The following is a 45,877-nucleotide window of genomic DNA, read 5'->3' as shown; positions in this document are numbered from 1 at the left end:
GGGGTAAAGCTGTAGTAACGCTTAACGATGCAACAGAGCGCACCTGAGCCCCCGAGCAAACGTTTCTATAAGCGCCTTTATAAATAAAAATTCAACCTTGTAAATTATTTTTAAGTAAGGTATAACGAGTGTGTTTGTTTTGCACGTGGTGTTCGGCTTATGTTTACCCGTGCAAGCCTTGCTTTGGTGGGTGCTTTGCGCCTGCAACAAACTTAATTTATACATCAACTATAAGGAGGTGGGATGTATGGACGCACACGGTGCTGGTCACAGTAAAAGCAACAGTCATAGTTGCTCTTGCGGTCGAAGTAGACGTATAAATAGTTGCAAAGAAGTGCATATATCTCATCTTTGCCTGATGGTCACATATATATGTGACAGGGGAGTTGATGTTTATGAAGAACATCTGGAGCATTGTTACGCGTACTAATACGCGCACTAATACGCGTAAGACCTTATCGTCATCTCAAACATTTTCATCTCAAGATACTCATGTAAGTATTTCAAAGCATAAGCCTTTTGATAGTAGTGGCTCATCTCAGAAAAATACGGTAGAAGTTTCGCACGAAGAGCGTCTTACGTTTGCGGCTACGCACAGTAAAACTGCGGTGTTGAGCTATGTACAAAGCTCGCAAGAAGGCTTAACTGAGCGCGAGGTTATTAGTCATCGCGCGCGTTACGGCACCAATTACATTACGCATAAACGCGAAAAAAGCCTCGTTCATCAACTTATAGAAGCGTTTATCAATCCCTTTACCGCTATATTGTGCGTATTGGCAATTATATCTGGACTTAACGATGTTGTATTTCCGCTGCTTTCGATGTTTGGTCAGACGCCCGATAATTGCAGCTACACAACAGTTGTCATTATTGTTGTTATGGTAACCATTTCGGGATTGCTGCGCTTTATTCAAGAGCGTAAAAGCAATAATGCCGTTCATCAGCTTATGGTGATGATTAAGACTACCTGTTCTGTGCTTCGTAAAGGTGATACAGACCAACCTACAAATGAACAGACGGCGCACCGCGAAACTGCTGCGCGTGAAATACCTTTGGACGAATTAGTTGTAGGAGATCTTATCTATTTAAGCACGGGTGATATGGTACCTGCTGATGTTCGCCTCATCGAAACTCACGATTTGTTTGTTAATCAGGCATCTTTAACGGGTGAAAGCGAACCTGCAGAAAAAATTGCCGCAACACAAGCACACCAAGCGAGTGTAACTGATTACGTCAATATTGCTTTTATGGGGACAAATGTTATATCTGGAAGCGGTTGGGCAATTGTGGTGTCTACCGGCATCCATACGCTTTTTGGAAGCATGACTCGTGCGCTGGACGAAAAAGATCCCCAAACAAGCTTTGCAAAAGGCGTTAACGCGGTAAGTTGGGTACTCATTAGATTTATGCTGGTTATGGTGCCCATTGTATTGATGATCAACGGTTTTACCAAAGGTGATTGGGTCGCGGCATCGCTGTTTGCAATTTCGGTAGCGGTAGGCTTAACGCCAGAAATGCTTCCCATGATTGTTACCACGTGCTTAGCCAAAGGCGCTGTTTTAATGAGCAAAAAGCAGACCATTGTAAAGAATCTCAATTCTATTCAAAATTTTGGTGCTATGGATATTCTTTGTACCGATAAAACAGGAACGCTTACTCAAAACGATGTCATACTTGAATATCATTTGAACATTCACGGCAAAGATGACTTACATGTATTAAGAAGTGCATATCTTAATAGCTATTTCCAAACGGGCTATAAAAATCTTATGGATGCAGCCATTATTAAGAAAACCGAGGAAGTAGAATCCGCTGATAAAGAGCTTGAGGATCTGTCAGAAGCGTACACCAAGCTTGATGAGATACCATTTGACTTTAAACGTCGTCGCTTATCGGTGGTTGTAAGGGGTTCTGAAGGCTCTACGGTGATGGTTACTAAAGGTGCTGTTGAAGAAATGCTTTCAATCTGCACGCAGGTGAGAGATGCAGATGCCGTGAAAGATCTTACTGCTGATGTAAAAACAAAGATTTTATTCATGGTATCTTGCCTTAATGACCAAGGATTTAGAGTGCTTGCACTTGCGGTAAAAAACAATCCATCGCCTGTTGGTACGTTTAGTGTTAGTGACGAATGTTCGATGTGTTTTTTAGGAATTCTTGCATTTCTTGATCCACCTAAAGAAAGCGCTGCTTCTACACTTGCAGCTCTTCGTAGTCATGGTGTAACTACCAAGATTTTGACGGGCGACAATACGCAGGTTACACGTACCATTTGTAAAGCTGTAGGTTTGGAAGTGAGCTCCATTCTTGAAGGTAGTGATATCGAAGATTTAACTGATACACAGCTTTCTGAACGCGCGCAAACAACTACTGTTTTTGCAAAGCTGACGCCCGAACAAAAGGCTCGTATTGTGCGCGTCTTGCGCGAATGTGGTCACACCGTTGGGTATATGGGTGATGGCATTAACGATGCAGCTGCTATGAAACAAGCTGATATTGGAATATCGGTTGATAGAGCGGTTGACGTGGCAAAAGAATCGGCTGATATCATTCTGCTACAAAAGGATCTCGGTGTTCTAGAGCAAGGTATTATTGGCGGTAGAAAAACGTTTGCCAATATGGTGAAGTATATAAAGATGACGGCATCTTCTAATTTTGGTAATGTATTTTCGGTACTTATTTCTTCTGCAGTGCTTCCGTTTTTACCTATGCAAAGTATCCAGCTTATTTTGCTGAATCTTATTTATGATCTTTCCTGCACAGCCATTCCGTGGGATGGTGTAGATCGCGAAATGATTGCGCGTCCACGTGCGTGGAATGCGTCATCCATCGGTAAATTTATGATCTGTTTTTGACCCATAAGCTCCATCTTTGATGTGCTTACGTTTGCTGTTATGTTTTTAGTGATATGCCCTCTTTGCGTATCAGGCGGTGTTGTTTGGTGGGATTTGTCAAGTGTATATAGCGGCGCGCAACTTGAAGATGTAAGAGCTGCGTATTGCATGCTTTTCCAAACGGGCTGGTTTGTTGAGTCTATGTGGAGCCAGACGCTGGTTATTCATATGATTCGTACGTCAAAGATACCGTTTATTCAAAGTAATGCATCGTGGCAACTTACTTTGTGTACCTCGTGCGCTATTGCTTTCTTAACACTGATACCGTTTTCGCCATTGGGAGCTGTCTTGGGATTGTGTCCTCTACCTTTAATCTACTTTGCGTATTTAGCATTATGCGTCCTGTTGTACATGGTGCTCACAACGCTTTGCAAAAAACTGTATATTCACCATTATGGTGAGTTGCTTTAGGTTTAGCACGTATTTTTATGCACGATAATGCCTCTTTGTGTTGGGGCCATTATCGTGCATATAGTTTTGCATAATAAATTATAGCTAAGGGAAGGGCACTTGGCTCTTTTTGGCTCGGAATTTTATACCATTATATGGACGCTACTAATGAAAATTCACGCCGCACTGTTTTCAATGGCAGAATTCTTAATTATATGTTATATTGTATAAAACACTTTATGTTGTAAAGTAAATGCTATAAATATAACGTTAAATGGGGTAATAGTATGGCTCAAGTAAATTTTAGAGTAGACGATACAATCAAAGCGAAGGCTGAATGTGCTTGTGCAGCTATGGGTTTAAATATGTCTACGGCTATAAATATTTTTCTTACAAAACTTGCAAATGAGCAAAGAATACCATTTGAAGTAGCTGTTGATCCATTTTATAGGGATGAAAATATGGCAAGACTAAAAGAGTCTATCAACCAGCTCAATGCAGGTAAGGGAAAAGTACATGAGGTAGATTATGAATAAAATTTTTTCAGATGAAGCCTGGGAGGATTTTGAGTATTGGACGAAGCAGGATAGAAAAACTATTAAACGTATACTTCAGCTGCTACAGGATATTGTAAAAGAAACGGTTATGAAGGAATAGGCAAACCTGAAGCCCTCAAGGGAGATTTAAAAGGTTTTTGGAGCAGAAGAATAGACGATTGTAATCGTCTTGTATATCGCATAAGGAATGGAAGTATAGAAGTAGCACAGTGCGGATCACATTATAGAGATAAATAAGTATATGTAATATCAATCTAGCCATCTGTCCAACTGTTTGCTACAACAAAATGGAATTCTACGATTAACTAAATAATCTATTCCACCATCTTTTTTAGTTGAAAATACTAATAATTTTTCCACACGCTCGTTTGTGCAGCCAGTTCATTCCAAGTAATTACTCCCATCGCGCTGTTTGTTCCTGTTTGCCCACGTTAGCTGATCCGCTCAGAATTGTAGTTTTTACGGATAGTAACAAATTTCCAATAATATTACCGCAATACGATTGACGCGCACGTCATTTCCCGTTATCATATCTGCTTGCGTGTTAATGCATTGGGTCGTTAGCTCAGTTGGTAGAGCAGGGGACTTTTAATCCCAAGGTCGGGGGTTCGACCCCCCCACGACCCACCACTTAACACCACTCAACGGGACACTGGGCCATCGTCCAACGGCAGGACTCTGGTTTTTGGTGCCAGCTACCAAGGTTCGAATCCTTGTGGCCCAGCCATTCCGATTCAAACTTTTTCTGAGGCTTATATGTTAAACGACCTGTATCACGTTCTTGACCCTGTGGCATTTCGTATAGGGTCGTTTGCTGTTCGGTGGTATGGTCTTGCGTATATTGCGGGATTTATATGCGCTGGCCTCATTATTTCTTACATTATGAAGCGTTGGAAATTGCGCTTTTCTTCTGATGCGGCTATCACAATAATGATTTGGGTAATCTTTGGCGTGCTTATTGGTGGACGCCTTGGTTACGTGTTGTTTTACGGCGACGGCTATTATTTTTCGCATCCTGAGCACATTATTATGCTCTCTGAGGGCGGCATGAGTTTTCATGGCGGCCTGTGCGGAGCGTTGCTATCAGGCATTATTTCTGCATGGCGTACAGGTATTCCGTACACCACCCTTACCGATATTGGTTGCATTGGCGGCTCTATCGGGCTTTTTTTTGGTCGCATTGCCAATTTTATTAATGGCGAACTGTGGGGCGCGCCTACAACACTTCCGTGGGGCGTCGATTTCGGGGGAAGCGCAGGAAACGTTATGCGTCACCCCAGCCAGCTGTACGAAGCAACGTTTGAAGGCTTGCTGCTGTTTTGCGTGCTGATGGTGCTTGCGCGTCGCATGCCTCCTCGTCCACGTGGATTTTTCACGGGCGTGTTTTTGGTGTGGTATGGTTGTTGCCGCGTGGCAGTAGAGTTTGTTCGCCAGCCTGATGTTCAGCTGGGATATTTGTATGGTGGTTGGCTTACCATGGGACAGGTATTGTCATTTCCCCTGATAGTTATAGGAATTCTAGTGCTGATACATGCATTGCGCGCTAAGCGTCCTCAGGCAGGGCTTCCCGAATAGCGCTCGGGAATGGTTGCACCACATGAACGGTTGCGCCACTCGTTCTTGCATCGTCCGTTCTTGCACCGTTCGTTCTTGCACCGTTCGTTCTTGCACCAACACTCGCATCCGTTTCCGCACGTCTATGTGCGTCATCACGCGCGCTGCTGCTCGCTCTGGTACGCGCCGTCGCTCGCGTTTCCGCACCCGTTCCCGCGCATCCACCCGCGCCTCGAATGCGCCTCGAGCGAGCCAGCGCATTACCAGCTTATGAGCGTGTTTCTCCTGTATATCCTGCAATAATAAACTGCGCGTAGCGAATGCTTACATACACAACCATGATTAGCGCAATTACCGTTTGCACACTCGCGATGGTGCCAATAACGCTGTAATTCGGCAGCAAAAACGATGCCGTTGTGCTTGCGGTGGCTGAAATAACAAACGGAAACGTCATAGCTGCATAGCTTGGGTAAAAGCGCAATTTTAAGCAGCGAATAGCGTTCCCGCAGGCAAAAATATACAACACGCACGCAATACCATATACGCATGTCACAAACAGCTCGTTGGGATGCGCTTCAAACACCATATACGAGTTCAAACAAATGCTTGGCGGAGCAGTATAAATGCAGTACAGCGGGAACATAGCTTCGTTTTTAATAGGGTTGCATACGCTGCGCACGCCAACAGCAATAAGCAACAGCGGTGTTATTCCAATAATCACCCATAAAAGCACGTTCAGGAATGCGTGAACGGGGTAGGTGGTTCCGGTCATGCACGCAATAATAGGCCCAATGAGCAGCACAAAGTGCCCAGGATGTATATCAAGTAGTCCTTGCGTTCGCAGCGCGCGAATGATAAACCACACTATAAGGCACCCGTGCCCGATAATGCCGATTGCCCACACCACAAAGCCAAATTGCACAGATAGGCTGCGTGCATACGTGCTTAGCACCATCACGCCCATAAAGAACGCACCAAAGGTAGCAATGGTGGTTCGATCGTTTAAACCGAGGAACGCTACTTTAGGAAATGCAATAAATTTTGCAAGGATGCATGCCAACATCAGAAGTGCAAGCACAAGGAAAACACCCTGTGCAAATGGCGCTTGTGCAGCAAGTAAATTTCCGATAGACGCACTTGCAAGCATAACACCCCCAAGTGGTAGCGGAGTATGTTCTATTCGTTGCAAAAAGCGCACAATAATCACCTGGTTTCTTGTAGCTACGAGCGCGTGAAATTGTTTGTAGCTGTGTGTAACAGCGTATGTAACTGTGTAACAGCAATATAACAGCGGATGCACTGTGAATCTTTTGAAGTATAGCACGAGCATTGTACGGCGCGGCTTACATTCTGTTTACAACAGTCTGGGTTTCCTTTTGTTTAGAACAGCGCAGGCTCATCGGTGTAGATGTTCTGTGCGAATGCGTGGAAACGGTGTACGTTGCGCCTGCGTCCCAGCATTCCCGCGTTCCCGCATTCGCCCCTGCGTCCCCGCGTTCCCATGTTCACCCCCGAGTCCCCGCGTTCCCATGCTCACCCCAGCATTCCTATGCAATCAGTCAGTTTCATTACTGCAATGTAACGTATTATTATCAAGGTGTCGTTATAACAAATACTAATGTGCAAGTTCGGTATAGTACAGGTATCATGGATAGTAGCAATATTGTGTCTTAACAAATAGTGCGTTTGACACGTATTTTCATGGTCGGGGGGATTATGAACTCAAAGTTGAAGCGGCGCCTTACAGCACTTACTGGCATCATTGTTATTGTACTGATTGTAGTACTTGCCATTGTTGGCGGTGCAACGTCAGCTAAGCGCGTTAGTGTTGCAGAAGCAAGCTCGGATACCTATATCGACAAAAAAATTCAAGTTGAAGGACATGTGGTTGATAATTCATTTACCATTAATGGAAACGTGCTTGAATTTTCTATTTACGACAAGCAAAACGATCCGCGCGCTCAGCATACCTTGCGCGTGCGCTACGAGGGCGGCGTGTCTTCAACATTCGGCAACGATGTTATTGCCATTTGCACTGGTCGCATGGACGAACAGCAGATTTTGCACTGTGCAACGTTGGTAACGAAATGCCCGTCCAAATATGAGAATTCAACCGATGCGCTTAGTGTTTCGCGCTTATTGAAATACGGCAAGGTGGTTCAGGATAAGCCCGTTCGCCTTACAGGAGATGTAAAAGAAAACAGTTTGCAGCCTGTGGACGCAAACTATCGTTTTGTGCTGGTTGATCCAGCTACTAAAGAAGAAATTAACGTGAAGTTCAAAGGTGCCTTATCGGAAAATATTAAAGCAGGAACAACGCTTGTGATTACCGGTTCGCTTACCGCTGAGCTTGATTTTAATGCAACTGATGTCGCTATGAAGGGGTAGGCGTGTTTTCACTTATCGGATTTCTTGGTTTATCAGCCGCTTTTATTGCCGTCTTGGTATCGGTACTGTGTTTTGTTGTCGATCATGTTATGGTGTTACGCGCTGGGCGCACCCAGCAAGGAGCATATAACAAGCAGGTCACGCGCTGGGCGTGCGCGGGATACACCGCTAGCTTGCTGTCGTTTGTGTTCTTGCTTGTGTGCTGCGCGGTGCTCGTCTATTGCTTTTTTACCGGCGATGTTTCTATAAAATATGTTGTGCACGAACGCACGCTGTCCGACACATCGCTTACGTGGCTGTATAAACTGGCGGGCTTGTGGGCTGGCCGTTCGGGCTCGCTGCTGTTTTGGTCGTGGCTGATTGCGCTGTTCACAAGTGCAATTATTCTAGTGCGTCGCCGTAAGCTCATTCATCTCGATTCAATTGCCTTGCTATGCATGCAACTTGTTCTAGCAGCATTTTTGGGCGTTATGCTGTTCGCGCAGGCAAATATGCCGTTTACGCCAACGCCTGCAAGTTATTTCACGTCTCAGGGTGAACTGAGTGCCTCTGCCCAAATGCTTGGTATGAACTGGCTGCTTGAGCACTGGGCTATGGTTATTCATCCACCTACCTTATTCGTAGGATATGCAGGTTTCACGGTGCCATTTGCCTATGCCATCGCTTCTCTTGTAACGGGCGATGCGTCTAAGCGTTGGGTAGAACATGCGCTGCGTCCTACGTTTGTGGCGTGGTTGTTCTTAAGCATCGGCATTGGCCTTGGCGCTATCTGGGCATACGTTGTGCTTGGTTGGGGCGGATATTGGGGCTGGGATGCTGTTGAGAACGCATCGCTGCTTTCATGGCTTATTGGCGTTGCGCTCATTCACACCTTTGTGGTATACCGCCAACGAGGCGCGTTTAAGCGCTGGGGTATTATGTGTTCGTGCTTGGCATTCGGTTTTGTGATTGTTGGTACGTTCATTTCGCGATCGGGCATTGTGCAATCGGTGCATGCTTTCGAGGGCGATCCTGTGTCGTTAGGCTTGTTTGGCCTGCTCATTGGCGTGGCTGTACTGGCAGGCTTGGTGGGGCTTATTCTGCGTTGGAAGCGCTACGAAGCCGACACGGCAGGCGCCGATGATGTTGAAAACATGCTCTCTCGCGATGCTGCGTTCTACTTCAATAACATTATTATGGTGCTGTTCACCTTTGTGCTTACGTATATGACCATTTCACAGGCACTTCCCGCATGGATGCCTTTCGGTCACGATGCATTAGGAAAAGCTGCATACAACGCTATCGCGCGACCGCTTGGCTTGTTCTACCTGCTTATTATGGCGTTTGGTCCGCTTATGGGTTGGGGAAAAACCAACTTCAAAACCTTTGTGCGCGATGCGAAAATTCCTGCTTTGTGCAGCGTTGTTTTGTTTGTCGTGCTGATGGCGTATTTTGTAACAACGCTTTATCCAAGCTATGTTGCAACAATTAACACCAGTTCAAGCGTTGCGCAAGAAATGCGTGAAATGGGTCCGTCGTGGTATTATAACGGGCTTGCTGTAGTTGGATTTTTCATTGCAAGCGTGCTGTTTTTTAACTCGTTGTTTATTTTGGTGCGTGCTTTGCGTCGCAGCTTGGCGCTTGCTCGTGCTAGGAAAGCTGCTAAAAATGCTGTGTCGCGTGGAACGTTTCTGCTGCAAACCTGCGCACGACTAGGCGGTTTTGTTGCTCATTGCGGTGTTGCACTTATGCTTATTGGTCTTATTGGCTCGTCGATGTATGTTACCGAAAAAACGTCGTATTTGGCCTATGATGGTGCAACAGATACATCGGCTGATATTTTCACAATCAAAGGCTACGATTTGCACTTCAAGGGCTCCGACATTCAAACCAACGAACGTACTGGAAAAATGCATTACACACTGTTTTTTGACGTGGCTAAAGACGACAAGATAATCGATTCTATCGCACCGTCAATTGCAATGGATCAAATTACGCGCCAGCAAAAATTATCGGCTGCGGTTACATCCAGCCCACTTGAAGACTTGTTCGTGGTGTATCGCGGAACGTCTGCTCAGGGGCAGTTGGCGCTTGATGTGCGCGTAAATCCGCTTGTGTCAGCTGTGTGGCTTGGTTTTTACGTGCTCATTTTTGGTGTATTATTATCATCACTTGGAGTGAACTCCCATACCAAAGAGTAATGAGTATTACATGAATGCTACTGAGCCTAACTGCACGTCACAAGCTTGTGAAACATCTGCGCACGCTTCTTGCGCAACTGGCACGGTAGCGTTGTGTGCGCGCAATGTTTCAAAACAATTTGGATCGCGAACGGTATTGCGCAACATTTCCTTCGAGGTTCAAGAAGGTGCGTTCGTGAGCATTTTTGGCCCTAACGGCGCAGGTAAAACAACCTTATTGCGGATGCTTGCAACACTCGAGCGCCCAACAAGCGGTACCCTAAGCGTGCAGGGATTTTCTCTTGATACTCACGCTGAACAGGCACGCGCGTGTATCGGCTTGCTTTCGCACACGCCTATGATGTATGGCAATCTTACGGCGCAGGAAAATCTTGAGTTTTACGCGCGGATGTACGGCGTGCAAAACGCTCAGCAGCGCATTGACGATTTGCTTTGTGAAGTGGGCTTATTGCATCGCAAGCACGACCGCCTGAAAGTTTTTTCGCAAGGAATGTGCCAGCGTTTGACAATTGCGCGAGCGCTGCTTCATAACCCTTCGATTATGCTGCTTGACGAGCCGTATGCCGGGCTTGATCCGTACGCTGTTGACGTGTTTGATACGCTGCTTGAGCGCATTGTTCCTTATCATACCTGTGTGATGGTAAGCCACGACATTAGCCATATCTCGCCGTTTTCGCAAAAGTCGCTTCTGCTTGCGCGCGGGGAAATTTATGCGTATAAAGATTCGGCGGCTGTTACGAAAGACGATTTCAGCGCGCTGTATGCACCGTCGCAAGGACGTCGTGCGAATGCGAAGCGCAGCAGACAAGAAGGTGCACGATGAGCAGGAATACTACCAACACAAGCAGCGTTGCGTGCGTGAAACCTTCTTCGTTTTCACAGTTCAAAACCCTTGTTCGCAAAGATATTCAACAAGAGCTTGCCAGTTTCGACATGCTTACATCGATGGGTATTTATGCAGTGTTGATTATTGTGGTCTATGGTACATCGCTTGCAAATACGCTCTTACAAAAAGAGTTAATGCCCCTAATAGCAGGCTTGTTTTGGTCGCTTATTGTGTTCAGTTCGTTGCTTGGTTTAGGGCGTTCGTTTTATCGCGAACAAGAACGCGGTGCGCTATCAGGTATTTTGCTTGTTCCGATGGATCGCAGCATCATCTACGCCGCCAAAGTATGCACGAACGTCATTTTTATTGCATGCGTTGAAGTAATTATTGCGCCCTTGTTTTTCTTCTTTTTCATGACGCTTATTCCCTTGTCATCGGTGCTTTATGCCGTCCTTGTGCCGCTTTTGCTTGGCACGCTTGGTATGGCAGGTGTTGGCGTTATGTTGGCAACTATCACCTGTGACGCTCAAGGTCGCGAAGTTATATTGGCGGTGCTGTTCATTCCGCTAATTTATCCTTTGCTGTATTGTTGTGTGACGGCAAGTGCGGCGGCGTGCACAGGTGGTGCGGAATGGTTTGAGCCGTGGCTTTTGGGCGTGGGATTAAGCCTTGTTTATGATGTGATTATGCTGGGAGTTTGTTGGATTTTATTCGAGTACGTGGTAAGCAATTAGCGCAACAACACACGTGCGCACGATGATATTGAAATACACATGATGAAACGTGTGGAGTAATCCATGCGAAGGATACGATAAGGAGAACTATGACAGAAAAACTATCGTGTGACCAGGGGAATTCCAGGCAAAACGAACACGAGCATGCATCCCGTACTTCTGGTGCGGCCGCTTGTAGTGTACCTGCTTCGCAAGAAACGTCTGCTTCGCTGCGCGCCAGTTCCCGCCGCACGCCTCGCGGTGCGTGCCCCGTTATGTCATTGCGCGTTGCTGTATCGGCGCTCATTGTTGGCATCATCGCAACCACGCTTGCATTTTTAGCGGCATTTTTCTTTGTTGCGCCTGTTCATGGAGCACAAGTGAACGGCTTCGAGTATATTGGCGGCCAGTTGGTAGCAAATAAATTGCTTATGTCGCAGAAAATCTTCTACTTCCATATGCCTGCTGCGTTCGCGTCATTTGTTGCTATGCTAGGCGTTTTTGTGTTCAGCATTCGCTTTTTAATGAAGCTCCAGCTTACAAGTGATACTGCGGCCGCCGTTGCGATGGAAATTGCCCTTATCTTCGTGATTTTAACGATGATAACAGGCGATTTGTGGACGCGCTTTGAATGGGGCGTGTGGTGGACGTGGGATCCGCGCCTTACTACCTATTTGGTGCTGATGCTGCTGTGCATTGCGTATTTTGTGCTGCGCTCATCGCTTGTCGATTCGCTTAAACGTGCCACGTATAGTGCCGTTATTGGTACCATTGCCTTTATTGACGTGCCTATTACGATGATGGTAACGCGTCTTATTCCTACGAGTTTGCATCCCGTTGTTATTCGTGAGGGCGGTATGACGCCCGATATGGCAGCGATTACAGTACTTGCGCTGGTGGGAATGCTCCTGATTGCGTTTGCGCTGTTTGTTGTCCGTTATCAGCTTGAACGTAACACGCAACGCCTCGAAGCGTTAAAACAGGAATTTGAATGCGACTAATTGCTACTGTGTACGCAGTTTTGCAGGAAGTTTGGCACTATACCTCGTACGCAGTTTTGTACGGGGAACACAACACAAGGAGATAAACAGATGAATCCTATTTTGCAAGATATTTATAGTACTATTATCCCGTCAGCGCCATTTATTATTGCAGCTTATGCGCTTTTTTGGGTAGTATTGCTGGTATATGTTATAAAGCTTGCCCGTACAACACAAAAGCTTTCGCGTGATATTGATACGCTTGAGGCGCTTATCAAGCAGCAACAGTAATTGTGTAAAACCGCACGTAGGTTAAAAGAAGCGCAGGCGATATGCGCCGTAGCAAATCAAACGCTCTACGAAGCACATCAGGAAACGCATCATGAAGCGCCCTGTAAAGCAGTAAGGTGCAACCAGCACGAAGCGCCACGTGAAGCGCAAAAAAAGAGAAAGGTAACGTTGTGAAAGCACTTATTCCAGCAGCAGGTTTAGGAACACGTTTTCTGCCTGCAACAAAAGCAGTTCCTAAAGAAATGCTGATGGTGGTTAATAAACCGGCCATTCAATACGTTGTTGAAGAGGGTTTTGCCAGCGGAGCCGATGAAGTTGTGATCATCAATGCACGCAACAAAAAAGCCATCGAAGAGCACTTTTCGCCTGATACCGCTTTGGTTGATACGCTCAATCAGCGTGGAAAAACCGCCTATGCGCACGCAGTTGAACAAGCCGGATCGTATGCAGTGCGCTTTGTCTATCAAGACGAACCGCTTGGTTTGGGACACGCCATTTATTGTGCGCGCGATGTGGTTGGTGACGAACCTTTTTACGTGCTCCTGGGCGATGTGCTTGTTCCCGATAACGCTATGCTTACGCGTATGAAACGTGTTTCCGAGCAGCACCACAATGCCAGTGTGATTGCCGTTATGCCCGTTCCCGATGAAGAAGTAAGTCGTTTCGGCATTATTGGCGGAACCGAGCTTTCTTCTGACGTGTGGAAAATTGACTCTCTTGTTGAAAAGCCTGCACTGAAAGATGCGCCTACGCACCTGGCAGTGTTTGGCCGCTATTTGCTGACTCCGTGTGTGATGGAGTTGTTATCGCACGTAAAACCAGGTGTTGGTGGAGAAATTCAGCTAACAGACGCGCTGGAAGCCTTGCTGCGCGAAGAAGAAATGTATGCGCTTGTGGTTGACGCGCGCGAGGGTTTTGATACTGGTACGCCTGAAAGTTGGCTTCATACCAATAACGAGTTGTATAAGCGTACATTTGGCAAGTAAGTGCGCGCGCCACGTGTTGCTTTGACTGAGAGAAATCCCTCGAGAGCTTCTCTTGCGAGGAAATTTTGTTCGAGGAAACTGCGTTGGTATGAATCGTGCTTGGAAGACACGAGCTTGAGCGGGTCTTGTTTGGAAGACGCGCGTTCGGGCAAATCGCGCTCGAGTAAACCTTGCTTCTCGTGAGTTTTGCGCGAAAAACCTGCGCTTATGCGCCCCGAGCTTGAGCGACCCGTCCTTGAAAAACACACGTTTGCATGAACCATGCTCGCGTGAACTATACTTGCTTATGCAGTACAACAACCAGATAAGGAAGCGTTTATGCCTGATATTCAACTTCGATTTCATCGAGATACGCTTGTTTTGTCGTCCGATTTATCGCATGCGCCAGCAGAAAGCAATGCTGCTCCACAGCTTGCAACGCAGCTAGAAGACGCGTTGCTGCTTGATAGTGAAAGCATTGAACAGCGTTTTCGTCTTGAGAAAAGTGCAGGAGCTGCGTGTTTGTGTGTACCGTGTAAGGGCTTGTCTTCACGTTATTTGTCGGTGCAGGCAGTGCGTGAAGATCATGCTCAGCGGCTTGCAAAGCAGTTGTTTGCGCTTATTGCTCAGTTATCACCAACACATGTGGTAGCAGAAATTACACCGCTTGAAATTCCCTTTGATGCAAGCAGTGCTGCATCGCTTCGCGAGCAGCGCGACGCGTACGCTTTTATCGCGCGCGCACTGAAAAACATTCCGCTTGACATGGTGCTGCTTTCGCGATTTCCAAGCTTTGAACTAGCAAAATGCGCTCTTGTTGGCATAAAAAAAGTGCTCGATGTGCCCTGTGCTGCAAGCGTCAGCGCACACGCGTATGCCGGCTCACCTGACACCAGTGCGCTTATTCAATCGCTTTGTGATTTAGAACTTTCGGTGTTTGGTTGGCATGTTCCTTATAACGATGACAAGCTTATTTCTTTGTTCCAGGAAACAAAACGCGCATGTAACGTACCATTGCTGTGTGAATTATCGCTGGCTTCATGTAACAACTTAAATGGTAATCGTACCAGTTCACTTGCGATTTTAAGCGATATACTTGTGAAACAAGTCGAACAGGTGTATGCTTTAGGCGTGCAATTTTTTCGCGTAACAGAAAGCCCACGCGCTGCACTTACAGCGGCACTTACTGCTAGTATTCAGGGGCTTGACGTTCGCACTACAAACAGCAACGATACGGGTAAAAGCGAGTGAAACGGGTACCATGCTTCAATCTGATGAATTTGGATCGCTGCAACGAGTTGTTGATGCGCTGTATGCCGACCCACGTATCGAAACCGTGCGCCGCATGGACGTGCTGGTTATGGCAGAAGTGTACGACTTGTGCTCTAATTTATGCGACATTGTAAAATTGTTGCCGCCAGGTAGCTATACGCGCCAGAAATTGTGCAATCAGCTGAATGCGTCGATTACAGGACATGCGTGGGGGCTTATGTATGGCACCGTTGAATAAGAGTGTTGTTTTTGCTGAATGCCTTAAGTAAGGCGTGCAGTGAACTGTATTTATGCGTGTTAGGAAGTGAAATGATAGGCATTACAAGCATGTTTTTCATGCAGTTTATGAACAGCCACGAAGCTGATATTGCAGCACGTATTGTGTGGGCGTGTATTCAAATTGTACTGTGCATTGTGCTGGTATATTTTGTAACACGGCTGCTCACACGCTTATTATCGCGCGATTCTGTGCCTATTCCATCAAGTTCTATTTTTGTTGCTATTATTAAAGTTGTGCTGTGGTTTGGGTGTGTGTGCTCCATTTTGTCATCGTGTTTTGGTTTCGATTTATCTGCTGCGTTTGCTGCATTAGGCGTTGGTGGTATCGCTCTATCACTGGGAGCAAAAGATACGATCGCCAATGTCATCGGTGGAATTCAAGTGTCGGTGCTTGGCTTGGTGGTGCCTGGAGAATACATTCGGGTAGGCGAGTCGTGTGGACAAGTGCAAGATGTTACGTGGCGACAAACCGTTGTAAAATCACTTGATGGCACGCTTTATTACATTCCGAATGCTCAAATTAACTCATCAACATTGGTAAAAGTGATAAACCCAAGCGTTGTTAAAGTGCCTTTAGTGCTTACGAAATTGCCAACGTCGGTATCGCAACTGGCAACTCATCTTGAAAAATGTGCCTATGATGCGGCGCAACAGGAGGGTACTGTTCGCGAAAAACCAGTATGTATTTTTAAGGAATTAAGTGAATATGGAGCACGTGGCTTGGTGCAGTTCGAAATGGCAGATGAATTTGAGGCATTGCGGGCGCGCGATAGCGTAGTTCGTGCTTTAGCTGACGCTGTTCAGCACTAAGAAGCCCCACGCTCGTCTTAAGGGTGAACCCACCTTCTAAAGGCGGGTAAATTCGCGGTTGGCTGCCTGGCTTTCGTATCAACAGATACGAATTCCCATTTCACCAACAATACTGAAATCCCTTACAGTTTGTCATCGGTCCACCGCGTATGAAGACGAAGCGTGGAACTTCTTTTACTGTAAAATGAAACAGGTAAAAAGAAAAGTCTTGACTTGTAAGTATTTTCTTGATTGGTGCTGCACATGCTTGCTGTTTGGCAAGCGGTAAGGATAGCAAGCAATGGAAACGTTATTTTCGCAGATAAACCAAGATAAACGGGATCGTTGTGCACCTCTTGCATGGCGTATGCGCCCTCGTAGCTTGAATGAAGTTGTGGGTCAGCAGGATATATGCGCAGAAGGCACCTGGCTTTATCAGGCAATTCAGCACGATACCCTTACGTCACTGTTGCTGTATGGACCTCCGGGAGTGGGCAAAACATCGCTTGCACACGTTATTGCTCATACGACACACGCCCAGTTTGAAGCTCTGTCGGCCATTGGAGGCACGGTTGCCGATTTGCGTAAAATTATCACCCGCGCCGATGAAGCGCTGCTGCGTCAAGGTATTCGCACTATTGTGTTCATCGACGAGATTCATCGTTTCTCGCGCGCGCAGCAAGATGCGCTGCTTCCTGCCGTTGAACAGGGAATTATCATCTTGATTGGTGCTACTACTGAAAATCCGTATTTTGAAGTAAATACTGCGCTCCGTTCGCGTTTGCATATTATAACGATGCATGCGTTATCTCAAGATGATATATATGAATTACTGCAACGTGCTTGTTCCTACAAACGAGGATTGAATGGCGTTTTTGAACTAACCGCTGAAGCGCGCGATCGTATTGTTGTGTTTGCGCATGGCGATGCACGTGCTGCACTTACGATTCTCGATGAAGCAGCAACACTTGCACGCGTTCAATCTGGCAGTGCACAAACATCTCATCAATCAGGAAAAACGCCCATTACGCTTCAGCATGTTGAAGCGTCAGCGGGTGTGCGGCTTCCTTCGTATGACAAAAATAAAGATGAACACTACGATATTATTTCTGCGTTTATTAAGTCGATGCGCGGAAGCGACCCTGATGCTGCACTGTATTGGCTTGCGCGCATGATTGATGGTGGGGAAGACCCGCGCTTTATTGCACGTCGCATTATGATTGCCGCCTCAGAAGATGTTGGCAACGCCGATCCGCAGGCACTGCTCGTTGCGAGTGCTGCGTTTCGTGCTGCGGAAGTGATTGGGTATCCTGAATGTCGCATCAACTTAGCACAAGCGGCACTTTACGTTGCGCTTGCTCCTAAAAGCAACGCAGCTGAAGCTGGAATCGATGCAGCACTTGCTGCAGTACGTTCCAGCAAACAAGCGTATGTTCCTAGCTATTTGCGTGATAGGCATCGTCCGGGGGCGCAGGATTACGGTGAGTATCACTATCCGCATAATTACGAAGATGGTTGGGTTGATCAGCGCTATTTACCACAGGGCATTGAACAAGGTAGTTTTTTTAAGCCCTCGCAGCGTGGTTGGGAAGCGCAGGCGTGCAAGCGTCTGGACGGTATTGCGGCTGCTCATCGAGCTCAGGTGGCGAGTCAACGCACGCAAGCAGCGGGCCATCGAACTCAGGCGGCAGATTGCGCGAAGCCCGCACCAACGCCCGCACCCTCACCGTGTTCTCACGAGCAGGCAGCGCATCGCGCCAAACCCTCACCGCTTCCTCGTGATACGCGTTAAAAGTGACGCGCAGGTGCAGAATTTCAACATCGAAACGCTGCAATAATGTTATAGTAAGACTAATTCAAGGAGGTGCACACAATGGATATTCCTGCTATTGTGTTACAAATAATTTTTGCTGTGGTGGGCATTGTATTGTTAGTTGCGCTTGTGTACCTTATTCGTACACTTAAAACGGTGCGCTCAACAATTATCGACACAAAAAAACAGCTCGATCCAACGTTGCAAAATATGGCAGAACTTACTTCAAGTGCCAAACCTCTTGTGGTAAAAAGCGAACCTATCCTCGATAGAGCTGCACTTTCTCTTGATGCGTTGAATTTGGAAGTAATGCGTCTTGATGGCATTTTAGAAAATGTTGCTGAAATGACCACGACCGCGCAGCATGCGGTAAGCGCGCTTGATGCGCTGGCGAATGCTCCTCAGCGCGCTGTACAACACGTTACCAAAAAAGTAACGGGAGTTATTAACAAGTCGAGCGCAAGCGATACTGCGCGTAAGTTGCACGAAAAGCGCCTTGAAATGCTCGATAGCGCCGGTACTGCTGCTGCACCTGGCGCTTCACGTGGTAGCGTAGCGAATACCGAAGCTGGAACTGCGGCCAGTGCCACACCCAGCACGATGGATGGTACGGCACAACAAACCGCCCCAAGCACCGCATACGGTTATGAAGAAACCAGCGCAGACGGTCTGGTAGATGGCAGCATACCCGCTGATGAACGTTTCGATCCTGCTGAGCGCAATTATTACACGTATCCGCCGCGTAGCAAGAAGTAGGTATTTTCATGGCAGTTTACCCACAGCGCGCCTCACATATTGTCCATACTATTATGCTGGCAGCATGGACCTTGGTCGGCTGTGGAATTGTTATATATGGGCTGGTTAAGCTGGCACATATCATTGCTATACCTATTGGTGTAGTACTGTGGTCGATGGTTATTGTTTTTATTTTGCGCCGCCCTGTTAATTTCTTTGAACGCCACGGCGTGCCGCGTGCTGTTGGAACAACGCTTGCGTATCTGCTGATGTTTCTTGTGGGTGGCGTGTTAAGCTTCATGCTCTTTTCGCCTTTGTTTGGCATAAGTGCGCAGTTCAGGAACTTAACGCAGAACGTGCCCGACTACATTACAGCTGTGAATAGTGCTTTGAATGCGTTGTATGTGCAATATGCCGATTTACTCCAAGACGAAACTTTGCGTGCGTGGTTAGGGCAGGTGGCAAGCTCGCTGTTCGGCGTGTCGTCGAGTATTGCAAGTGCCAGTGCAACGAGCATTTTAGCTGCGGGAACGTCGCTTGTGAACATTGGCATCACCATTGGATTTGCACTTGTTATTGCTTTTTGGGTATTGGTTGATCTGCCGCGCATGGGGCACGAGGCGTATCGCGTGTGTGGTGATAAAAATGCGCACCATCTGAAAATTTTTCATGCATCGGTCACGCGCGTTATGGGCGGATATATTGCTGGAACTGCTATTCAGTGTCTTATTATTGGCGTTCTATCAGCAGTACTGTTCTTTATTTTGCACTTGGAAAGCCCTGCAGCACTTGGTATTGTCACAGGAATTTTGAACATTATCCCCATTGTTGGTCCGTGGGCAGGTGGTATTTTAGCTGCGCTGTCGTGCGTTATGGTAAGTCCGATTGCTGCGCTGTTTGCGCTGGTAGGAACTATCGTTATTCAGCAACTGGTGTACACGTTTATCTCTCCGCGTCTTATGAGTAAGTCGGTTAATATTCATCCTATTCTTACGTTTACGGCGTTATTAGCTGGTAGTGCTCTTGGTGGGGCAGCAGGCGGCTTGCTTGGCTCGCTTATTGGAGCACTTCTGTCAATTCCTGTGGTTGCCGTTGCAAAATCGCTGTTTGTGTACTATTTCGAGCTGCGTTGCCAGCGTCGTATTGTTGCTGATGATGGAGTGTTTTTCAAGGGGGAAAATCATCATAGACACACTCATAACTCTCAAGCACAATATGCTGAATGCGAGGATGGTTCAACAAAAGTTATTATGGGCGACAACAATACAACCAGCGACAACCATATATCTGATAGCAATTGCCAGCCGGTAACGACAAGAGAAAATAGCAAGGATACTGATACTAATCGCAAGGTTGCACGTTTAATTGAACACACTAAAGATCCTGATACAGCACCTACTAAAGAATCTGATCAACCCCGCGATAAATTCCGCTATAATGCACCTGATAAAGAGGCTGATACTGACCCTGACACCCACTCTGATAAGGAATTTCTGACAGCGGATATTGCCTTACACGATGCTCTTGGACTGCGCTAACCTATATCAGCCGCGCCTTACCATGAACATCACTTTCTCATATCACATCCTACTTCTTCATATACGAGTTTATATAGAGCAAGCCCTCATAAGAGCTTCATGTCATGCATATACATTACTCTTTTTGCGCCTTACCACAAACATCACTACGCGTTCATAAACGTTCCAGTAAAGCACCACATGCCAGCAACTACGCTGAATTCTAGAGAAATGCCGAAACTTGCGCTTCTTGTCTTTCAAAATGCTTCAACAAAACGTAATATAGCTAATTACATACGAACAAAGAGAAATAGGTGCTCTCGTGAAGTACATGACAACTGCGGAAATCCGCGAAAAATACCTTTCATTTTTTGAATCTAAGGGCTGCAAGCGCTTGCCGTCAAGCTCACTTATCCCTGACGACCCTTCATTGCTGCTTACAAGCGCAGGAATGGTGCAATTCAAGCCCTATTTTTTGCATGTAAAAGAATTTGATCCTGCCTATATTGGCGCTACGACGTCGCAAAAGTGCGTACGCACGAACGACATCGATATTATTGGTACAACAGGCAGGCATTTAAGCTTCTTTGAAATGCTTGGAAATTTTAGTTTTGGTCGTTATTTCAAAAAAGAGATGTGCACGTGGGCATATGAATTTTCAACTGAAGTGCTTAAACTTCCAAAAGAAAAACTGTACTTCACCGTGTACCTTGACGATGACGAAACCATCGAAATTTGGAAATCGCTTGGCGTGCCTGACGATCATATTTCGCGCCTGGGTGAGGAAGATAACTTCTGGCGTGCAGGACCTACTGGTCCGTGTGGTCCGTGTTCGGAAATTTATTACGACCAGGGCCCCAGCTTTTCATGCGGCAAGCCCGATTGCAAAGTGGGCTGCGACTGTGATCGCTACCTTGAGTTCTGGAACTGCGTGTTTACGCAATTTGACGGCCAGGAAGATGGCACGCTTGCGCCCCTTCCAACAAAAAATATCGATACTGGTATGGGGCTTGAGCGCATGGCAGCCATTATGCAAGGTGTTCAGTCGAACTACGATACCGATGTTATGCGCGATTTGGTGCGAGTTGGCGAAACCTTAAGCGGAAAAGCGTATCATAGCGCACCTGCAGTTGATTTGTCGCTTCGTATTATTGCTGATCACAGCCGCAGTGTTTCCTTTATGATTGCTGATGGCATTCTTCCATCGAACGAAGGTCGCGGATACGTGTTGCGCCGCTTGCTGCGCCGTGCGGTTTTGCATGGCCACAAGCTGGGAATTCAAGGGCCGTTCTTAAGCAATTACGTTGCAAAAATAGTCGAGCTCATGGGTGATGTGTATCCTGAGATTGTTGATAATCGCGAGCTTGTGGAGCGCGTGATGCTCTCAGAAGAGCAGCGTTTTGGCACCACCTTGCGCCAAGGCCAGCATTATTTGCAAGAAGCGCTTACTTCGCAGGTAGATGATGGCGTTCTTCCAGGTGAGATTGCGTTTACCTTGCACGATACGTATGGATTCCCCTTTGAGCTTACACGTGAAATAGCTGCTGAAGCGGGTGTGCGTGTTGACGAGCAGGAATTTAAAGCCTGTATGGAGCAGCAGCGCACGCGTGCACGTGAAGCAAATACGAAAGACGCTGAAGCAGCATGGTCTACCTATGGTGGCGTTCATGCTGAGCTGCTTAAGCGAGTGGGCGCGTCGCAGTTTGTTGGTCATGAACAGCTTGAAGCGCAAGCACGTATTGTGGCGCTCATCAAGGACGGCGCTATCGTTGACGTACTTTCAGAAGGCGAACAGGGCGAAGTGGTGCTTGACGTTACGCCGTTTTATGCGGAAATGGGCGGCGAAGTGGGAGATACAGGTACGCTGAGTACAGCAGCATCTCTTGCGCGCGTAACTGATACACAAGCTCCGGAAAAGGGCCTCATCTGCCATAGCGTTACCGTTGAGCGTGGCGCTTTTCGAGCACAGGACATTATTCAAGCTCAGGTAGATGGGCTGCGCCGCAAACGTATTGCGCGCAATCATACGGCAACGCATTTGCTTCATGCTGCTTTGCGTGAAGTGCTCGGCGAGCATGTGAACCAAGCAGGGAGCTATGTTGGCCCCGATAGGTTACGTTTCGATTTCACGCATTTCCAAGCGCTAACCAAAGAAGAAATGCTTCAGGTTGAAGCGCGCGTTAATGACGTTATAGGCCAGGCAATTCCCTTAACGGTTTGTGAAACAAGCCTTGAAGAGGCGCGTAAAAGTGGAGCAATGGCGCTGTTTGGAGAGAAGTACGGTGAAAAAGTTCGCGTAGTTTCGGCAGGTGAATTTTCTAAAGAACTGTGCGGTGGTTGTCACTGTAACAACACGAGTGACGTAAACTACATGAAACTCATTTCACAAAGCAGTGTTGGTGCAAACGTGCGACGTGTTGAGGCGCTCACCAGCTTTGATGCGTTTAACTATGCAGCGCAGCATATTGCAGTGCTCGATGATGCTGCAGCAATGCTTAAATGTCAACCTCTTGCGCTTACAGAAAAGCTTAACCAGCTGTTAGCTGAAGTAAAAGAAGCGCAAACAACACTTAAAACTCTTAAAGCGCAGGCTCAAGCTAAAAGCGCCGATTCATTGCTGGATAATCAAGAGATAAGTGCTGCAGGGTATCCTGTGATTTTTGGAACGTGTAGCGATGCCGATGCGGGCGCGCTTCGTACTAGTTGGGATATGCTTCGACAGAAAATGAAAACTCCAGGTGCTGTTCTGCTAGCAGGCACGAATAATGGAAAAGTAACGTTGCTTGCAGCTGCGAGTGATGAAGCTGTTGACGCTGGGTTTGACGCTGGTGCGCTTATCCGCGCGATTGCGGTTCACGTTCAAGGTGGCGGTGGCGGTAAGAAAAACATGGCACAAGCGGGAGGTAGCAACGTAAACGGTATCGATGCTGCCTTTGATGCTGCTCGCGAAGTGCTTGGATGTCGCCACGCATAATACGCATAGCAGGAACAGGTGTGCTTACACGCGCGCCTGTTCTTGTACGCGCGCCGTTCTCGTTTCTGGTTACGTTCCCACACGTGCCACCCGCAGTCAAAACAGCTAACGCGGCCAGCACAGCAAAACACGTACGGTACGCAGCGCTTATAGGCCGTTTACTTGGTCATTTTTAGCAATTACGTTGTGAAGTTCGTCGATATAGCCTTCGAGCAACTCGTTCATTTTGCGCTTTTTGTGCATAATGTAGCCGATAGTCATTTTGTGCTTTTCTGCAAGCGGTATCGCAACGATGCCCTTGTACATTTCTGTCGATAAAACACCTGTTGAAATAGTATATCCATTAAATTGAAGCAACAAATTAGTAAGTGTTCCACGATCGGAATAGCGAATATTGCGCGCATGTGGCATGTAGCCAAAAGGCTCTTCTGAATAGTAGAACGAATTTTCGTTGCCCTGCTCAAACGAATACCGAGGATAATCGCGCAAATCATCAAAGCTGATAGTTTTCTTGTGTGCCAGGGGATGATGTTCACCAACAAATACATGCGCCCACGCGCGAAAGAGCGGCTTAAAGCTTACTTCCGCATCATCAAACGCCTTTTCAAGCACGCGCGCATTAAAATCATCAAGGTACAACACACCGATATCGCTTCTAAAGGTGCGCACATCATCGATTATTTTTCCTGTTGCGCATTCGCGTAAAATAAAATCGTACTGTTCGCTGGCACATTGTTCAGTCACGTTGACAAATGCCTGGAGTGAGAAATAGTAGTGCTGCGTTGAAATGGAAAGACGCATGTGAGGCTCATGACCGCGTGCATAGCGCGATTCCAGCATGTCTGCCTGTTCAATTACCTGACGTGCATATCCCAGCAGTTCAGTTCCATCGTTCGTGGGGCTCACACCGCGGTTCGAGCGCGTAAAAATGGTAATTCCCAGTTCTTGTTCGAGATCTTTAATAGCAGTTGATAGGTTGGATTGTGAGATATACAAGTTCTGAGCTGCGGCATTAATTGAGCCAAATTCAGCTATTGCAATAAGATAGCGTAGTTGTTGAAGTGTCACGTATGCTCCTTTCTAGAAACCACTCGCACAGTTTGTTAGCGCAGCACACCATCTTGTTTCATACGCTGGGTACCTGCATCATCAATAGCAGCTGCTCCTTTTGCTTCGCCATACTTATATCCACCTAGGTATTCATCTTTCGTATCATGAATAAAATCCCAAATAGCGTTGTTAATGCGCACCCAACCTGTCCATCCTGGATGCGCTGAGTCAAGAATGAAGTATTTCTCGTATTCAAAACTCGAAAAGTCGGCATACGACACTTGTTCAAGGTCGCATAACTGCTTGAGCTTTTCGTATAAGTAGGTGCGCTGATCTTTTGGAATGTTCAACTCGTCACACCATACGCCCTTAAAGGGAATAAAAATAACAAGTGGTTCATAGCCGCATTCACGTGCAATGCGCAGCGTGTGCTGGAAATCTGCCTCTTCACGTGCAGCTTCGTTAAGAGTTTGATCTTGCCATGCTCGATTAGCTTCAATTTTATCGGCAACAGCATTGCGAAAGCCAAAGCGATTTGCCCCACCATCTGCATCACCACGTTTCACAGCTTGCTTCATACGTTCAGCCCATTGTGGCACTTCAATAGGTGAACCAGACTGTTTTTCAGGTGTGCGAACAAGCGCTTTTTGAGCGATGGTACTCCAATCAAAAAGAATTTTCATTTGCTCTTCGTATTCCATCAAGATGCCGTTGAGTGTGTCGATAGGGGTATCACCATTAGCTGCACTAATGAATTTAGGTGAAACTGTTTTTTTAAGCTGCTGCAGGCGTTTGCGCACGTAGTCTTTAGATTCTTGGGAGATGTTTGGGTTATGCACAAATTGTTTATACAACGAAAATGACAGCTGTTTTCCCATCGCTGCTTGTCCACCGTTATATTTGAAGAACCATTGTGGCGATAGAAAAAAGAAAATTTTACGGTGTTGTGACGCTGGCTGATATGCACCCATTGCAATACCTTGCGAAAGACACTGATCGTTAGCGATTCCTATTAAGTTGAGGTCAAATCCACGATTATGCTTGCCATAAAATCCATCGGGAGCATCGGGTGTTTGGTTGTCATGTATAAAAAACTCCGACGATCCAAACGCAAGATACGAGTTTGCTTCTTGCGTTGCTTTGTTTATGGCAACACTGCGCGATTTTTGCTGCGAGTATATGTAACTGTAAATGCGGTTGTCAGAGTGCGCGTACGTAAAAGAAAGGATAAGCGGCATATTGATAATAACAAGCGCAAGTGCAATCAAGCCAGAAAAAATTCCTACAAGAAGATAGCGTGCTTTTAATTGTGGCGGAGCAGTATGGATGGTGTTAGTTGCACTTTTAGCATCGTGCTGTGCACCTGTAGAAGGAGTGTTGAGTTCTATGTGATCGTGCGTGTTCATATATATAAGATACGCTTTCGGCTAAAATCCTGCATAGATGGTTTGCACAGATACAAAAAATCCTGAAAATACAATAAACCAGTAGGTAAATAAGCCCAGAACAAATACACCAACAGCGCATACAAGCGACAATAACAGCTGATGACGCAGGAAAAAGCTGGCTACGCTGCCGCTTACACGGTTTAAGAATGTTACCTTATGTGCCATAACGTGTCCTTTCACATGTATAAGGGTCGATACGTACATGATGCAAAGCTGCTCTTATGAAATTGCCCATAAGAACGCAACCCATGAAATCAGCGAACGTGTTCACAAGAACGTGTCCTCCGCAATTCGCGAACCAGACCTTATGAACCTGCCCTTAACATCCTGCGTCTTACGGCAAGTTGGCAGTTTCGCTCAGCAGCGGATTGCGTGCGGTAAGCGTTTTTGCTTCCGCTTCATCACGCTTCATGCGCTGTATACCTTTATCATTTAACGCGGCTGCACCAGCAGCAGTTCCATATTTATATCCGCCTAGGTACGCATCGGGTGTATCGTGTATAAAATCGTAAATTGCATTATTAATGCGCACCCAACCTGTCCATCCAGGATGATACGTATCAAGCAAAAAATACTTTTCGTACTCAAAGCTTGAAAAATCGGCATATGAAATACGCGCCTTATCGCATATACTACGTATTTTTTGGTAGTAATCAAGTCTATCGCTTTGCTTTACGCCTTGGTAATCGTACCACGTTCCTTTAACAGGCAAGATAACTACCAACAATTCGTAACCTGATTCTTTCGCAACATTTAAAGCCCACGTAAAGTCGCTGTATTCTTTATCGGCGTTCTTGAACGTTTGGAGCAGTTCAGCTGTATCATCTTTATGATCAGCATAAGCTCGATCCTCAATACCAAACGGATTGGTTGTTGCTTGAGCATCACCTTCCTGTATGCCGTTTTCAATAGCGGCATTCCAGTTTGGTTCATAAGGAGCTTGTGTGCTTTTCTTCTCATCGGTACGCTCAATAGCACCTGCTACAATGCGTGGCTTGTTGAAGCGCAGTGCAAGTTGCTCGCGATAGGTCATAAGCAAGCCATTTACGGCATCAAGGGGAGTAGCAGGGTTTGCAGCGTTAATCATCTGCGGGCTAATAATTTTTGAAAACTCGCTTAAGCGTTCTTTTAAGTAGGCGCGCGAAGCATCTGAAATGCGCTTATTTTTCAAAAAGTCGCGGTAGAGCATAAAAGAAAACTGATTTGCCATGCCATCTTGCCCGCCATTTTTGCGGAAAAACCATTGCGGCGAGACAATAAAAATTGCTTTATCGTGAAGCGAAGCACGGCGAAATGCGCCCATGGCAACACCTTGATTGAGTGATTGATCGTTTGCAACGCCTATCAAATTCAAGTCGATGCCGCAGTTGTGTTCTCCAAACATGCACGCAGGTACACTGAGCGTAGCATCTTTCTTAAAGAAAAACTCTGATGTTCCAAATGTAAGGTAGCTGTCAGGCTCCTCAGTAGCGCGCGTCATGTCTACCGAGCGCGACTTTTCCTGCGAGTACAGGTAGTTGTAAATGAGGTTTGGGTCGTTGTCGTCCAGGCGCGGCAATAGCGAAGGAATGGCAAGTATACATATCGCTAAAGCGATCAGGCCAAGAATTATTCCGCGTCCGAGTGTCCAAGGGCGCAAAGTATGTTGCTGAGCCGAAGAGGTGGCATCGTTCATGCGCTATAACCTAATTTCTACTTGGTGAATAATCAAGTTTACGGTGTTCATCTCTTCACGTTCTACTTCAGTTGGCGCTATTGACACGCCAAAGGTATCTTCAATATCAACAAGCAGTTCAACAGCGGCCATCGAATCAAGAAGACCCAGCTCAAACAAATCTTCATCGCGATGCGTGCGCACTTCGTCGCTGTCGCATACTTCTTCAAGCATATCAAGGAGTTTTGCTTCTACTTCTTCATGGGTATAGGCGCTCATAGCTTCAACAATCCTTTCATTACTTGCGCAATTTGGTCGGAAAACAGCGCAAATCCAAATACAACAAGGTTAATAGTAAATCCCCAGGTAATAAATTTATACCACCAAGCGTTTTTATGTTTCTTATGAAAAGTAGTGCGTTGCCAAAGCTCTGTTATAGCAAGTAAAACGCCATGATATACGCCGTAGGCAATGTAGCTTACGCTAAGTCCGTGCCACATGCCCATAAGCGTCATGTTAAGGATATATCCTGTTTCTGAAATGGCAAGACGGTTTTTGTTAAACCATTTATGCTTCAGGGAAAAACGCACAAAGCGCATGAAAACAAAGTCGCGCAGCCAAAATGAAAGCGTGATATGCCAGCGGTTCCAGAAGTCTTTAATGTTCAGTGCTGCAAAAGGCGCTTTGAAGTTGCGGGGTGTTTTAACGCCAAAACAATAACTTAAACCCATAGCCATCAGCGAATATCCTGCGAAATCGAAGAACAAATAAAAGCTGTATGCCCATGCATCTTTAATTTGGGCTGCAATGTTATAGAGCCATTCTGCTTGACTTACAATATCGTTTGGCAGCGGCCCAATTGTTGCAAACGAGTGTGCAAAGGTGCCAAATACTTCTTTATAGATAAATCCTGCACCAAACAGTAGCAAGCCTTTGCAAAACAGCAGTCCGTAGTCGTGGCGCGACAAGGTAGTGTGTAAGTCGTCGTAAAAACGCCTTGAACGGTCAATAGGTCCCGATATAATAGTGGGGAAGAAAAGCAAAAAGTACAGGTAGTCAACAAGGCTCATCTGCTTAATTAAGCCATCGTGAATTTCAATAACGGTTTGTACTGCTTTGAATGTAAGGTATGAAATACCAATAAACCCAAGTAAATTCAGATGCGTTGTTTCGGTAATTTTAAACACAACAAGAGGTGCAAGCGTTGCGATAAGCGCTATTACAAAACGCAGCTTTGACGTGCTTTTTCGTAGCAACCAGAAACTTGCGATGGTGCTTAAAACAAGGAAAAATACAATAGAAGCAGCTTGAATAGGAGTTTTATAAAAGAGCAACACCATAAACACCAGTGTTGCAAAACAGCCAAACGGCCTGATAGGCTTTTCAAATGCTCCAATAATTCCTGCTATCAGCGCTACCCCTAAGCTTAGAGGGAAGAAAATGGGATCGTCGTAAAAAGACATCGTTCGTTTCTAATCCTTTGCTCTCTATAACGCTTTAAGCGCTTTTCTATCAATTTTAGCATTAGCAGTTAAAGGCATTTCATTAAGAATTTTAAACGAATGAGGAATCATATAAGGAGGAATTTTCTCCCCAAGAAGCCGTTTTATTTCTTTAACGGTAGTAAAACTATTCTCGCACGAATATGATCCATCAAGCACAACATACGCTCGCAAGCTTTTGATGCGCTCATCTTTTACTACAGGAATAACTGCAGATTGCGCAATAAGCGGCAATTCGTCGAGGTTACGTTCAATATCGCCCAGTTCAATGCGAAATCCGTTTACTTTGACGAGATTATCAATACGTCCGCCAAAATATAAACATCCCTGTTCATCAAGGTGTCCGTTATCGCCAGTGCGGTAAGCACGCGTGTGCTTATCAAGTGGTAAGCATGCGCTAAATGCTGCATGTGTTTTTTCAGGATTGTGATAATAACCTTTGGCAACCGTATCGCCTACGATAACAATTTCACCCTCCACGCCAGCGCACACAGGTTTTCCTGTATCGTGCGACACAATGTAAATAGTAGTTCCTTCACGCGCAAAACCAACAGGAAGGGGTGTGTTGGCATCTGCTTGTGCGCGAGAAATTTCACAATAGGTAACAGCAACAGTCGATTCTGTTGGTCCATAGGTATTAGCAACGCGTACATTGGGAAAGCGATCAAGCAATTGACGTGCAGTTTTGCAACGCAGCGTTTCGCCACAGAATAAGAACAACTGCACATCGGGCAGTAAGTTATGGTCAAACGAAGGGTCAACGAGGCACATATCAGCAAACGATGGTGTAGAAATCCACACGTTGATGTGCGAGCTTTTCAGTGCTGCGAACAGCTGCTGGTAGTTATGCGTTACCTCCGAGCTGATGGCATATAAACAACCGCCTGTTGTAAGCGCACCAACTACTTGGTATTCCGATAAGTCAAATGAGTAGGGCGCCTGATCAAGAAATACTGCGTTTGCATCGCTTACAGCAGGAAATGTATGCATCCAGCGCATGAAATTTCCAACATTGCGCGCGCTTACTTCAATACCTTTTGGCTTGCCAGTAGAGCCAGACGTGAAAATAATGTATTGCGTGTCTTCGCCTTGAACCCATTGTGCTCCTTCTTTCCTCACAAGAGCTTCTAGGGAGTTGTTGCAGGTAGGGGAGACGTTTTGCGGGGAAGACGTGTCGTTTGTGTTGGTGTTTGTGTTGGCATGTGCGGCATCATCGTTTGCGGTGTTTGCGGCGTCTGCTGTACTTTCGCTCGCATTGCCGTTTTCGTTGTTGCATACATCATCAGCAAGAATCACGCTCATCTCGTGTGCATTATATATATGCTTGCGTCCCAGTTGTTGCGTAATTTGTTCTGGCAGGGGAAGTGTTGCAATAACGTGTGAGTTGTCTATTTGTTGGTAAATGTCAAGTACACGCGATGCAGGCAGTTCAGAATCTACCGGTACAAAGGCATGGCCACTGCGCAAACATGCCAGAAAACTGGCTATCATGAGCGGTGATTTATGGCCATATACGATGTAGGGAGAGCGCGTGTTGCTGCCATCGCTGGCGGCATTTGCGCTACTTGCAGGGTCATTGCCGCAGTTTGCAGGCTTGTTGTTGCTTGGCGCTTCCGCAGCGTCCTGGCTGCATTCCCGCGCTTGTGCCTGCTCAGCGGTACCAGAAGCGGCATCAAAAGCGGCGCCACCAGTGCGGCCAGCGCCAACACCGCAACCAACTCCATCGCTTTCTTCCAAACGCATAAGCCACGGCTCAACGTTGAGATTCTCATATTCTTCACTTGTATATTGATGAGGACTTGCGATACCTTTTTGCCGTTCAAGAGCGTATTTAATACGGCTTGAAAGACGCCAAATTTCGCCATAGCTAAACGACCAGTTGTCTATGCGATAGGCAATGCGTGTTGGTTGTTCAAGCGCATAGCGCGCTACTGCATACAGAAATTCATTCGATAAACTGCACTTTTCGCTTTGAACAGTAGTATCCATAAACGTGTCAAGCCCCCCTTGGCTTTGTTTTGATACGTAAAATTTCGGTCATTGTTGATCAATATGCGTTAACGCGTAACACAATTGCTCGCCAAAACGGGTTCGGCACGTGTGCAAAACCAACTGTATAGGATACGACTTTACGGCATTTCTTATGCTTTCATCTGAAAAAAATCATTATTTTCACGTGAGAGCTTAAGCAAAACATAAGGTATCGCGTGAGAGCTTAAGCAATCAAATAGGAAACACCCCAAACGGTCCACCAGGAAACACCCCACTAGGAAACAACCTAAGCACCCCACCAGGAAACACCCCACGAGGAAACAACTTAAGTACCCCATCAGGAAACACCCCACCAGAAAGCAAACGCATAGCTCCTCTGCTTCGATGCGTAACGCTTAAATCCTTGTATGTGCGTGTTATGATTCTTGGTATACTTACATAAATATGTATCGTGCAACAAGCAGCAGGCGCAAGAACACCTGTTCAGCGCAAAGGAGATTAGTATGGCAGTGGTAAATAAGCAACCAGAAACATTTGAACGAGCGCGTAAAGCCGTGGTTATTGGTTGTGGTTTTGTTGGCTCTACCTGTGCGTTTGCGCTTATGGAAAGCGGTGTGTTCTCGGAAATAGCTCTTGTTGATGCTCACGCTAACAAAGCGGAAGGTGAAGCGCTTGATATTGCGCATGGCACGCCGTTTTATGGGCCTGTGGAAGTATACGCTGGGTCGTACGCCGATTTAAATACTGCCGACATCTGTATTATTACGGCAGGTAGTGCTCAAAAACCTGGTGAATCACGTTTAGATTTAGTAGCACGCAATGTAGCTATTCTACGCAGTATTTTGCACGACATTAATCAAACGTCTTTTGATGGCATTCTTATTTTGGTATCGAATCCGGTTGACATTCTTACGTATGTTGCCGCACGTGAAACAGGTTTACCAGCACATCGGGTATTTGGAACGGGCACTATTCTTGACAGTGCACGCTTCAAAAGCATCTTAAGCTCGTATTTGGATATCGATCCGCGCAATGTGCACGCGCGTATTATCGGTGAGCATGGCGATAGCGAATTTGCGGTATGGAGCATGGCTAATGTATCGGGTATTCCTTTGATGGAATGCTTCAAAAATAAGAACATCAACAATCCTTCTCAGTTGATGACTGATATTGAAGAGCGCGTACGGAAAAGCGCAGGTATTATTATCGAAAAGAAAGGTGCTACTTATTATGGCATCGCGGCGTCAGTTCGACGTTTGTGTGAAGCTATCATGCGTGATGAGAAAGCAGTTATGACCGTCTCAACCATGCTCGATGGTGAGTATGGATTGAGTGATGTTGCGCTGAGTATTGTAAGTGTTATGGGCATAAACGGCATTGAAGAACATTTGCCTGCTCCTATTTCGGAAGAAGAATTGGCGAAATTGCGCGCATCAGCACAAACGTTAAAGGATGTGATTGCGCAGGTTTCGTAGCGCGCATGTGCACGCGTTCCTGACCCCGCGTCACCGAGCCCGATGCCGTACTCGAGCCCATTCTCGTGCCCGCGTCACCGAGCCCGCACCCGTTCCCGTTGCCGCACTCGCGCCCACGCCGCCGCGCTAAGCGTGTGCAGATGATGAAGATTTTATACCGCTCGAAAAAGTTCTTAGTTTTCATTTCATCCTGTGTTACATTATACGGTGCTGCTTACTGACTATAAGCGTACGGAGGAGCACTTTTGACGAAACAAGATGTTATTGAACTCGAAGGTACCGTGCAAGAGGCACTGCCGAATGCAATGTTTCGGGTTGAACTGGAAAATGGGCACACTATTTTAGCTCATATATCTGGAAAAATGCGCTTGCATTATATCAAAATTCTTCCGGGTGATAAGGTAACTGTTGAGCTTTCAGTTTACGATCTTAACAGAGGCCGTATTACGTATCGCTTTAAATAGGGTCTACATCTCATAGTTTTTAGAATGTTGCTATGAGTGTAGTTGCTGTGCGCATGCGTGATGAACATGCGTTGCGGCTCATTCCATATACCCTGCGCCTGTAAGCGCGCTCAAATCTCGGCTGCGGCTGGCCGTGAGTGTAAGACGAAATAAGTATGAACGCCGAAAGGAAAAGAACATGAAGGTACGCCCTTCGGTCAAAAAGATGTGCGATAAATGCAAAATCGTGCGTCGTCACGGCAAGATCTTTGTGATCTGCGAAAATCCGCGTCATAAACAGCGTCAAGGCTAGGAAGAGGAGATAAGTATATGGCTCGTCTTGTTGGTGTCGACCTCCCTCGCGATAAACGCGTCGAGATTGGCTTAACCTACATCTACGGCATTGGTCTGACCACTTCCAAACAGATCCTTGCTTCAACAGGCATCAATCCTGATTTACGTTGCAACGACCTTACGGAAGATGATCTCTCAAAACTTCGCGATTACATTCAAACACACCTTACTGTTGAAGGTGATTTGCACCGTGAAGTATCGCAAAATGTAAAGCGCCTTATGGAAATTGGCTGCTATCGAGGATTACGCCATCGTCGCGGTTTACCCGTGCGTGGTCAGCGTACGCACACCAATGCGCGCACGCGCAAAGGTCCTCGTAAGCAAATCGGCGGCAAGAAGAAGTAGGGGTAGCTAAATGGCACAGAAGAAAAATGTAGCTGCGCGCGTTAAGCGCTCCGAGCGCAAGAATATTGCCGTTGGCGCTGCGCACATCAAATCGACTTTTAACAACACAATTGTGAGCATTACCGACCCACAAGGAAATGTAATTTCTTGGCAGTCAGCAGGAACTGTTGGTTTTAAGGGTTCGCGTAAATCAACACCGTTTGCGGCACAAATGGCCGCGGAAGCTGCTGCAAAAACAGCTATGGAGCATGGTCTTCATAAAGTTACTGTTTTTGTAAAAGGCCCTGGTTCAGGTCGTGAAACTGCTGTTCGTTCACTTCAGGCCGCTGGCTTGGAAGTAAGCAGCATTCAAGATTGCACACCTGTTCCTCATAATGGGTGCCGTCCGCGTAAACGTCGTCGCGTGTAGTCGAAAGGATTAATATCATGGCAATTGACAGGACTCCGGTTCTGAAACGCTGCAGAGCGCTTGGTATAGACCCTGTAGTTCTTGGCTACACATCTAAAGAATCTAAGCGTCAGCCTAACCAGCATCGCAAAGAAAGCGAATATGCACTGCAGCTTCGTGAAAAACAAAAAGCAAAATTTATTTATGGCGTACTCGAGAAGCAATTCCGCAGCTACTTCAAACGCGCAAAAGCAATTGAAGGCGTTACGGGTGAAAACTTGCTGATGATTCTTGAGAGCCGTCTTGACAACGTAGTGTTTCGTTTAGGTTTTGCACGTACGCGTAAGGAAGCACGTCAAAGTGTTACTCATGGTCATGTAACCGTAAATGGTAAGCATGTTGACATTCCTTCGTATCGTGTTCGTCCAGGCGATTTAGTTGCTGTTGCTCCAAAAGCAAAAGAGCTGCTTGTTATTAAGAGTGCTCTGGTAAGCAATGAGCGTGTAACCGTGCCTGCATGGCTTGAAGTAGACATCGAGAAACTTCAAGGTTCCGTGCTTTCACTACCTACACGTGAGCAAATTGACCTTGACATCAACGAACAACTTATCGTTGAACTTTACTCCAAGTAATCACGCTTATTAAGGAGGCTTATCTGGCATGACAGAGTTCATGAGGCCTACAGTCACAACGGAAGAAGTGAACGACACACTCGCTCGATATATTGTCGAGCCGCTTGAGCGCGGTTATGGTAATACGCTCGGTAATTCGCTTCGTCGTGTGCTGCTTTCATCACTTGATGGAGCACGTGCTACAGCCATTCAAATTGAGGGTGTACAGCATGAATTTACCACGGCAGAAGGTGTTATTGAGGACATTACCGATATTGTGCTTAACGTAAAAGGCTTAGTATTTAGCGCCCTTAACGAGGATGTTGATACGGCCGTTGCTCACATATCGGTGGAAGGTCCACGCACTGTTACCGGTGCCGATTTGCAAGTACCTGCAGAGTTTACGCTTATCAATCCCGAGCATGTTATTGCAACGGTTGCCGATGGTGGCCAGCTTAACATGACCATTCGCATTGGTGTTGGGCGTGGATACGTTTCTGCAGAGCGCAATAAGCGCCACGACGATCCCATTGGCGTGATTCACGTTGATTCATTATTCTCACCCGTTCGCCGCTGTACGATGAATGTGGTAAATACTCGTGTTGGTCAGCGTACCGACTACGATAAGCTTGTTCTTGAGGTTGAAACTGACGGATCATGCACCCCTACTGAAGCTTTGCTTCGTGCAGTAAACATTCTTAACCAGTACATGGGCGCTTTCAAGGTGCTTTCGGGTGAGGATGAGTCTGAAGAGGTTGAAGTTCCTTCCATTTTCACGCCTGAAGGTCAGGAAACAAATGTAGAGCTTGACAAGCAAATTGAAGATCTTGATTTGTCGGTACGTTCGTTTAACTGCTTAAAACGTGCTGGTATTTCTTCAGTACGTCAGCTTGTTAACTTTTCTGAGAACGATTTACTTAATATCAGAAACTTTGGTGCAAAGTCTATTGAAGAAGTACGCGATAAGCTTATTTCGATGGGCTTGAATCTGAAATTGTAGGGAGACAGAGATCATGAGACACAACTACAAAGGCCGTAAGCTCGGTACCGACTCGAGCCATACACGTGCGATGAAACGCAGCCTCGTTGGTGCCTTGCTTGCAAACGATCGTATTAAGACTATTGAGTCGCGTGCGAAGGAAATTCGCCCCGATGTTGATCGCATTATTACGTGGGCAAAGAAAGGCGATTTGCATTCTCGCCGTTTGGCTATTGCTCGTTTGGGCGGCGATAAAGAGCTTGTGCGCGAAGTATTTGAAAAAGTTGCACAGGGCTTGTTTTCCGATCGTAATGGTGGATATACGCGCATCATGAAGCTGGGTAACCGCAAAGGCGATAACGCTCCTATGGTTATCATTGAGCTTGTTACCGAGCCTGTTCACAAGCAGGAAAAAGGTGCTGCAAAGAAGGCTACACCGCGTAAAGCTACGCGCAAAGCGGCTGAAGCAGACGTTAAAGGCGCAAGTGAAATTGCTAAAACGGTAACGGAAAGCACTGCTGCAGCTGAAGCAAGCAAAGATGCTGAAACTGAGGCTGCTACCAGTGAAAATGCTGCGCAAGCAAGCGAACAGAGTGCTTCAGCAACAGAAGCAAAAGCAGCTGACGAAAAGCCTGCTTCAAAAAAATCTGCCGATAGTGCAGAGAAGAAAGCAGACAAGTAAACTGCGAAAGCCAAGCAGCAAGCACGTATTACGAACGTAGTACTTTACGCAATCTGCATGTAAGCTGTTTTGAGTATGGTACTTCGTGTTAGCTACTTTAATGCATGTGCAAGCATAGTGTTCATAAACAAGAAACCCACCCTGTTATAGTGCAGGGTGGGTTTTTCTTACTGGAGCGTGGTCTTGTTTAGGCGGTTCTAAGCGGGCTGTTCCTTGTAGAAAACAAACCGCTTATTATGCAGCCTATTGGTATCTTACTTACACGTTAAAACTCGTGCTTTAGGCACGTTAAGCACTCTTTTGATTATTATTTGAGCGCTTCCGTAGAATTCTGTTTGTTAATCCAGCAGCGCTTCCGATAAGCACTATACTTACGAGAAGTAAGAATGTTCATAATATAATATTTTGTTTCCCGTAGTAACATTATTACAGAATAGAAACTTGTACGTTTTTGCCTTGACCTTTGCTTAAACTGGGCTATTATATAGCTATCAATTAAAGGGTATGCAATTAAATGTATACACTCGTAAGGAAGGAACGTAACTATGTCACTTATTGGTAAAGAAATTGAAGATTTTACCGTTCAGGCATTTCACAATGACGGTTTTAAAACTGTTTCAAAGCAAGACGTATTAGGAAAATGGTCGGTATTTTTCTTCTATCCTGCTGATTTCACATTCGTGTGCCCAACTGAGCTTGAAGATTTAAGCGCTCTATACGACCAGTTCAAGCAGGCAGATTGCGAGATTTATTCCGTAAGCACCGATACTCATTTCGTTCACAAAGCATGGCATGACGCTTCTGAGAACATTAGCAAATTGCAATATCCTATGCTTGCTGATCCAACGCATGTTCTTTCAAAGATGTTCGATGTACTTATTGAGGCTGATGGCGTTGCTGAGCGTGGAAGCTTCATTGTTGATCCTCAGGGTAAGATTGTTGCGTACGAAATTAACCAGGGTTCTATTGGACGTAATGCCGTTGAATTGCTCCGTAAAGTTCAAGCATGCCAGTTTGTAGCTAAGCATGGTGACTCAGTATGTCCTGCAAAATGGGTTCCTGGCGCTGAAGTTTTGCACCCTGGCATCGACCTTGTTGGTAAGCTGTAAGCCACAAAACGTGCAACATTGCACAGCTGCAAAGCAGGAACGCTGCATAGCGGTAAAGCTGTCACGTACCTTTATTAAGCTCCTTTGATGCTTGTTGGCGCGAACAGTCCAGATAGAACAGAATTACAAATTAGGCACCCTTTCTGAAAAGAGAGGGTGCTTTTATATATGGTGGCGTGTATATGGTGGTGTGGCGCGATTTATTCTACGTGAGCCGAAGGGCATAGGTCGCTTAAAAAGCACTCTGAACAGCGAGGATGGCGTGCAATGCAGGTTTCTCGCCCAAATAACACCCATTGGTGATTGATAGGCTTCCAATACGATTGCGGATACAGTTTCAATAGCTCTTGTTCGGTTTTGAGTGGCGCATCACTGCGTGCTAGCTGTAATTTATGCGCAATACGAAATACGTGCGTGTCTACGGCAATACCTTCTACAATTCCAAAAGCTTCGTTCAGCACAATGTTGGCGGTTTTACGCCCAACACCAGGCAATTTGGTGAGCTCATCCATCGTGTGCGGAACCTCACCGTTGAAATCAGACACAATCATTTGCGCACATGCAATGCAATTTTTAGATTTGTTGCGATACAAACCGATGCTTTTCAGAATGCGCTCGACGTCGCTTAGGCGCGCTGCTGCCAGTTCGTAGGCATTTGGATAGTGCTTCCACAAAGTAGGGGTAACCTCGTTCACGCTTTTGTCGGTTGTTTGTGCAGATAACGACACTGCAATCGTAAGCTTGAAGGGGTCTTTCCACCAATGCAAGGCGCACTCTGCCATGCCGTAGTGCGCGTTCATACGATTGGCAATCTCTATTGCCCGCTCTCGTTTTTTCGCTAGCGCTTCACGTGGCACAGTACCCACCCCTTGTTTCTCTCTGTATAGCTACGCGCAGTTTGGTGCACGTTTTTGCCTTGCAGCTTGTTCGATTGAAGTTTTGCTTGCTTGTAGCGCTGCTAATGCATTGTGTTTCTGTGTTGTTGCATTCCTACTTCATTGCATTCCTGTTTTGTTGTGTTCCTACTTCAATGTACGATGCGGTAATGTTGCTTGCAATGCTCTATGGCGCTGAAATTCTGTTTGTTGCTCAGTAATGTTAGGCGTCTGCAAAGTGAATCGAACACGTTTCATCTTCTATACACGTGCCTATGCGCGCAGGTACAACGCCTGTTTCTGCACAAAATGCTGCTTCAAAGCGCGCAGCATTGTGCTCGTCAACTGCTACCAGCAAGCCGCCTGAGGTTTGTGGATCGCACAGCACGCCCAAACGCCGCTGCAGTGTTTGGGTATCAAGTGTACCTGAATCGATAAAGTTTCGTGAAAAGTCGATCACTGTGGCGCATCTGCCAGGCAAAATGCCCTTGCAACACAAGTCCCACACGCGCGGCAACAAAGGAATGGCATCCCAATTAAGACGTGCGCCCACCTTGCTTGCCTGCAGCATTTCATGCAAATGACCTGCAAGTGCAAAGCCCGTTACATCGGTTCCTGCATGTGCGTGTGCTGCTTGCATCGCGCGCGAACCGGCGGCGTTAAGCTGCATCATCGATTGAATTGCCGGCTCAAATGCCGCCTGATCGATGTGGCCCTTTCGGAATGCCTGCCCCAAAATACCTGTTCCAAGGGGCTTTGTAAGATACAGTGCGTCACTCGGCTGTGCGCCTGCGTTGCGAATTATCCGCGATGGGTGTGCAATTCCAAGCACCGCAAGTCCGTATTTTGGCTCAGTGTCATCGATGGAATGCCCACCCACCAGCACCGCTCCTGCTTCGTTAACAGCATCCAGCCCACCTTGCAAGATAGCGCTGGCAACATTATTTCCAAGCGATGGAGAAAGTGCAACAATATTAAGCGCACAAAGCGGTGTAGCACCCATTGCAAATACATCCGATAGTGCATTAGCTGCGGCAATGCGTCCAAATTGGTACGGATCATCAACAATCGGCGTTAGAAAATCAAGCGTCAGAATGGCCGCTTGTTCGTTGTTAAGTTTGTAGACAGCAGCATCGTCGCTTGTTTCGAAACCAAGCATAAGCTCGCTTGCTGCCTGCGGTTTTAGCGTATTAAGAATAGTGGCAAGGTCGCCCGGACCCCATTTTGCTGCTCAACCGCCTTTTGAAGTAAGGCGCGTGAGTTTTACCGTTTCACATGCAGAACGTGTTTCTGCGGTTCCTTGGTTTGCGTCTGGTGCTGCGGATGGAACTGCGTTTGACACCGCCCCTTGAGCCGCCGCTAGATTCGCTCCTTGAGCCGTTTCCTTCACAGCATCTGCGCTGTTTGCAAGGCCCTTTTCTTCTTGTGCACGCGCTGCTTCGCTGGCTTCTTCATGCTTTGTGCGCGTCATGTACTCATTGTTAGGCAAGTTCACGAAAATCACCTGCTCGTTTTGTGATGTGTTTACTGTCAAAGTATTCCAACAGTGGAATAGCATATTTGCGCGAGACACCCATAGCGTTTTTTAGGTCGGCAGCCTGCGCGCGTGTGTTCGCTTGTAAATAGAGCACGACGGCATCTTTCAGCTGTTCATAGGCACGTTTTTCAAATGCAAGGTCGGGTTGAATACGTACCACGGAACCCTCTGCTGCAAGCGCACCAATAATGCGGTATGCAAGCGAGGTATTGTGAATGTCTGCTTGCTTAAAAAGTGCAGGTAGAAGGGGAGGGGCACTTCCTGCATCACGAAGTGCAGTAAGCAGCGTATCTTTCAATGTTTCGTCGTTTTTACGTGCTCCACCTGCGGCCTTTTTATGTGCAACGAGAGCGTTGTCAAGTTCAAGCGCGCCCTTTGTCAGCTGAAAGTTTAGCAGCGCTTCACAGCATTCCACAGGCAGGGGCGGATGAAACTTGGACGCAATATGAGAGAATAACTCTTGTTTTGGCATACCTCGCTTGTCGGGATGCGCCTGATGGTAGCTGAGCACCGTTTGTTCAAGGCTTGAGGACAACCGCGTTTGAAGCGCGCGAGGCGCATAAAATGCACCGAGTGCAACCACCAGATTAGTGCTGCACGCTTCCTGCAAACGTTGTGCACATTCCTTCAAAGGAAGCCCCGATAAATGTTGGAAATCTGCAAGCGTAAACGGCGCCGTTGCGCGTTCAAGTGCGCAGGAAAACGCGGTAGCGTAGTCGCCTTTAAGCAGCGCGTTCAGCTGCGATTCTTCTAGCGCGTCAAGAGTGGTGCGGCGTTTTGGGTGCGCGCGCAACACAATGCCGCCGCCCAGCACGCACACAGGCGATTGCGTTCGCAAGATAAAACGGTCGTTTTCGCATATCGTAAGCGATTCTTCAAGGCGAATTTGCGCAAACGTGCGCTGGTTACTTTCAAGGCTTTCCTGCTTGTTCATTAGCAACACGCGCCCGAACACTTCTTTAGTACCATGAGCAATGCGCAGGCGCGTTCCCGTTTTAAGCGGGCGTTTTTTGAGCGGTGCGCAGTTCGTGATGAACGCATCAAAGCGATCGGTATCGGTAATGCTGTTCGGCGATGTAAGCACACAGCCAGGGCGAATATCCGATGTTGTAATACCTGCTAAATTCAGTGCAACACGTGACGATTCATGCGCTAACTCGCAGTTTGTGTCGTGGCTTTGCACGCCTCTCACGCGTACAAGCGCGCCCGATGGGTGAATTTCAAGATCATCATCTTTGCGAACGGTACCGCTCCAGAGCGTTCCCGTAACAACGGTACCAGCCCCTTTGATAGTAAACACACGATCAACTGGCATGCGCATAATATCGTTTGTATGAAGTGACTTGCATTGTTTTGCTGCCTGTAGCAGGGACTCTTTAAGCTCGGGAATGCCGCGGCCCGTGCGTGCCGATGTGGGAATAATAGCTGCCTGCGCATAGGAAGTATCGGCAAGAAATGCGCGAATGTCGTCGGTGAGCAGGGAAATCCATTCATCATCGAACGAGTCACACTTCGTAAGCGCAACAACCATATGTTGAACCCCAAGCATTTCAAGAACAGCAAGATGCTCACGCGTTTGCGGCATAATGCCGTCATCTGCGGCAATACAAAGTAGCGCTAAATCAATCCCCGTTGCTCCTGCAATCATTTGTCGCACAAAACGCTCGTGACCAGGAACATCAACAATGCCGCACACAAGGTTGCTGCCAAGAGGCAACTGTGCAAAGCCAAGCTCGATAGTTATGCCGCGCGCTTTTTCTTCTTGAAGACGGTCGGGATCGGTGCCGGTAAGCGCTTTGACAAGGGTCGATTTGCCATGATCAATATGGCCTGCTGTGCCAAGGATAATATGTTGAAGAGCCATATGAGTTCCTTTACCTTTATGCCTGACATCGTAGGTGTATTGTGGTGCAGCTGTGCTGCCTTGTGGTGCAATAGTACTGTTGATCAGCACTATTGCGTTTTGCAGTATTTCGTTGCAGCAGTACCGTCCTACCAGTTCGTTGCCATGCCTACTCGCTAGTTCCGTCCTACAAGTTCGTTGTTCTTCCTACGCATGAGCGAAAATTGTTCCTAGGCACCAGCGGCGGTTGTTATTCCTGATCGCCAGCTTATCTGCAATGCTTCAGCACCACTCATAACGCGCCTGTTTGTAACATTCTTTACGTTATTTGCGGCCGTTCAGCTGCTCAAAGTAGTTGCGTAATGCCTGAGAAATACATTCAAAATCGACCATTCCAAGCAAGGTGCGCACATCGAATAGCAGGTGTTCATTTTTTAAGCGAGCAATTATCGGTGGCGTACTGTTCTGATTTAAGAAGCGATCGCACTTTAGTGCACTTCCTTGCAGGAATTCAATAGCTACTACTTTAGTAGGAATATCACACATCGGCAGCGCACCGCCCCCTGCACGCGAAATTTCATCTTCCACGCTTACGTTCACCCAGCTGCTATTCAGTGAGTTTTTAAGATACGTGCACAGCTCTTGTGCCTGTTGATCAATATCAGCCAGTGGCTCTGAGAGCATGTGCAGTGTTGGAATAAGCGCGCGAGCATCGTTTTCGTCTAAATACAGGCGCAGTGTTGCCTCAAGTGCTGCAATTGTCATTTTGTCAAGGCGAAGCGCACGTGCCAGCGGATTTTTCTTCAAACGGTCAATCAGTTCCTTGTTGCCCACGATAATGCCTGCTTGCGGGCCACCCAGCAGCTTATCGCACGAGAACGACACCAAATCTGCGCCCTGCTGGAGACATTCGCTTACCGTTGTTTCCTTAATACCGCATGCGGAAATATCAACCAGCGCACCCGATCCCAAATCTTCATACACCAAAGGCGCACTGTGCGTACCGCCCGTTTGTTGGAGAAACGTATCGGCAAGTTCGCGCAGCTCTTTTAGCTGCACCTCCTCCGTAAAACCCGTCATGCGGAAATTCGACGGATGAACTTTAACCAGCAAACCTGTGTTTTGTGACAGTGCGCGCTGATAATCGAAGATGTGCGTTTTGTTGGTTGTTCCTACTTCAACCATGTGTGCGCCTGAAAGCTGCATAATATCAGGCACGCGAAACGAGCCTCCAATTTCTACCAGTTCACCGCGCGAAATAATGGCCTCGCGCCCCTCACAAAACTCGCGCAGAACCATCATAACGGCCGCCGCATTATTGTTGACAGCAATGGCAGCTTGCGCGCCTGTAATGTTACATACCAGCTTTTCATAATGGTCGTGACGGCTACCTCGCTGCATAGTTTGTGTGCTATATTCCAAGGTAGAATAACCTTTTATAACATCGTTGACCGCTTCTATAGCCGATGGCGCAAGAACGCTTCGCCCTAGGTTCGTGTGTACAATAACGCCTGATGCATTAACAACATGACACAGCGATGGGCGCTCGAGCGCAACAAAGCGCTTCAGTACGCGCGTAACAATATCGTTGAGATTGACGCTAGAAAGCGTGCTTGAAAGAATGTCACTGCGCAATGAGTCTAACACTTCTCGGCTTTGGTCAGCCACAACGGTGCGTGGATACAGTGTTGTAAGCCCAGCAAGAGCTTCATGGTGAAGCAGTTCTTCAATCTGCGGTAATTGACGCAATAATGCTTGTTGTTCTGGTGTTGGCATAGCTGCCTTTCTCGTAGATCATTGTGTAAATTATAGCGCTTATTCGCATTTTCCGCGATGTACGGTATTGCAACAATGCTGCGCGGGAGCATGCCCGCTGGCGCGTTGTGGTGCGTGGTTGGGAACGTGTCCGAGCTGGGGAACGTTGTGCCACTGCTCGTAGCGAAGCTGGCGGTACTGCTGGCGAGGAATATGTTCGGGCCGGGGAATGAGTTCCCGGTTATAGAAAGGAACATAGTTTTTGAATAAAATATAGCAATATTGTAACTATCTTATAAAATGAGTCGTTTTTGCTGCAGCTTTGATATAATTACTCCATTCATTTTGTAAAAAAGTTGACACCATATGTATATGAAAAATATAATATTTACAGACAGACAGACAGACAGACAGACAGACACACAGACAGACAGACAGACAGACAGACAGAGTAAATCGCATTCACCTTATCTACTCGTATCCTTTTATAACGTTTATGCCGGATGCATAGGTATATAACCGCCTGTTGTTTGTTATAACGATGTGTCAATTTTTACTGCACAAACTATATGCAATATGATTCGAGAGGAATTATGAAGACGAGTAGTTTGAAACATGTTGGTCAACTTACGATGGTACTGATGGTTAGCTCTAGTTTGTGTATGGTGCCACTGCCAGCTCAGGCTGGCGAAGTGAAGTCCGCAGAGCTAACAGTAGCTACACCCGCACCAAAAGATATGACTGCAACAACATCTCCAACAGCGCCTAAAGCGGTAGAAAAGAAACCGCTTCGCATTTCTTTTAACTATCTAGCTGCAATAGGAAAAGGCCACACAACACCAGGAGCGCTTGGCCAGCTGAGCCCTGCAATGGAAGCTATGTGGAAAAACCTTCCAATAACGGTTATAGATGCGCAAGGGAATACATATGAGGTCCAAAAAAATCTGAACCTTCATTGTGAACGTACGGTTGGCAATTTTGCCAACGGCGAAAAAGTAACAATTATAGTTGACGATTCACAGATTCCCGATGGATACAATCTTTCGTGGGAATCTGATTATACCTATCCTAAGCCAATTAAAAATTATGCTCAATTTCAAGCGGTCGTTGATAGCAGCACGCCTATCCGCATTTCGTTAGCACAAATGAAAGTGAAATTTGACTTACAGGGAGGAAAAATTGACGGTAAGTCGGACTCAATAACAAATATAGTAAAAAGGGATAATACGGTTGATTTTCCGACAGATCCAACGAAGGCAAACCTTGTGTTTGGTGGATGGTTTACAGAACTGCCTGATACGGAATCGTACAGAAAAAGCGGCCGTGTTGGTATGCGTTACTATTGGGGGCCACAATCTCCCTTTTCAGATTACAGCCGTGATTGGATACGCTTTAACGACGAGGCTATCGACCCCTTGTATGATGGTATATTTTTGCTGCGCGCGCAGTGGAATGCACAAGCTAGGTTTAACGCTAACGGCGGCGAATTTAGCGATGCCAAAACCGAGAAAGACCTCTCTGTTCGACAGAATAGCATCATTACGCTTTTGGATGCACCCTCGCGCACCGATTTCCAATTCTTACATTGGCACGACGCCACTGGAGGTGTTCACAAACCCGGAGATACATTAGCCTTGAAGCTCAATACGGTGTTTACTGCTCAGTGGAAACAAATTCGCGCTACGGTAACATTCAAGAACAGCGATGACGCAGAACTAGCAAACGTGAAAGTGGAAACAGGCAAGGCAATTGATACGGATACATTAAAGGATCAATCAATGCCGGAGCATCCAACGAAATTGGGTTACACGTTTAAAGAGTGGAGCACGAAAAAAGATGGAACGGGCGCAGTGTTTACGGGCGCAAGTATCGTGGATCAAGATACGACGGTATATGCCGTGTATGATGCCGATTCTTCCTCGACATCGCCGTTGCCTTCCTTGTTTCCTCCAACGTCGAAGCAAAATAATACGACTGCGGTGCCTTTAGTGCCTCGCGCGATCGATGCGCCTGCAACACCAAAGCCCCAGAACGTGCCTGAACACCCTAAAGCGGTAACACCTTCCTCAGCGCTTTCTACTCCAGTATCTCTGCCACAACCTGCAGTGTTACAAGATGCTTCTGATCGTACGTGCCAGTCTTGCAGACCGATGCACGCAATGCCAAAAACAGGCGACGAGTCTTCAGTGTTTGCGTTCATTTCAATGATGACGCTTTCGCTTGCTGCGTTTGTAGGCGTGCGCAAAAAGAAACGCGCCAGCGCGAAAAGATAGGCATTATAACCGACCGCTGTAAAACGCGGCCTTTGCTTGACAAGATGCCTTTTACGGTGCAAGGTTACCTTGTAGGAATACAGTGCAACGTAGCATTGTAGAAACGACATGGGAGGTTTTTATGAGCACGTGTGGATGTTCTCATCATAATGAAGCAGCACAGACAGCGGATTGCAATTATGTGCTGTTTTTAAGTAAAGATCATTTGGGAGAAGGCGCAGAAGAGCTGGGAAAAACGTTGATAGCAATGGCGCTTCACACCATTGCTGAATCGGGTGAATTGCCGCGCTATGTGCTGCTTATGAACTCGGGTGTAAAACTGGTTGCTGGTAGCGAGAATGAGGAAGCAGCGCGTTGGTTACAGGTCATGGCTGATAACGGTACGCCTGTGTTGTCGTGTGGCACGTGCTTGAATTATTACGAGCTTGGCGAGGCGCTTCATGTG

At 46.7% G+C, this 45,877-nt stretch carries 44 protein-coding genes and 2 tRNA genes (1 of these 46 running past the window's edge); 33 read left to right on the top strand and 13 right to left on the bottom strand.

Going from position 1 to position 45,877, the window contains the following annotated elements; all coding sequences use genetic code 11:
* Nucleotides 1–395: 395 nt before the first annotated feature.
* The 8 genes from mgtA to lgt all read left to right on the top strand — a co-directional run bounded on the left by mgtA (nucleotide 396) and on the right by lgt (nucleotide 5,416).
* On the top strand, nucleotides 396–2,855 hold the full coding sequence (mgtA, locus tag HMPREF3190_RS06865) for a magnesium-translocating P-type ATPase (RefSeq protein ID WP_449676393.1): 2,460 nt from the start codon (nucleotides 396–398) through the stop codon (nucleotides 2,853–2,855).
* Nucleotides 2,856–2,876: 21 nt separating this feature from the next.
* Nucleotides 2,877–3,305: a cation transporting ATPase C-terminal domain-containing protein gene (locus HMPREF3190_RS07740; RefSeq protein ID WP_449676391.1), complete on the top strand. Its 429-nt coding sequence runs from the start codon at nucleotides 2,877–2,879 to the stop codon at nucleotides 3,303–3,305.
* Between the two features lie 266 nt (nucleotides 3,306–3,571).
* Entirely contained in the window at nucleotides 3,572–3,820 is a 249-nt protein-coding gene (locus HMPREF3190_RS06860; protein WP_066781626.1) for a type II toxin-antitoxin system RelB/DinJ family antitoxin, read from the top strand.
* Nucleotides 3,813–3,941 (top strand): type II toxin-antitoxin system YoeB family toxin, encoded by a 129-nt coding sequence (locus HMPREF3190_RS07735; RefSeq protein WP_449676389.1) that lies wholly within the window; start codon nucleotides 3,813–3,815, stop codon nucleotides 3,939–3,941. The genes HMPREF3190_RS06860 and HMPREF3190_RS07735 overlap by 8 nt, the downstream gene beginning before the upstream one ends.
* The gene (locus HMPREF3190_RS07730) at nucleotides 3,938–4,078 is read left to right on the top strand and encodes a type II toxin-antitoxin system YoeB family toxin (protein WP_449676423.1); all 141 of its coding nucleotides are present in this window, start codon (nucleotides 3,938–3,940) and stop codon (nucleotides 4,076–4,078) included. Before HMPREF3190_RS07735 ends, HMPREF3190_RS07730 begins: the two co-directional genes overlap by 4 nt.
* A 317-nt stretch (nucleotides 4,079–4,395) precedes the next feature.
* Nucleotides 4,396–4,471 (top strand) — tRNA-Lys (locus HMPREF3190_RS06850).
* Between the two features lie 23 nt (nucleotides 4,472–4,494).
* Nucleotides 4,495–4,568, top strand: a tRNA-Gln gene (locus HMPREF3190_RS06845).
* Nucleotides 4,569–4,597: 29 nt separating this feature from the next.
* Nucleotides 4,598–5,416 (top strand): prolipoprotein diacylglyceryl transferase, encoded by an 819-nt coding sequence (lgt, locus tag HMPREF3190_RS06840; RefSeq protein ID WP_066781624.1) that lies wholly within the window; start codon nucleotides 4,598–4,600, stop codon nucleotides 5,414–5,416.
* A gap of 247 nt (nucleotides 5,417–5,663) precedes the next feature.
* On the opposite strand, the gene HMPREF3190_RS06835 is transcribed toward lgt, so the two are convergent.
* A complete protein-coding gene (locus tag HMPREF3190_RS06835; RefSeq protein WP_449676386.1) occupies nucleotides 5,664–6,542 on the bottom strand; it encodes an SLAC1 family transporter in 879 nt (292 codons plus the stop codon).
* 539 nt (nucleotides 6,543–7,081) lie between these two features.
* On the opposite strand from HMPREF3190_RS06835, the gene HMPREF3190_RS06830 reads away from it, so the two are divergent.
* The 14 genes from HMPREF3190_RS06830 to alaS all read left to right on the top strand — a co-directional run bounded on the left by HMPREF3190_RS06830 (nucleotide 7,082) and on the right by alaS (nucleotide 23,117).
* Nucleotides 7,082–7,783: a cytochrome c maturation protein CcmE domain-containing protein gene (locus tag HMPREF3190_RS06830; protein WP_449676384.1), complete on the top strand. Its 702-nt coding sequence runs from the start codon at nucleotides 7,082–7,084 to the stop codon at nucleotides 7,781–7,783.
* A 2-nt stretch (nucleotides 7,784–7,785) separates the two neighbouring features.
* Entirely contained in the window at nucleotides 7,786–9,963 is a 2,178-nt protein-coding gene (locus HMPREF3190_RS06825) for a heme lyase CcmF/NrfE family subunit (RefSeq protein ID WP_066781619.1), read from the top strand.
* Nucleotides 9,964–9,973: 10 nt separating this feature from the next.
* Complete coding sequence (gene ccmA / locus HMPREF3190_RS06820) at nucleotides 9,974–10,786, top strand: heme ABC exporter ATP-binding protein CcmA (protein WP_066781617.1); 813 nt, start codon at nucleotides 9,974–9,976, stop codon at nucleotides 10,784–10,786.
* Nucleotides 10,783–11,523, top strand: coding sequence for a heme exporter protein CcmB (locus tag HMPREF3190_RS06815; protein ID WP_066781615.1), 741 nt, complete (start codon nucleotides 10,783–10,785; stop codon nucleotides 11,521–11,523). The genes ccmA and HMPREF3190_RS06815 overlap by 4 nt, the downstream gene beginning before the upstream one ends.
* Nucleotides 11,524–11,612: 89 nt before the next feature.
* Nucleotides 11,613–12,503: a cytochrome c biogenesis protein CcsA gene (gene ccsA, locus HMPREF3190_RS06810; RefSeq protein ID WP_449676381.1), complete on the top strand. Its 891-nt coding sequence runs from the start codon at nucleotides 11,613–11,615 to the stop codon at nucleotides 12,501–12,503.
* Between the two features lie 90 nt (nucleotides 12,504–12,593).
* Nucleotides 12,594–12,773: a hypothetical protein gene (locus HMPREF3190_RS06805; protein WP_066781613.1), complete on the top strand. Its 180-nt coding sequence runs from the start codon at nucleotides 12,594–12,596 to the stop codon at nucleotides 12,771–12,773.
* Between the two features lie 170 nt (nucleotides 12,774–12,943).
* Complete coding sequence (locus tag HMPREF3190_RS06800; RefSeq protein WP_066781611.1) at nucleotides 12,944–13,759, top strand: UTP--glucose-1-phosphate uridylyltransferase; 816 nt, start codon at nucleotides 12,944–12,946, stop codon at nucleotides 13,757–13,759.
* Between the two features lie 318 nt (nucleotides 13,760–14,077).
* Nucleotides 14,078–14,989 carry a hypothetical protein gene (locus HMPREF3190_RS06795; protein WP_066781610.1) on the top strand — a complete coding sequence of 304 codons (912 nt, stop codon included), beginning with the start codon at nucleotides 14,078–14,080 and terminating at the stop codon, nucleotides 14,987–14,989.
* 10 nt (nucleotides 14,990–14,999) lie between these two features.
* Entirely contained in the window at nucleotides 15,000–15,248 is a 249-nt protein-coding gene (locus HMPREF3190_RS06790) for a 3-demethylubiquinone-9 3-methyltransferase (protein WP_066781609.1), read from the top strand.
* Nucleotides 15,249–15,319: 71 nt separating this feature from the next.
* Nucleotides 15,320–16,099 carry a mechanosensitive ion channel family protein gene (locus HMPREF3190_RS06785; RefSeq protein WP_066781606.1) on the top strand — a complete coding sequence of 260 codons (780 nt, stop codon included), beginning with the start codon at nucleotides 15,320–15,322 and terminating at the stop codon, nucleotides 16,097–16,099.
* A gap of 280 nt (nucleotides 16,100–16,379) precedes the next feature.
* Entirely contained in the window at nucleotides 16,380–17,870 is a 1,491-nt protein-coding gene (locus tag HMPREF3190_RS06780; protein WP_082715225.1) for a replication-associated recombination protein A, read from the top strand.
* An 81-nt stretch (nucleotides 17,871–17,951) separates the two neighbouring features.
* Entirely contained in the window at nucleotides 17,952–18,647 is a 696-nt protein-coding gene (locus HMPREF3190_RS06775; protein WP_066781604.1) for a hypothetical protein, read from the top strand.
* A gap of 8 nt (nucleotides 18,648–18,655) precedes the next feature.
* Nucleotides 18,656–20,164: an AI-2E family transporter gene (locus HMPREF3190_RS06770; protein WP_066781598.1), complete on the top strand. Its 1,509-nt coding sequence runs from the start codon at nucleotides 18,656–18,658 to the stop codon at nucleotides 20,162–20,164.
* A 301-nt stretch (nucleotides 20,165–20,465) separates the two neighbouring features.
* Complete coding sequence (alaS, locus tag HMPREF3190_RS06765; protein ID WP_066781596.1) at nucleotides 20,466–23,117, top strand: alanine--tRNA ligase; 2,652 nt, start codon at nucleotides 20,466–20,468, stop codon at nucleotides 23,115–23,117.
* A gap of 147 nt (nucleotides 23,118–23,264) precedes the next feature.
* On the opposite strand, the gene HMPREF3190_RS06755 is transcribed toward alaS, so the two are convergent.
* The 7 genes from HMPREF3190_RS06755 to dltA form a co-directional block, all read right to left on the bottom strand.
* Nucleotides 23,265–24,185: a LysR family transcriptional regulator gene (locus HMPREF3190_RS06755; RefSeq protein WP_066781593.1), complete on the bottom strand. Its 921-nt coding sequence runs from the start codon at nucleotides 24,183–24,185 to the stop codon at nucleotides 23,265–23,267.
* 35 nt (nucleotides 24,186–24,220) lie between these two features.
* Entirely contained in the window at nucleotides 24,221–25,573 is a 1,353-nt protein-coding gene (gene dltD / locus HMPREF3190_RS06750) for a D-alanyl-lipoteichoic acid biosynthesis protein DltD (protein WP_066781591.1), read from the bottom strand.
* Nucleotides 25,574–25,594: 21 nt separating this feature from the next.
* Complete coding sequence (locus HMPREF3190_RS06745; RefSeq protein WP_066781589.1) at nucleotides 25,595–25,780, bottom strand: hypothetical protein; 186 nt, start codon at nucleotides 25,778–25,780, stop codon at nucleotides 25,595–25,597.
* A 169-nt stretch (nucleotides 25,781–25,949) separates the two neighbouring features.
* The gene (gene dltD / locus HMPREF3190_RS06740) at nucleotides 25,950–27,290 is read right to left on the bottom strand and encodes a D-alanyl-lipoteichoic acid biosynthesis protein DltD (protein ID WP_066781587.1); all 1,341 of its coding nucleotides are present in this window, start codon (nucleotides 27,288–27,290) and stop codon (nucleotides 25,950–25,952) included.
* A 3-nt stretch (nucleotides 27,291–27,293) separates the two neighbouring features.
* Nucleotides 27,294–27,548, bottom strand: coding sequence for a D-alanine--poly(phosphoribitol) ligase subunit DltC (gene dltC / locus HMPREF3190_RS06735; RefSeq protein ID WP_066781585.1), 255 nt, complete (start codon nucleotides 27,546–27,548; stop codon nucleotides 27,294–27,296).
* Nucleotides 27,545–28,732, bottom strand: a complete 1,188-nt coding sequence (gene dltB, locus HMPREF3190_RS06730; RefSeq protein WP_066781583.1) for a D-alanyl-lipoteichoic acid biosynthesis protein DltB — start codon at nucleotides 28,730–28,732, stop codon at nucleotides 27,545–27,547. Before dltB ends, dltC begins: the two co-directional genes overlap by 4 nt.
* A gap of 24 nt (nucleotides 28,733–28,756) precedes the next feature.
* Entirely contained in the window at nucleotides 28,757–30,760 is a 2,004-nt protein-coding gene (gene dltA / locus HMPREF3190_RS06725) for a D-alanine--poly(phosphoribitol) ligase subunit DltA (protein ID WP_066781579.1), read from the bottom strand.
* 506 nt (nucleotides 30,761–31,266) lie between these two features.
* On the opposite strand from dltA, the gene HMPREF3190_RS06720 reads away from it, so the two are divergent.
* The 9 genes from HMPREF3190_RS06720 (at nucleotide 31,267) to ahpC (ending at nucleotide 37,149) form a co-directional block, all read left to right on the top strand.
* The gene (locus tag HMPREF3190_RS06720) at nucleotides 31,267–32,238 is read left to right on the top strand and encodes an L-lactate dehydrogenase (protein ID WP_066781577.1); all 972 of its coding nucleotides are present in this window, start codon (nucleotides 31,267–31,269) and stop codon (nucleotides 32,236–32,238) included.
* Between the two features lie 245 nt (nucleotides 32,239–32,483).
* A complete protein-coding gene (gene infA, locus HMPREF3190_RS06715) occupies nucleotides 32,484–32,702 on the top strand; it encodes a translation initiation factor IF-1 (RefSeq protein WP_066781575.1) in 219 nt (72 codons plus the stop codon).
* A gap of 178 nt (nucleotides 32,703–32,880) precedes the next feature.
* The gene (gene rpmJ / locus HMPREF3190_RS06710) at nucleotides 32,881–32,994 is read left to right on the top strand and encodes a 50S ribosomal protein L36 (protein ID WP_039689784.1); all 114 of its coding nucleotides are present in this window, start codon (nucleotides 32,881–32,883) and stop codon (nucleotides 32,992–32,994) included.
* Nucleotides 32,995–33,011: 17 nt separating this feature from the next.
* Entirely contained in the window at nucleotides 33,012–33,380 is a 369-nt protein-coding gene (rpsM, locus tag HMPREF3190_RS06705) for a 30S ribosomal protein S13 (RefSeq protein ID WP_066781573.1), read from the top strand.
* Between the two features lie 10 nt (nucleotides 33,381–33,390).
* Nucleotides 33,391–33,789: a 30S ribosomal protein S11 gene (gene rpsK / locus HMPREF3190_RS06700; protein ID WP_066781571.1), complete on the top strand. Its 399-nt coding sequence runs from the start codon at nucleotides 33,391–33,393 to the stop codon at nucleotides 33,787–33,789.
* Nucleotides 33,790–33,806: 17 nt separating this feature from the next.
* Nucleotides 33,807–34,400, top strand: a complete 594-nt coding sequence (gene rpsD / locus HMPREF3190_RS06695; protein ID WP_066781569.1) for a 30S ribosomal protein S4 — start codon at nucleotides 33,807–33,809, stop codon at nucleotides 34,398–34,400.
* A 28-nt stretch (nucleotides 34,401–34,428) separates the two neighbouring features.
* On the top strand, nucleotides 34,429–35,379 hold the full coding sequence (locus HMPREF3190_RS06690) for a DNA-directed RNA polymerase subunit alpha (RefSeq protein WP_066781564.1): 951 nt from the start codon (nucleotides 34,429–34,431) through the stop codon (nucleotides 35,377–35,379).
* A gap of 13 nt (nucleotides 35,380–35,392) precedes the next feature.
* Nucleotides 35,393–36,040, top strand: a complete 648-nt coding sequence (gene rplQ, locus HMPREF3190_RS06685; protein WP_066781562.1) for a 50S ribosomal protein L17 — start codon at nucleotides 35,393–35,395, stop codon at nucleotides 36,038–36,040.
* Nucleotides 36,041–36,585: 545 nt separating this feature from the next.
* Nucleotides 36,586–37,149 (top strand): alkyl hydroperoxide reductase subunit C, encoded by a 564-nt coding sequence (gene ahpC, locus HMPREF3190_RS06680; RefSeq protein WP_066781560.1) that lies wholly within the window; start codon nucleotides 36,586–36,588, stop codon nucleotides 37,147–37,149.
* 200 nt (nucleotides 37,150–37,349) lie between these two features.
* Here the strand turns inward: ahpC and nth are convergent, their stop codons facing one another.
* The 5 genes from nth to selA all read right to left on the bottom strand — a co-directional run bounded on the left by nth (nucleotide 37,350) and on the right by selA (nucleotide 43,180).
* Nucleotides 37,350–38,006 carry an endonuclease III gene (gene nth, locus HMPREF3190_RS06675; RefSeq protein ID WP_066781558.1) on the bottom strand — a complete coding sequence of 219 codons (657 nt, stop codon included), beginning with the start codon at nucleotides 38,004–38,006 and terminating at the stop codon, nucleotides 37,350–37,352.
* A gap of 241 nt (nucleotides 38,007–38,247) precedes the next feature.
* Nucleotides 38,248–39,366 carry a selenide, water dikinase SelD gene (gene selD / locus HMPREF3190_RS06665; RefSeq protein WP_449676421.1) on the bottom strand — a complete coding sequence of 373 codons (1,119 nt, stop codon included), beginning with the start codon at nucleotides 39,364–39,366 and terminating at the stop codon, nucleotides 38,248–38,250.
* The gene (locus tag HMPREF3190_RS07725; protein WP_066781553.1) at nucleotides 39,256–39,495 is read right to left on the bottom strand and encodes a hypothetical protein; all 240 of its coding nucleotides are present in this window, start codon (nucleotides 39,493–39,495) and stop codon (nucleotides 39,256–39,258) included. The genes selD and HMPREF3190_RS07725 overlap by 111 nt, the downstream gene beginning before the upstream one ends.
* Nucleotides 39,496–39,505: 10 nt before the next feature.
* Nucleotides 39,506–41,425, bottom strand: a complete 1,920-nt coding sequence (selB, locus tag HMPREF3190_RS06655; protein ID WP_066781551.1) for a selenocysteine-specific translation elongation factor — start codon at nucleotides 41,423–41,425, stop codon at nucleotides 39,506–39,508.
* A 303-nt stretch (nucleotides 41,426–41,728) separates the two neighbouring features.
* On the bottom strand, nucleotides 41,729–43,180 hold the full coding sequence (gene selA / locus HMPREF3190_RS06650) for an L-seryl-tRNA(Sec) selenium transferase (RefSeq protein WP_066781549.1): 1,452 nt from the start codon (nucleotides 43,178–43,180) through the stop codon (nucleotides 41,729–41,731).
* Nucleotides 43,181–43,752: 572 nt separating this feature from the next.
* Between selA and HMPREF3190_RS06645 the strand changes: the two genes are divergently transcribed.
* Together HMPREF3190_RS06645 and yedF are read left to right on the top strand one after the other, a co-directional pair.
* Nucleotides 43,753–45,432 (top strand): InlB B-repeat-containing protein, encoded by a 1,680-nt coding sequence (locus tag HMPREF3190_RS06645; protein WP_066781547.1) that lies wholly within the window; start codon nucleotides 43,753–43,755, stop codon nucleotides 45,430–45,432.
* Between the two features lie 82 nt (nucleotides 45,433–45,514).
* A protein-coding gene (gene yedF, locus HMPREF3190_RS06640; protein ID WP_066781542.1) for a sulfurtransferase-like selenium metabolism protein YedF crosses the window boundary here: on the top strand, nucleotides 45,515–45,877 show its 5' portion. Its footprint extends 69 nt past the window's final position; only the first 363 of its 432 coding nucleotides appear in the window; it begins with the start codon at nucleotides 45,515–45,517; its stop codon lies beyond the right edge, outside the window.

It is taken from the genome of Umbribacter vaginalis, from assembly GCA_001552935.1.
Classification (GTDB): domain Bacteria; phylum Actinomycetota; class Coriobacteriia; order Coriobacteriales; family Eggerthellaceae; genus Berryella; species Berryella vaginalis.
This window is presented reverse-complemented; position numbering and strand designations above follow the sequence as displayed.

Coding starts and splice junctions, on each gene's coding strand:
- ccsA (WP_449676381.1), top strand. CDS start 11,613: ATGACAGAAAAACTATCGTGTGACCAGGGGAATTCCAGGCAAAACGAA.
- HMPREF3190_RS06785 (WP_066781606.1), top strand. CDS start 15,320: ATGATAGGCATTACAAGCATGTTTTTCATGCAGTTTATGAACAGCCAC.
- dltB (WP_066781583.1), bottom strand. CDS start 28,732: ATGTCTTTTTACGACGATCCCATTTTCTTCCCTCTAAGCTTAGGGGTA.
- rpsM (WP_066781573.1), top strand. CDS start 33,012: ATGGCTCGTCTTGTTGGTGTCGACCTCCCTCGCGATAAACGCGTCGAG.
- ccmA (WP_066781617.1), top strand. CDS start 9,974: ATGAATGCTACTGAGCCTAACTGCACGTCACAAGCTTGTGAAACATCT.
- dltD (WP_066781587.1), bottom strand. CDS start 27,290: ATGAACGATGCCACCTCTTCGGCTCAGCAACATACTTTGCGCCCTTGG.
- rpsK (WP_066781571.1), top strand. CDS start 33,391: ATGGCACAGAAGAAAAATGTAGCTGCGCGCGTTAAGCGCTCCGAGCGC.
- HMPREF3190_RS06835 (WP_449676386.1), bottom strand. CDS start 6,542: ATGCTTGCAAGTGCGTCTATCGGAAATTTACTTGCTGCACAAGCGCCA.
- HMPREF3190_RS06745 (WP_066781589.1), bottom strand. CDS start 25,780: ATGGCACATAAGGTAACATTCTTAAACCGTGTAAGCGGCAGCGTAGCC.
- selB (WP_066781551.1), bottom strand. CDS start 41,425: ATGGCTCTTCAACATATTATCCTTGGCACAGCAGGCCATATTGATCAT.
- rpmJ (WP_039689784.1), top strand. CDS start 32,881: ATGAAGGTACGCCCTTCGGTCAAAAAGATGTGCGATAAATGCAAAATC.
- HMPREF3190_RS07725 (WP_066781553.1), bottom strand. CDS start 39,495: ATGACGCGCACAAAGCATGAAGAAGCCAGCGAAGCAGCGCGTGCACAA.
- HMPREF3190_RS06815 (WP_066781615.1), top strand. CDS start 10,783: ATGAGCAGGAATACTACCAACACAAGCAGCGTTGCGTGCGTGAAACCT.
- ahpC (WP_066781560.1), top strand. CDS start 36,586: ATGTCACTTATTGGTAAAGAAATTGAAGATTTTACCGTTCAGGCATTT.
- dltA (WP_066781579.1), bottom strand. CDS start 30,760: ATGGATACTACTGTTCAAAGCGAAAAGTGCAGTTTATCGAATGAATTT.
- dltC (WP_066781585.1), bottom strand. CDS start 27,548: ATGAGCGCCTATACCCATGAAGAAGTAGAAGCAAAACTCCTTGATATG.
- mgtA (WP_449676393.1), top strand. CDS start 396: ATGAAGAACATCTGGAGCATTGTTACGCGTACTAATACGCGCACTAAT.
- selA (WP_066781549.1), bottom strand. CDS start 43,180: ATGCCAACACCAGAACAACAAGCATTATTGCGTCAATTACCGCAGATT.
- HMPREF3190_RS06790 (WP_066781609.1), top strand. CDS start 15,000: ATGCTTCAATCTGATGAATTTGGATCGCTGCAACGAGTTGTTGATGCG.
- HMPREF3190_RS06770 (WP_066781598.1), top strand. CDS start 18,656: ATGGCAGTTTACCCACAGCGCGCCTCACATATTGTCCATACTATTATG.
- HMPREF3190_RS06860 (WP_066781626.1), top strand. CDS start 3,572: ATGGCTCAAGTAAATTTTAGAGTAGACGATACAATCAAAGCGAAGGCT.
- HMPREF3190_RS06645 (WP_066781547.1), top strand. CDS start 43,753: ATGAAGACGAGTAGTTTGAAACATGTTGGTCAACTTACGATGGTACTG.
- HMPREF3190_RS06720 (WP_066781577.1), top strand. CDS start 31,267: ATGGCAGTGGTAAATAAGCAACCAGAAACATTTGAACGAGCGCGTAAA.
- HMPREF3190_RS06795 (WP_066781610.1), top strand. CDS start 14,078: ATGCCTGATATTCAACTTCGATTTCATCGAGATACGCTTGTTTTGTCG.
- HMPREF3190_RS06690 (WP_066781564.1), top strand. CDS start 34,429: ATGACAGAGTTCATGAGGCCTACAGTCACAACGGAAGAAGTGAACGAC.
- rplQ (WP_066781562.1), top strand. CDS start 35,393: ATGAGACACAACTACAAAGGCCGTAAGCTCGGTACCGACTCGAGCCAT.
- HMPREF3190_RS06780 (WP_082715225.1), top strand. CDS start 16,380: ATGGAAACGTTATTTTCGCAGATAAACCAAGATAAACGGGATCGTTGT.
- HMPREF3190_RS06805 (WP_066781613.1), top strand. CDS start 12,594: ATGAATCCTATTTTGCAAGATATTTATAGTACTATTATCCCGTCAGCG.
- dltD (WP_066781591.1), bottom strand. CDS start 25,573: ATGAACACGCACGATCACATAGAACTCAACACTCCTTCTACAGGTGCA.
- lgt (WP_066781624.1), top strand. CDS start 4,598: ATGTTAAACGACCTGTATCACGTTCTTGACCCTGTGGCATTTCGTATA.
- HMPREF3190_RS06775 (WP_066781604.1), top strand. CDS start 17,952: ATGGATATTCCTGCTATTGTGTTACAAATAATTTTTGCTGTGGTGGGC.
- HMPREF3190_RS07735 (WP_449676389.1), top strand. CDS start 3,813: ATGAATAAAATTTTTTCAGATGAAGCCTGGGAGGATTTTGAGTATTGG.
- rpsD (WP_066781569.1), top strand. CDS start 33,807: ATGGCAATTGACAGGACTCCGGTTCTGAAACGCTGCAGAGCGCTTGGT.